The organism is Rothia sp. HMSC08A08 (assembly GCF_001808385.1).
Lineage (GTDB): Bacteria > Actinomycetota > Actinomycetes > Actinomycetales > Micrococcaceae > Rothia > Rothia dentocariosa.
Map to the genome: position 1 here is coordinate 1 of NZ_KV793052.1, position 57,671 is coordinate 57,671.

A 57,671-nucleotide genomic window follows, 5' to 3' on the forward strand; every position below is an offset into this window, starting at 1 on the left:
AAACACGCATGCAGAGATCATCATCAGCCGGTCATCACATGATAAATCACCGCAACCAACCCCACCCGGATCACAACCAGAAATGAAGTCCTCGCCGCGGCGACTCATACAACTATACACACCCACACCCACCACCGCAACCCAGTGGGTGATGAGATAGAACACTCATAAAAATACTAGTCAGATATCTATAAATTCTACAGTGCTGGTTGGGGGTGCGAAAGACCCCTAAGCTATGAAGCTCTTCACTGTTCTTAAAAAGCGCGTATTCCCGTCATGCCACCTCAAAAACTCGAATCGCTAAAATATTCTTTTCTCTTTAGGCCGCCGCACTGAAGATATAAATGAAGGGTTCCCATACATCGAACTGTGTGGAAACCCTTCAAGATCCTGTGGTAAACGGGAATAGTAAACTCTATACTACGGTAATCGCGCCCTGGTTTTTCTTGCCCCGACGCACGATTGCATACTTACCGTGCAAAAGCTGATCAGATGAGATCAGGGCATCTTCACCTTGAACCTTCACACCATTGACAGACGCGCCGCCTTCTTTCAGGATGCGTCGCGCCTCAGACTTGGAAGAGGCAAAACCAAGCTCCGTAAGCGCAGTAATCAGATCCAGCCGATCCGAAGAGAGCTCAACCGAAGGTAGCTCATCCATTACAGCCTGAAGAGTGCTCTCGTCCAAGGCCGCAAAGTCTCCCTTGCCAAAAAGGGCTTCCGAAGCCGCTATGGCCTGTTCCGTAGGCTCAACACCGTGAACAAGGGCCGTAACCTCATAAGCAAGCCGTTTCTGTGCTTCACGCTTGTACGCTTCGGTTTCGACCTTATGCTCGTATTCGCCAATCTCCGCACGAGTCAAGAAAGTAAAGACCTTCAAACGATCTATTACATCCGCATCAGCGGTATTAAGCCAGAACTGGTAAAAGGCATATGGAGAACACATCTCGGGGTTCAGCCAAATTGCGTTGCCTTCGCTCTTACCAAACTTCGTGCCATCAGAGTTTGTAATCAGAGGGGTTCCAATAGCATGAACGGTTTTTCCCTCGACCTTGCGAATCAGCTCGGTGCCGCTGGTGAGATTACCCCACTGGTCAGAACCACCGGTTTGCAAAGTGCATCCGTACTGACGGTTAAGCTCAAGATAATCCAAGCCCTGCAAGATTTGGTACGAGAACTCAGTGTAAGAAATTCCTTCTTCAGAGTTTAGGCGTTTAGCAACAATTTCCTTCTTGACCATCGTGCCCACACGAAAATGCTTACCAATATCGCGCAAGAAATCGATAGCCGAAAGCTGCCCGCCCCAATCCAAATTATTCACCATACGAGCCGCATTCTCGCCCTCAAACGAAAGAAAACGCTCAATCTGAGACCGTAGAGATTGAACCCATTCAGCAACGACTTCTCGGGAGTTAAGTACGCGCTCCGATGTCTGCCGGGGGTCTCCGATTAGGCCAGTAAAACCGCCCACCAGACCTAGGGGGTAGTGCCCGGCAAGTTGCAGACGACGCATTACCAAAAGCTGCACAAGGTGCCCCAAATGTAAGGATGCGGCGGTAGGGTCGTACCCGGTATAGAATGTAAGCTTTTCATCGCTCAATGCTTTTTCGAGTGCCTCTTCGTCAGTACTCACATGCACGAGTCCGCGCCATTTGAGCTCCTGCCAGATGTTCTCGAACGTGTCGTCATTGTGCTGCGCATTAAGGATGTCGGCAGACATGGTTCTCAATGTTCTCCGTTCCATGACATACGGTGTAGAAATATTTGATGCACAGAATACAGCCTGCACATAGTAAGTACACCCAAGATTGATAGTTATAGCCTAGCACTACGTCGCTACCTGCGATACATGCCAACACTACTTACAGGTCCACTTTACGACTGGGCAGATCCGGCTGCTTCAGCACCTAGACCTGCGGGCATTGAGGTTCCTACCAGATGAAGCCGCTGTGTGGGGCGAGTCATTGATACATATAGATCACCTACAGCACCTTGTGCATCATCAAGAAGCTGCTGCGGTTCCACGATGATGACAACATCAAACTCAAGCCCTTTAGCTTCCCAAGGAGTCAAAACAAGAACCTGATTTTCGACGGCGTCCTCAGCGGTTCCTGTACGATCCGCATGTGTTTCCATAACTGCACGCGCCACCTGTGTGTACTGGGCGGGGGAACAGACTACTCCGATAAGAGCCCCATCTCCTAGGGCAACCTCATCACTCACGTGCTGGACAGTCTCAGCAACCACGTGTTCCTGGGGCACCCGATGGATAAAAGGTGCCCATTGTCCTTCACGCACAGCACGAGGTGCTGACACTTCATACCCGGCTTCGCGTGCAACGGCGACCGCGGCATCCGCAATTTGCGCCGGGGTACGGTAGTTAATCGTCAATTCTTCAAGGGTAAACCGCTCCCCCACAAAAGGTTCAAGAGCCTGAGACCACGATGAAGCGGCAGAGGCTGAAGATGCCTGCGCAATATCTCCCACTACCGTAAACGATTTCATGGGGCATCGTCGCATCAGCAAACGCCATTGCATAGGCGAAAGCTCTTGCGCTTCATCCACAACAATATGCCCATAGGCCCAGGTGCGATCCGCCTGTGCCGCAGCTGCAGCAGTCATACGATTGATACCTACCTCGTTGAGAGCGGCGATCTGCTCGGCCGTAACAACGCCGTCTGCACCAATATCGGCGAGTGTCTGATGCACATTCTCAAGTGCTTTTGACGCATTCTCAAGGTTAGCTCGATGCTCAGCCTCTGCGCGCGCTGCTGCTGCCGCACCCGTGACCCGGGAGAAATCACCGAGAAGCTCCGCAGCTTCATCCAGTAAAGGAACATCAGCCTCAGTCAAAGGAGCATCGGCAGGGCGTTTGAGAAGTTCCCTTTCTGCCTCAGTAAAATTCTGAGTTGCGGACTCTAGATATTGCTGTTTCGAGAACAGAGAACGCACCAGCGTTTCAGGTGAAAGCGGCATCCAGGCAAGGTTAAGAGCACGTCGTACATCCAAAGAAGCACGCACATCATCTTGTAAATAAGGGCGCTCCACAATGCGACCAGCGGCTTTATTAAGCTGATCGTCCAGCACGCTCGTCAGTTCCTTAAGCAAAATTTTGACGAACGTCTCGCGAGCTTCATTATGTGGTTTTCCAGTAGCACGAGCTCGAGAACGTGCTGAACGTACCATCTGTGGAGTAAGAACAACATCAGTGCCCTCAACGTTGAGGCGCTGTTCCCGCTCAGGAACTTTTTGGCGATCTTCAACTGCTTTCTTGATTACCTCTACCATGCGCAAATCACCCTTAAGCCCAGCGATACGACGATCGTGCTCTGGTACAGCGCGAAGCCCAGGGTACAGTGTTGCCAAGGAAGCCATGACCACTCCGGTTTCCCCCAGAGAAGGCAGAACACGCTCAATGTACCACATGAATGAATGCGACGGTCCTACCACTAATACACCCGCTTTAGCGAGGCGTTCTCGATTTGTATACAGCAAATATGCCGCACGATGCAGAGCAACTGCAGTTTTACCGGTACCTGGCCCGCCCTGAACAACCCGAACGCCGGGCAGCTCGGAACGAATAATCGCATCCTGCTCGGCTTGTATGGTTGCGACGATATCATTCATCCGCCCGGTGCGTTTCTTATTTAAAGCCGCGAGAAGCGCACCTTCACCATGCAAAGTGTCGCTATCCTGAAGCAATTCGGAGTCGAACACCTCATCTTCGATGTTGGTGACGGTACGTCCCTCCAACATCAGATGCCGCCGACGCCGAACCCCTAACGGATTAAACGCCGTAGCCTGATAGAACGTGCCGGCCTCGGGGGCACGCCAATCCATCAAAAGCCGCTTCTGGTCGCTATCCATAATTCCTAAACGGCCGATATACCGAACCTCATCGGCTCCGTCTTTTGTAAGGTCAAGACGGCCAAAAACAAGCCGCGCATCCACTGCGTTAAGCTGGGCCAGGCGATCTTCGTAATGGGTGGCAAAAGAGTCCCGTTCGGAACGGTTTTGATGCCCACCAACCGCCTGATTCTTGCGAACATCCGCGAGTTTTTGTGAGGTTTCTTCCCGTAAATCATCTAGTCGTGCATAGATTTTTGCAACATGTTCGCGTTCTTGGGCAAGCTGCTGCGCAAAGACACGTGTAGCAACATTCTCGGAAACATTCTTAGATGTTTCTGCGGGCATAAAAACTCCTTTAACGGCATAACGCCGATTAACTCACGATTTACGGCGATGCCGAAAACAGAGTATCTATTTTACAGGGTTATATGCACGCTCAAAAGCTATGTCTATGTGCTTTGAGGCAGGACGTTACTCAGAAACTACACTTAAAGTTTCTACTCGGTATTGCGCCAGAGCTTCACGCCCGCCCAAGCCTTTGAGTTCCAAGAGAGTGCCAATTCCTGCTACTTTCAGCTCCGCACGTTCAATAAGCTTCGTGGCAGCCACCAGCGTGCCACCGGTTGCCAAGATATCGTCGAGTAGAAGCACGCGGGTTCCCGGTGCGAAATCATGACAGTGAATCTCGATAGCTGCAGTACCATACTCAAGCTCATATTCTTCGCGGTATGTTTCACGGGGCAGCTTACCGGCCTTACGTACCGTCATAATGCCTTTGCCGGAGGCATAAGCAAGCGCTGAAGCCATAAGAAAACCACGGGCTTCTACACCAGCGACAACGTCATAAGTACCTTCAAAAAGCCGTGCTATCTCGTCAATAGATGCTTTAAAAACCTCAGCGTTTGCAAAGAGAGTGGTGACGTCGTAGAACAGGATTCCCTGATGTGGGTAATCCTGAATGGTTGCGCATGCCGCCGGAATAAGCTCTTGCATGGATGCGAGCGCAGAAACGTTCATTACTCTCTCTTTCGGAGGTCAGCGGGTTTTGGGATCAGTCGATGTATGTTCGCCGCAGAATTAATGCGGCACGGTGGCTTTGACAGCCTCAAGAATTCTACCTTTTTTCGATAAACATGGCACGTAGTTCATGTTTAAGGATTTTTCCAGTGGGCCCCAACGGCATGGAATCTACAATTCGATAATGGCGCGGATACTTATAGGCAGCGAGTTTCTCACGCGCGAGAGTATCTAATTCTTGAATCAGCGATTCATCATCCTTGTGCCCGCGAGAGACGACAACAGCCGTAATCTCCTCGCCAACAAGCGCATCATCAAGACCAATAACGGCAACGGCTCGAACCTGCGGATGTGTCTGAAGAACATCCTCTATTTCACGAGGATAAACGGAATACCCATTACGCAGCACCATGTCTTTAATGCGGTCCACAATATAAATATTGCCGTTGTTATCCAGACGAGCTATATCTCCGGTGGCAAACCATGTACCGTCGAAAACCTCGTCCGTAGCCTGAGGGTTATTCCAGTATCCCGCCATGATATTTTCGCCCGAAACCCAAAGCTGCCCATGAGTTCCTGCAGGTAAAGACCGACCTTCATCGTCACGTATCTGCACCTGTACTCCCGGAAGCACGCGTCCGACGGAGCCAGTTACGTGCCCAAACTGGGCCTGATTAAAACTGACAACTGGTGAGGTTTCGCTCAGCCCATACCCTTCATATATAGGACAGGAGATTAACGCATCAAATGCACTGTGTGCAGATGCGGACAGGGGTGAGCCGCCAGAAATACCAAATCGGATGCGTCCTTTCAGCTGGCGAGCGTTAGACGGGTTTTCTTCGAGTGCGGCTATAAGCGCAGCATACATGCTGGGTACTGCTGCAAGAACCGTCACATCGGCTTGGTCGATGAGTTTGATTGCCTCTTCGGGGGTGAACCTTGGCAAAAGAGCGATGGATGAGCCAGCAGCGCATGCCGCGTTGAGGGTGACTGTTTGCCCAAATGCATGAAAAAGAGGTAAGCCACCAAAAATAATATCTTCAGCGGTAAATCCGAACACTTGAGCACAGCTTTGGGCATTACTCAGAATATTAGCGTGCGTTAGGGTCGCGCCCTTGGGCTTTCCTGTGGTTCCCGAGGTATAGAGAATAAGCGCCGGGTCCGCCGGGCTTACGGGGCATAATTTGAGTTCTGGTTCAGACGTATGGTCTGTTCCAAAGGGAGCTAATGAAGATTGAGGGTCTGCACTCGTGCCGCCTAATATCTCAAGATGCACGGTTCCGTCACACACGAGGGGCACTTGGTGTGCTTCAGCTGCTAGGCGGGTTCCTTCCCAGGCAAAGAGCACGGTAGCGCCGCTATCCTGCAGATGATGTTCAAGCTCGGCACCACTCAGCAGAGGGTTTAACGGAACACAGAGAGCACCGCTTGCCAGAATGCCATAGTATAGAGCGGGCATCAGGGGAACATTAGGCAAAGAGAGCGCTACTCGATCGCCTTCCTTCACACCACATTTTCGCAGATGTGTCTGTACCCGAGCCGCCGCCTGCCCCAGTTTTCGATATGTCACCGTAGCGATATTCGAGGAGGCTGAAAATACTAGCGCTGGAGTGTTCTCGTGTATGCGGCTTGCGAGCAGACGTGCAATATTGTGCGATGTTGCCGGTTCAGGGGCGGAGGCATTCTCAACAGTAACGGGCATCGTTTCTTTATTCCTGTTGTATGTTCTTGCGTAGCATGAAAAAGCTCTAACTCGGGGTAGTGCTAACAGCACAATATGGCGTTTGTTTAGCCTTCTCCATTCTAAACCCGTCAATCTCAGGCAAGGTTTACAGCATACCTATAAACCGAGCTTTTTACCTGTCACATTTATTCAACAAATTTGTATTCTGATAAATTCGTAATAGTATTTATGAATGAATCAAAATAAACGATAATCTCCTATGCAGGAAGCCTCCATGACCGATAACTCTTCAACATCATCTCAAGTCTCCCCTGAGCTAAAAGACCAAGAGCTCGAATTCCTCAATTCGATCTTTGACCTTGCCCGCAATAATAAGCCTATTGCGCTCCAGTCGCTCCTCGATCAAGGCATACCGGTAAATCTCACAAACTCCCACGGAGACACCCTCCTCATCCTTGCCGCTTACCATGAGCATGAAGAAATCGTGCGCGTTCTTCTCAAAGCGGGTGCAGACCTAGATCGTCTCAATGACCGTGGGCAAACGGCGTTAGTCTGCGCGGTATTCCGCGATAACCTCACTATCTCTCAGTTACTTCTTGATGCTGGCGCCAATGCGTCTTTAGGTACACAAACCCCTGCGGATGTTGCCCGGTTCTTCGACCTACCGCGTATGCAAGAACTTCTCGCTGCGGCAGCATCAACCGCTGAATAGCACAGAGGCAGTGGGAACAAACCATCACGTCTCAATTTTGCGCCCACCGCCTCATGCAAACCATAGCTTTACATGGCATTCAACGTATTTGAATATTCAATAAAGTCTTTTATTAGTTTGTAGACCATGCCAAGAAACTAGCTGCAAGTTCCTGTCCACCAGCAGGATCGCGGGATATTACCATTACGGTATCGTCCCCAGCTATTGTGCCAAGAATTGCCTCTAAGCCGCTCTGATCGATAGAGGACGCTAGGAATTGCGCGGCACCGGGTGGGGTGCGCAAAACCGTAATATTACCTGAGCCTTCCGCCGTGATAAGCAGCTCTTTAAAGAGCGAAATCATGCGTGCATCGGGAGCTGCCCCTCCCCCACGACGCGCAGGATAGTTTGGAACAGCATATATGAGACCAGCACCCTCATCACGAATACGTTCAGCACCAATTTCCACAAGATCACGTGAGAGCGTAGCCTGAGTAACTTTCATACCGTCATCGGTAAGATATTGCGCCAGCTCAGCCTGAGAACGTACACGGCGGGTCTGCAACAATTCCACGATACGTGCCTGACGCGCGATTTTTGTCGAGGGGAAAGGCATTTTGTCTTCTACTTCCTTCGGTTCCAACCACAGGTTGAGCCTAGTCACGGACCCCACGAGGTACCGCACCGCTCTCAATACTCAAAGATAATACATACACACATAATTATGCGACCTAAATATCGATTATGCGCAACTTTATTTGAAAACTTTTACGTTTCTAGCATACTTTGTGGACTTTATATCCTCTATTCCCGCATACAAAAGCGGAACCTGACCTCGCATATTCTACAAGGTCAGGTTCAGCCTACTACTGTGCTACTTTTGCCGCGACTCTACATCGTCCTGTGAAGATTCTTCCTCAACGATGTAGCCCTCATCGTCCTCTTCATAGTCGTCAGATTCCTCGAATCCGTCGACATCTACATAATCAACACGAGAGCGGCGATTAGACCATATGCCAAAGGCACATCCACCGATCAACACAACAAGAGCTAGCGCAAAACTACCCCAGCCAACGAGGTACTGCTGACCTACACTGCCCTGCTCAATCGCTTTAACGCTTCCTTTTTCACCGGTACGTACAACCTCAATCTGGTGGTCAGAGGTCTCTGCGACTAAAGCACTTACCTCACGGGGGAAATCCTGCGCATAGGTTCCAGTCTGCGTACCACGGAAATCGATATTTTCACCCGCATGGACCTCATAGGTGTCCTTCAGGTTTGAGCGATATTTCATGCCGTCGATGCGGTTATCCTTCGGCAGATTACCCTTATATTGCGCTACATTCGAGTCTGTTTCTAAATCGGGGGTCAAATCAACATAACTGCCTTCAATAACCCAGCTTTTGCCCTCGTATTCCGCGTCCTGATTCGCAGAGAAAAGCGCACGAACACCCACAACGCACAGAACGATTGCAACCACGATAGCCAGAAGTACGCTAAATACCGATACCCAGTTGATGTGGGGTCGTTCTTCGTAGTATTCATCGTCGGCATCGCTCATGCCGAAAAAATCATCCCTGGATTCTTCAGTACCCTCGTAATCGACGTCTTCGTATTCGTCATCACGCTGTGTCATGCGCTCTCCTTATCGTGTTTCCTGTACTAGGGTACCGGTGCCTTAGCCTTACGGAAAGTTAAGACGTGATAGAACCTTCACAGAGTGACGATTTTCTAACGCTCACCTACAACTTGGCAAGTACATAACTCGTATGAACACATAGCTAACGCCCCTTCTGATCCACGTAACGGGCGAAGGGGCGCTAGTGATGAACTATGCCATAGTGTGTCTACACACGCGCCACAGCCCCAAAGCGTTCCACGGCAACAGCAACCGCTGCCTCACGCGAAGCGCTTGCTTCTTCAGCAGTGAGCGTGCGATCAGGTGCCCGGAAGCGCATAGCAAACGCCAATGATTTTTTACCACTCTCGACACCCTGACCACGATAATCATCGAAGACTCGCAAATCTTCGAGCAATTCCCCAGCGCCATCACGAAGAGCCTGAGCTACCTCAGAAGCAGGAATATTCTCATCGACCACAAGAGCAACATCCTGAGTAGCTGCCGGATAACCGTAAATAGGCGATGCCTGAGGCACACCCGAGCGGGAAGCAAACAGTTCAGTAAAGTTCACCTCAAAAGCACAGGTACGTTCAGGGAGATTCTCGGTCTGCAGGAGCTTCGGATGCAGCTCGCCAGCATAACCAATAGTTTGTCCGTCCTGCGTGCGGAGCTGCGCGGTTCGTCCAGGATGGAATGCCTGATGGGTTCCTTGGGCAATCACAATCTCAACACCTAAAACATCCGCTATGAGGCGTGCCGCATCCAGCGCATCGCGCCAGTCATAGGCACGAGCCTGAGTGCCAGGCATTGGCTCGTGTTCGGCGCCAGCAAATAGGCCACTAAAATACACAGGCTGCTCGGGGATACCCGCATTCAAATCCGCAAGAACCTCATCACTGGGCCGTTCACCCAAAGGAGGGATACTAGCGGAGCCCTGTCGTTCACCAGGAATAAAAACGCGGCCAGCTTCAAAAATCTTCAAGTTTTTGAAACCGCGCGAGAGATTCCGCTGCAAAACCTCTGTTAAACCGGGCAGGAGCGAGCGACGCAGCCATCCCTCAGCAGAAGAAATTGGGTTCGCTAACCGTACCGAGTTCACTTTTTCGCCAGCGGTTGGCGAAGACCAAAGATTATTCGCTTCCTCCGAGACGAAGGGGTAAGCGAAAACCTCGGTCAACCCAGCTGCCGCGAGCGCATTAGCAGCTCGCCGACGGGCGGCTTGTTCCGGAGTATATCCGTGACCTGCGGGAGCGACGGGTAGAGTGTACGGAATATTCTCGTATCCATCCAAACGAGCAATTTCTTCCGCTAGATCTTCCGGAGCCAGCAAATCATTACGCCACGAAGGAGCTTTTACGGTGTATCCCGTCGCGGTCGCCTCAACCTCACATCCTATTTCTGTGAGAGTATTGACGATCTGTTCGGGTGAGTACTCCACCCCGATGCGGTTCTTCACGTAATCCCGGGGAAGGTCGATGACCACTGGATCGCGAGAAATCACGACATCGGTCACCCCCGCATCTGCAACTCCTGCTGCGAGCTCGACAAGTAGCTCAACTGCACGCTGGGCAGCCGCTGGCTGAAGTTTTGTATCGACCCCGCGTTCAAAGCGTTTAGATGCCTCAGAGATCAGCTTATGGCGACGGGCAGTACGCGCAATAGATACCTCATCGAAACGCGCCGCCTCGATCAGAATATTCTTCGTCTCAGCCGTAACCTCGGTAGAAGCACCGCCCATGACACCAGCAAGACCGATAACGCCGGAATCATCGGTAATCACGATGTCCTCTGGATGCAAGTCGCGTTCAACGCCGTCCAAAGTCGTCAGCTTCTCCCCTGCGACTGCTCGGCGCACAATGATTTCTCCCTGTACCTTATCGGCATCATAGAAGTGCAGCGGCTGACCAGTCTCAAGCATCACGTAATTGGAAATATCAACCGGCAGCGAGATAGAACGCACACCCGCTAAGCGCAAGCGTGAAGCCATCCACGTGGGTACTGGCGCGGTTGCATCCACACCATTAACCTGGCGCATGGTGAAGCGTATAGTTGCCGGGTTATCGTGAATTGGCGCGGAATCCTCTAGACGTACCGAGATGCCTTCAGAGTTAGCCTTGGGGGCGCGAGCGCCGTATTCCAGAACGAAGTCGTTAAAAGAAGTTCCGGTCGCATGCGCATATTCACGGGCAATACCGCGAATCGAAAACGCATATCCGCGGTCGGGAGTCACATTAACCTCTGCTGCTTCGTCATGCAGACCCAAAAGTTCCAACGCATCGGAACCAAGTTCCGGGTCAAGACCCAGCGTAGAGAGCACCAAAATACCACCGTGATCTTCACCAATCCCCAGCTCTCGGGTAGAAGCGATCATACCGGCAGACTTGTGCCCATAGGTTTTGCGGGCGGTAATGGCGAAGTTTCCGGGCAGTACGGCGCCGGGAAGAGTTACTACGACTTTGTCGCCGACCTTGAAGTTGTGGGCACCGCAGATAATACCCTGCACGCCGGATTCTTCAATGCCTTTGCCGGTGAGAGTCTGTGTTTGTCCTTCGGGAACTACGCGCACCTGGCACCAATTCACGGTCTTGCCGTTGGAGTGAGTTTCGGGCTCCAGTGAAAGCACCTGACCGACCACGATGGGACCGGAAATCTCATCGGTAGGACGATGAACATCCTCTTCCTCTAGACCTACCTTCACGAGAGTTGCAAGAACGTCCTCAGCCGAAGCATCCGCGGGAACAGGCGCAAATTCGCGCAGCCATGATAGGGGTATACGCATAGTGTCTAAATCTCCATCCCGAACTGTTCAGAGAAACGGATATCGCCCTCAATCATGTCGTGCATATCAAGGACATTATTACGGAACATGAGGGTACGCTCAATACCCATGCCGAACGCAAAACCCGAATATACATTGGGGTCAATGCCAGCGGCACGTAAAACATTGGGATGCACCATGCCGCAACCGCCCCACTCAATCCACTGGGGCCCGCCTTTCGCGTGGGGGTGCCATAGGTCGAGCTCTGCAGAAGGTTCCGTGAAGGGAAAGAAGTTCGGACGCAAACGAATCTTCGCGTCCTCACCAAACATTGCACGCGCCATATATTCGAGAGTGCCCTTCAGATCAGCCATGGTCAGTCCCTTATCGACTGCCAAGCCTTCAATCTGATGGAATACTGGAGTGTGCGTAGCGTCAAGCTCATCTGTGCGATAAACCTGACCAGGGCACACAATGTACAGTGGCAGCTCACGGGTAAGCATGGAACGCATCTGTACCGGAGAGGTATGGGTGCGCAAAAGAAGATGCGTTTCTTTAGGCTCTACATAGAAAGTATCCTGCATCTCGCGTGCCGGATGATCTGGCTTAATATTCAGGGCATCGAAGTTATACCACTCGGACTCTAGTTCCGGTCCATCGGCGACTTCCCAGCCCATACCCACGAAAATATCGGTAAGTTTTTCCTGCATCAACGCAACAGGGTGACGCCCACCCAATGAATGGCGTGCTGTGGCAGCGGTGACATCTACCGCTTCTTCCGCAAGGATGCGCGCCTCGCGCTCTGCCTCAAGTTCTGCGGTACGGGCCTCAATAGCCTCGGTGAGTGCCGCACGCGCCTGTCCCAAAAGTTTACCGACCGGCCCCTTATGTTGGTTTTCAAGGTCACGCATCTGCCGGTTGGCAAGGCTTAAGCTGCCTTTATCGCCAAAGAATCCAAGACGTACTTCCTTGAGCGAGTCAAAGTCTTGCGCGTGCTCACGCAGAGCTTTCTGCGCGCGTTCACGTTCTGCCTCGAAGGCTTCTCGAACGGTTTCTAAACCGTTCTCAGGGTTCTCTTTTAAAACCTGTGCAATACGGGCAAGAATGTGCGCTGATTCGGGCGCGTTCTCATGTTCCTGCACGGAATCGGTCATAACTACTCTTCTCTGCATTTGTGCATTGTTCTCACCAGGCGGGCGCGCCGCAGGGCACGCAGACACGCGCTATCTTTCTAGTTTAGTGCAGTTGGAGTCTTCTTTCACGATAGCTTGTGTCTATAGGCCCTAGGCATGAAAAACTACAGAACATTCTCCCGATCAGAGTAGCCGAAAGCTTTCCACAAAATCTCAGCGCAACCAGCGTTAAATTTAAATAGATCCTGGCCGCATCACCTCTGTGAATGCAGCCAGGAATTATGTCGTCATTTATGTATTTAGACGAGGAGCTCTTTAACAGCGGGGTCAAAAGCGGAACGAATCCATAGGACGTTCGTGATAAACCAGCCAGCATAGATGGGAACAAGACCGTAATGCTGGGAGTTAAGAATATTGCCGATCATCGACATAATAGCGATAAAAGCGCCCAAAATCGCAAATATCAGTCCAAAAGTAAGACCGATGCGTTTACCTTTCTGAATGGTGAAATAAACCCATAGATAAACGACCGCTGCCACGGCAAGAAGCACGAGACCGCCCCAAACCCCAAATTCCGGAAGGCCTTCAAGCGGTTTGAAGTTGTTTGGCGCAAAAGCTGAGATAACACCATGAAGAAAGCACAAAAGCGCCGATACAATCATGATTTCTTGAAGACGGAAAATTTTAGGGTGTTTCGATGGTGAATTAAATAGGCTGTCGTGTGATTCGCCGCCTTCTTGGATGTAAATCGCTTGAGTATCCGACGGGGCTGAATCACGTCTAAAAGTGTTCGGATCGTACTGAGGTGCTGGAGTAGTCATCATTGTCTCCCACGATGTATATGTGATTTCTAGCTCAATAGTACCCTGAGGGCTTACGGAAACAAATTAAATTTCCACAATATGACGCATAGCGGCTGGCCAACGTCCGCTATATGAACGTAGACCAGCCGCTAAAGGTTGAATACGAAGCTTAGTTAAAAAGTTTTGATGCTATAAAATCGTTCTCGTCTTTAACTCCTGCCGGAATAGCGAAGACCGCGCTCCCGGTATGCCGCAGATACTCACTCATAGCATCCGATGCCGTCATGGTACTGAGCAAAGGAATAAAATGCGTGCGAGGGTCACAGATAAAAGCGATAAAGAAGAGACCGGCATCCAGGTGCCCCAGCCCGTCAGAACCATCCGTGTAGTTATACCCACGACGAAGCATCTGCACCCCGTTGTTTTGGTCTGGGTGCATCAGGCGCATATGCGAATCATCGGGAATAATGGGACCGTATTTGCCCTTCATATTAAAATCCGGAGCGGTAAATTCTTCACCGCCTGACAGCGGCGCGCCTGTTACTTTGGTGCGCCCCACGATTTCTTCTTGTTCCCGTAGCCGGGAGCGGTCCCATGTCTCGATAATCATGCGGATGCGGCGTGCCGCAAGGTAGGTGCCGCCGTCCATCCAATCGGGGTGCCCCTCCGAATTAGATTTTGAAGCCCAGACATGCTTTTCCAACAACTCTGGATTCTGAACCTTAATATTGTTGGTACCGTCTTTGAACCCGAAGAGGTTGCGCGGGGTATCCTGCGTACTTGACGTGGATGCGGTACGCCCAAATCCGAGCTGGCTCCACGCTACAACGGCACGACCCGCAGCAATACGCACTAGGTTTCGGATAGCGTGAAAAGCCACCTGGGGATCATCAGCACAGGCTTGAATACACAGATCGCCGCCGCTTCGTTCGGGTTCTATGACATCCCCCGCCATCTTGGGAATGTCTACCAAGGCGGGCGGAAGTTTATCTTTAAACCCGTACGTATCTTTGCCTTCTGAATCCACGAAAAACGATCGCCCCAAGCCAAAGGTGATAGTTAGATGCCCAGCAGAAAGATCCATAGCTTCGCCTGTATCTTTTGGAGGTGCTTCATAGGAGGAGTCCTCCCCCACGATTTCTCCCGCCATGAGTTTACGCGATGCTTCTGACCATTCTTTAAAAAGCTTCTTAATCTCATCCTTCGATGTGGTTTTAAGAGTGAGAGCCGCAAAATACATGCGGTCTTGGGCATCTGTCGAGATACCACTTTGATGCTCACCAAAGAAAGAATATGAGTCTTTAACAGCAGACTTACCCGAGGCCTCAGCATTTTTTTGGTCTTCTGCGGAACATCCAGCAAGAGCGCCTACAGTTGCCACAGAGGCAGCCGCTATACCTGCGCCCGTCATCAGAGTCCGTCGACTGGTACCACGAGATACGTCTGACTGGTCAGCAGTGTGGGATTGCTGAACCTGTGTCGTGGGTGTCTTTTCTTCACGCATGAGATATTCTCCCTAAATATTTTGGAGATTATGTGACAACTGTGTGTCAGTTGAATATTTGAGAACCGACCGCCCGCAAGCGTCCCTGTATCCGCGATTATCTCGCGAATGTAGAAACGCTCACGGACGGCTCAGCGTCTAGGCAACATCTCCCAACGCCATCAATCCCCTGTGTGATCAGGATCTGTACGTTGAAATGCTGATACGTTACTTAGCTGTTGCCGATGAGGTACCTGCCGCTGGCTCAGAAGCATCCTGCGAAGCTCCAGCGGACGACTCAGATGACGCAGCCGGCTTCGACGAAGAAGTATCACCGCTCTTGCCCTCAGCGGACTCACCGCCTGCCACGGTCTCAGTCATCTGCGAGACAGGCTCTGCGAGCGCAGTCACGGCATCGGAGAGCTCACGGACTTCTTCTTTGCTCAGCTCGTTATAGGGTTTGAAACCGTCGTCCTGCTTGTACTTATCCAGGATCTTCTGCACGGCGTCGAATTTCTCTTGCAGAGTCTTGGCAAGTTCAGGGTTCTTCTTCTGCAGAATCGGCAGAAGGTTTTCGTAGTCCACCTTCGCACCGTCTACGTTACCCTGGAAATCGGAGAGGTCAGTGTGTGACCAGTTCTCTTCCTCACCGGTCAGTTTGGTGTTGACAACCTCATCCAAGAGCTCTTTCGCACCATTAGAGATCTGGAATGCATCAAGCTTAAACTTATCCGAATGCACGTAATCGTACAGCTCTTGGGTATCCTTCACGAGCGTTTCGCTGACTTGTTTACGTTCTTCAGTGGTGAGCGGCTTGTATTCTTTTCCGTCGTTGGCATCTGCCTTAGGCTGCCACAGGTCTTTCTCGATCTTGTGCCAACCGGTCCACTCCTGAATCTTACCTTCTTCGAGATCGGTTTCACGCGCATCCAGCTTGAGGTCTAGGGTCTCACCGTAGCTTTCCGCAATGGGCTCGATGCGCTCGTAATGTATACGGGCCGCCGCGTACTTAGCTTTTGCCTCCTCGTTCTTGCCCTCTTGGTAGAGCTTGGCGAACTCGTCAGTATCGGTTTTAAGCGCCTCGACCTGGTCTTTCACGTATGAAGAGTATTGCGTAACTGCGGTATCGCGCATAGCCTGCTCATCAGCAGAGATGGGCTGAGCGCTCTCGTTCTTGACAACTTTAAGATCACCCTTGATACCGTCGCCAACCATACCGGGCTTGCAGGCTGTCTTATACGAGCCTTCAGGAAGTTCAACAGTGAGATCACGAGAAAGGTTGGGACCAATGTTTTCGACCTCAGAAATAATGCGCAGTCCGTCGGAGCCTAGGACGTAGAACTCGGTCACTTTCGAGCCTTCGTTCTTTACCTTGAAGGTAACCTTACCAGCTTTAACTTCGGTGGCAGAAAGCTTGCACTCGGTATCGGTTGAAGTAACCGAGATGGAACCGTCAGCGGTTCCGCCAGAACCACCTGAGGCGTTATTCGCGCTATTGGGCGTGCACCCGGTCAGCGCAATAGCGCCGACTGACAGCAGGGCACCTGCGGAGTATAGGGACTTTCGCATTGTGTTTTCCTTTGTTCGGGGACAGAGAAATATGAAAAATCAGTTATCCGGCATCGGAAGTAGGGGTCTTAATACCTGCAGAGTTGGAGGAAGAAGCAGTTTCACCAGTGATTTTATTAGCCACCTTCGATACGTGCACCATGCCAGATGCTTGAGACGCATCAGCAGCTTTACGCGAAGGGGTATGACCTCGCTTTTGTTTCCAGAAGAAGAGGGGCATAACGATACCCACGTACAGCACCCACGCTATAGCTTCGACCCACGTGGTAGTGGTCGAAAGGTTAAAGACTGCTTTCAGGATCGTGGCAAGGAAGCCGCCCGGTTCGATAAAGTCTTGAGAAGCAAACGCGATATTATTCAGTCCCGGCAGTATTCGTGCTTCCTGTAGATCGTGAATACCATAGGAGAGTACACCAGCGGCAATAATAATGAGGAAGGCGCCGGTCCAGGTGAAGAACTTCGCAAGGTTGATCTTCATAACACCGCGCATCATAGCCCACGCAATGAGTACTGCCGTCAAAATACCGACAATGGCACCAATGACAGGAAGTACCGTGCCTATCTCAGTGCCTTGAGTAGCGGCGCGAGTGGCAGACCAGATAAAGAGCGTGGTTTCAAGACCTTCACGCCCTACTGAGAGAGTCGCGAGAACTATCACGGCCCATGAGCTAGTTTGAACCGCATCAAGTTTTCCGTGAAGTTCCGCAGAGAGGGCGCGAGCGTTTTCCGCCATCCAGAACACCATCCAGGTGACAAATCCAACCGCAATAATCGAGAGGGAACCGCCGATGGCTTCTTGGGCTTCAAAGGTCAGCGTTTCAGGCCCAAAAGTCAGAATTGCTCCGAAGATGAGCGAAACAGCGATGGCGGCTGCAACGCCAATCCAAATAGGTGGGAGAAGGTGATTACGCTTGGTCTTGTGCACATAGGCAATAAGAATACCCACGACAAGCGCGGCTTCTAGCCCTTCCCGTAAACCGATGAGGAAGTTACCAATGAATATTCCCCATGATTGTGCATCAAGACCCATAATTCGTCACCACGTTAGATTAGACAAAATTTCTTTTCTTTAATTTAACTCTAAAGGTTCCCTGGGTTACACACCCCATCAGGATCGTGTGAGACTTAGCACATCATAAGTGTAGTGTTGGGATAGGCATAGTTTACCTACAGAATGTCTGCATAATAACAAGGAACCCAACGCTTGTTCAGAAAGAAATATCCGTTAACCTTTCATTTTTTACAGAAATAACGGATACTTATGCCTTTACGCTCTGGAAATGCCTCACAAGACGCACCGTTATATTTCAGCTCTGATGGAGTATGCTCAGCAACTCCCGCACTATAGGCAAGTCGGCGGGAATCCAGGGTAAATCAAGAATATCTTGACCGCTCTGCTTCTTCACTGAAACCCATCGAAGTTCACGATGATCTTGGAGTGGTAAAGGCTCACCCCTGCTAATCTCGGCAAGGAACACCCGCATAGCAGCCTTCTCGTTTAAGACCCAGCCTTGCGGATGATCTCCCTGTACCTCAGAACCAATATGTACACTCACACCAAGTTCTTCTATCAGTTCACGTTCCAGCGCCTGCTCGCAAGATTCCCCCGGCTCAACCTTGCCACCCGGAAACTCCCATAAACCCGCAAGGGATTCGGGTGCAGACCGCTGCGCAACAAGCATCCAAGAGGGTGATTCAAGGCTGTCTACAATAGCAGCACCCACCACTTGAACGGAATATTCCGACATCTGTTCCTTTCGAGAATAAGCATTCCAGCAGACCAAGAAGATCTATAAGTCCGGGCTTTCTACCGGCTAATGGGATACGCTCGTGGAGTCCTGCGCTTTGGGACGGTAAACATCCGGCTCCAGATATATAACGCGTGCCGCCGGTACCGCCTCACGAATACGTTCTTCAGTTTTGTCGATCTCATTCGCAACGGTAATTCCCGTATCAGCATCATGAATGCGGATCTTAGCCGCAACTAAAATCTCTTCAGGTCCCAGATGCACAGTCTTAATATGAATAACACGACCTTGATCCCCGTTTTCGATTGCAGCACGAATTTTCGCGAGATCCTCCGGGGAAGCAGCCTCCCCCAGAATCAAAGACTTCATCTCAGAAGCAAGGAATATAGCAATAAAAACCAGAAGTATACCGATAGCCAAAGTTCCGGCGGCATCCCACAGACCGTTGCCAGTCAGCAAAGTCATCGACACACCGAAAAGAGCCAAGACCAAGCCAAAAAGTGCGCCCGCATCCTCCAGCAGAAGTACCGGAAGCTCCGGATTCTTTGAGGTACGCAAGAAACGAAGCCAGCTCTGCTGTCCTTTCATCTCGCGTGATTCTTTAATAGCAACACGGAATGAGTTACCTTCCAGGAGAATAGAACCTACAAGCACCGCAACCGGTACCCACTGCCATTCCGTAATTCCGTGCGGGTCATGCCATTTCTCGTACCCCTCGTAGAGCGCGAAGAGGCCACCAAGCGCGAAGATAATAATAGATACGATGAAGGCATAGATATAGCGGTTACGCCCGTAACCAAAAGGGTGCTCTTCGTCTGCTTCTTTTTGCGCTACTTTGCCGCCTACCAGCAGAAGTAATTGGTTACCCGAGTCTGCCACCGAGTGAATAGCCTCGGCCAACATTGAGGATGAACGGGTCAGAAGGTAGGCAATAAACTTAAGAACCGCGATGCCTAGGTTTGCGCCTAAAGCCGCAAAAATTGCGCCTGATCCGGTGTGATCAGAATGAGCGGACATTCTTTCTCCAATACATGTCTGTGTTTCAAAAGTTCTTATTTTATATGAGCCGCCGAGTCAGGAAGCTACTGAGTCTGGTGTTGTGCCATTGCCGAAGCATAGAGGCATATCGCTGCAGCAGTACCTACATTCAACGATTCGGCCGCGCCATACACTGGAACTGCAATGCGCATCGTAGCCGCAGATTTCTCCTCAGCACTAAGCCCTTGAGCTTCATTTCCAAAAAGCCACATAGTAGGACGAGAAAGGTCAAACGCACCTTTTACCCCCGCCGGAGCTTCACCGTCAAGACCAGCGCGAAGAACTGCCGCGTGGTCAATAAGGTCTTGAAGATTTACAGTACCGTACCCATCGGCGGCAAGCACAACGGTTCCCTGAGATTTTACATCCTCGGCAAATTCTTCCAGCTCAACACCTTGAATAATGGGAACGTGAAAGAGAGAACCTGCCGTTGAACGTACTGTCTTGGGGTTATAAAGATCAACCGACCCCTTCGTGGTGATAACGAGATCGGCCCCTGCCGCATCCGCCACACGCAGAATAGTACCAGCATTCCCAGGGTCCTGAATCCTGGATAGTACAGCGATAAGTTTAGGGTTGAGAGCGTTTTCACCCCATAAGACAGAGAACGAAGTATCCACCATGAACGAAATGGCAATAATACCTTGCGGGGTTACGGAATCCGCCATAGCCGCCAAGACTTCATCGGTCACGACACGCATAAAGACACGGCGGCCTTCCTCAGGTGTAGGGGTACCGTGCGCTTGTTCCAGAAGTTCAGCAATATCGGGGTGACGCTCATAAGCATTTTCCGTAACATACACGGCGTCTAACAACGGCGATTGCAGATGAGCTTTCAGCGCCTCACGCACGGCTTGGGGTCCTTCGACCATGAACTGTTTTTTCTTGATACGACCACGACGAGTGCTCAGCTTGGCGATGTCACGTACACGATCAGCATACGGATTCGACATCACGGTTGGGGAACTTATGCGTTCTAGAAAATTCACCCTTTAAGGGTACAGGCAAAAGGTAACCGATGCGCTCCCCCGCGCACACTGAAGTGGGGCTGCGTTTTACAGGATTTCTATGTAAGTAAAAAACGGTCGCCGTCATGAGACACGGCGACCGTTTACGCTTTAATACCCGCACTGCTGCAGGTATTACCTGGCTCTCAGTTACGCTTTAGGAGCCGAGGTATCCTCAGGTAGGTTTTTCTTAGCGATCTCAACCAGAGCATTGAAAGCTGCTGGCTCGTTCACAGCGAGCTCAGCCAGCATACGGCGATCAACCTCAACACCGGCAGCCTTAAGGCCCTGAATGAAACGGTTGTAGGTCAATCCCTGCGCACGGGATGCAGCGTTAATACGCTGAATCCAGAGGCGACGGAAATCGCCCTTCTTCTTACGACGGTGGTCGTAACTGTATACGAGCGAGTGGGTGACCTGTTCCTTAGCCTTACGGTACAGGCGCGAACGCTGACCGCGGTAACCGGATGCACGATCGAGAATAGTACGGCGCTTCTTGTGCGCGTTAACCGCGCGCTTCACACGTGCCACGTGTGTCTCCTTCGTCTTATGTCCTGAACGGCCATCATGTTATACCGTGCAGGAGCGAGTCTTGGTCTGTGATGCGGGTTTTCCCGCTTCTCTAGGCGAATTGTAAGCGTAGCTTACTTACCCAGCATCTTCTTAACAACCTTTGCCTGGCCACCAGTAACAATCTGGTCGGATGCCAGACGACGGGTCAGACGAGAGGACTTGTGCTCCAGGTAGTGGCGGCGGTTCGCCTGCTGGCGCTTAACCTTGCCGCTACCGGTGAGCTTGAAGCGCTTCTTAGCACCAGAGTGGGTCTTCTGCTTCGGCATAGCTGCCGTTCTCCTTACATTCATCCCCGCGCGAGCGGAGTAGCTTGAGGGGGAAGAGTGCCCTCCCCCAAGGACGAATTACGATCGGGGATTACCCCGCCGCACCGAACCCAAAGTTCAAGGACGCCACCTCAACGAGGGGCGCCCCCAAGCTGTGTTTCGGCTCTATTACTCGGCTGAAGCCTGAGCTTTCAACTCGGCAGGCATAGCATCTGCCAATGAGTTACTAACGGGCTTCGCCGTAGTCGTGTCGAGACGCTCGCGACCCTTGCGGTTGCTTGAGTTCTGTCCACGGCGCACTTCTGCTTTACCGCGAAGCGGTGCCAGAACCATCACCATGTTGCGTCCATCCTGACGAGGACGAGACTCAATAGTACTCACCTCAACCAGTTCTTCTGCCAAACGCTCAAGCAGACGCACACCCATCTCGGGGCGCTGCTGTTCACGACCTCGGAACTGAATCATGGCCTTGACTTTATCCCCACCGGTCAAGAAACGACGAGCGTGCCCAACCTTGGTTTCATAGTCATGGGTATCAATCTTCAGCCGGAAACGGATTTCCTTCAGAACGGCGTTAACCTGTTTCTTGCGGGATTCACGAGCCTTGACCGCAGCTTCGTACTTGTACTTACCGTAGTCCATGAGCTTACAAACGGGCGGTTTCGCGTTCGGGGCAACCTCGACAAGGTCGAGTTCGGCATCCTCAGCAAGACGCAAGGCATCTTTAAGAGGAACAACGCCTACCTGCTCGCCACCGGGGCCAACAAGTCGGACCTCCGGAACGCGGATACGATCGTTTATGCGTGGTTCGCTAATGAGTAGCTCCTGTGCTCTGTGGGTTTCCCCGTGAATATTATCCGTGGCGAGCACTAAAAAAGCCCTCGCCGTTTACAAGCGAAGGCACACATCGAATACCGAAAATTCGGTTATCTAACCCGTCTGCCTCATACCATATGTGGGCGGATGCGGGTGGGAGTATACTCCACTTGCAAACAATACACTAGTCTACCGGGTTTATAGCTAATTCACAAGAAAATGCCAAGAAGGATAACCTTCTTCGTTATATTCCCGTTTTATCCCTGTGAAGCCGGTCAGTCAGCCCAGTAAACCTGCCGTGAGGGGCAGCTACGACTATGCGCATTACGCTACCCCGCACAAGGCAAAATCTTATCTGAAAACCTGTGTGGTGAACATATGAAGATTTACATTCATGGATCGTTCAAGGTACTTCAGCACGCAGAATTAGTACACAGGACCGGTAAATTTCTCGCCAGGCCCCTGCCCCGGCTCATCTGGGATTGACGATGCTTCCCGAAACGCCAGCTGTAACGTCCGCAGCCCATCACGCAGCGGGGCGGCATGCTGCGAACCAATTTCTGGAGCCGCCGCCGCCACAAACCCCGCCAATGCAGTAATAAGTTTGCGTGCCTCATCCAAGTCCTGTAACTCCGCAGCATTATCTTCGGCAGCCAGACCGCATTTGACGGCTGCAGCGCTCATGAGATGGACAGCCGCAGCACCGATAATCTCAACGGCTGGCACATCGGCAATATCCCGCATCTGTTCACTAACGGCATGCATTTGTTCATCAGTTAGCTCTGTACCGCCGTGTACAGGTACAGATTCATTTGATGATGCGCCAAATTGAAAACTATTCGTTATATTACTCATGGTTCTAGAATCTCACACTCTCTAAAGTTCACCAAGACATCATCAACTGAGCCTACACAAATCTATGAAGCAGAAAGAAGCTTAATCTGCACAGAATCAACCACCTGTGACATAAGGTCGCTGCTCGCCAGACTCCGCTGAAAATCCTGAATTACCATATTGAGCTGTTCGCGGGTAAGTCCGGGAAGAACAGCAAGTTTAATCGCAAGTTCAGGACCGGCACCTCCGCCCCTTAGGATCTTCCCCGTGCCTGTGCGTGCCTGTACGCCATCACCAGTATCACACTGAATATCTACCAGAGCGGGTTGTGTAGAGATAAGGCGCTTTAGTTCATTTAGTACCTCGTCGTTGAGATACGAAGGGATCCACTGTTTCCCCTGCGCCAAAGACCAAACAGCGGGGCGACGTACCACAAAGGTGAGGTTCTGACCAGGATTCACAACGATGAGTTGGTTATCATCTTCCACAGCACTCAATGCCGTTTTACGCATAGAGGCTGCAACCGGGCGAGCCTGCGGGTGCCACTGCATCAAAGCATCAACACTCGTAAAAACAGGAAGAGCTTTTCGACCATCTGGAGCCTGCAGGCTGACTAATGCCATGTCAGCTTCTTTATCAGACACCAGACCATCATGGGTTATATGAGCTTGTGAAAGCTGAGCAACAATCGGAGCAAATATTCGCACTTCACTCAACGCTTCAACAACTGCTACCTCATCAACTTCATCAGCTTCAAAAGAGGTCAGAACCCGGGCTAAACCTGGGTTCGTCAAGCCATCGTCTCCATAGTATTGATGGGTTTGTGACGTTCCCTCTCCTAGGTTCCTCCCTTTCCAGGGCTGTCCGCCAGTATCAGTTTGCCTCCCAGCGCTGCGCAATTGAGCCGCAATATGCTCTGGCAACGCGCGCCGTGCAGCTGCACGCTTTTGGGGTTCAGACAGATTCCGTTGTTCTTGTGGGTTATGAGGCATCATCATTAGCCGCCTTAAGAGCTTCCTCAAAAGTAAAATTGCCGACGTACAGCGCCTTCCCTAGGACAAGACCTTCCAAGCCCTGATTCGTCAGCGCACGAAGAGTACGAATATCTTCCAGAGAAGCAACACCTCCCGAAGCCACAACGGGATGCTCAGTGAGACTGAGAACTTCACGAAGCAGCTGTAGCCCAGGCCCTGAGAGAGCACCATCTCGGCTTACATCTGTCACAATATACCGGCATGCTCCCGCAGTTTGCAGCCATCGCACTGTGTTATGCACGGAATCGCCACACCATGCGGTCCCACGTGCTACAACGGTTCCATTGCGAGCGTCCAAACCCAGAGCTATCCGCTCACCATAGTGCCCTAGTGTTTTCTCTAACCATGCCGGATGCTGCAGCGCCGCCGACGTCACATTGATGCGATCGGGTTCAAGACTCAAGGCGAATTCCAAAGAACGTTCATCTTTAACACCGCCACTGACCTGTATTTTGATAGGATTCTGAGCTGTCGCACGAACTCGATCAATAACCTCTCGAAGGATGCAGGTGTTGTTACCACGACCAAACGCCATATCCAGATCAACAAGGTGAATCCATCGTGCCCCCGCGCGGCACCACGATAGAGCCGTTTCCACTGGATCTGCACCCTCACTCTGTTGGGAGAGGCGACCGCCTACGGGACGCACTGCACGCCCCTGAGCAATATCGACTGCGGGAAGAAGTTCTAGAGTACCCATATTCTTATCCCTGTGACCCGTATACGAAAGTTACATATGCCCCGTACCCAAAGAGGACTAAAGCAATAATCCACAGCACAATCTGCGCGCCAAGAGATATGCCCTGTTTACGGAAAGATATACCCCCACCGGCAAAGAATGCCCCAACAGTCATAAGAATAAGTCCGGAGTATAGAGGTGACATGTGATGCTCCTTCGCAGTTTTTCGTAAAATTTATGATGCTACAAACGGTTCATGACGGGAAGATGCGCAACCCAGCGGCGAAGAAATTCTTCACCTGCAGCACCCGAAGCTACCGGACAAAATTGAATTGCTGTGAGAGGACCGTTCTCGACAGCTGCAATATAACGCGGATCTGCATCAGTCCAACTGACAGCAGGCGGCTCCATATAGTCTATACTCTGGTCAAAATCCCAGGTAAACACGCCATCCTCTGCCTTGAAATTCAAGGGTTCAGGAAGATCCTGTAAAAATTTACTGGACGCAGCAGCCTCAACCCTATAGTGTCCTCGATGAGCCCCAGCGGTGGCCAGATCTTGTGCAGCACCCGGCCACTCTCCTAGTGCAGAAATATCAAGGTCTCCAAGCTCTGGGTTCACGGTTCGGATAATTTCAAACAGCATCCCAAAACCAGCCCCGGCAACGAGGACAGGACGGCCGCCTGCAACGCGCCTGCCAAGCACCCGATCACCGTGGAGTTTCCGCACAGCCTCGTATGTTTCGAGAGATTTCTTATGGCCAGCAATCACCATACCATCAGCGTCTCGTAGAGAATTGAGATCTGTGGTAACGAACGCTTGGGCACCGACGCGCTCGCACGCTTGCTGGAGCTCGCTATATGTGCCAAATTCGCCAAGTATAGCTACGGTGGGACGTGTGGGCATAGAGACTCCTTAGTTCCGCTCCCACCGGATTCCAGACGAGCAACCGGGCGAGCATACAAATGTCATGTATTCTAGGGTACAAACTCCAAGGTTTCTGCCCCTAATCTCACGCTATCATCGCATACCGCATGTTACGTCGCCTGTATTGAGCACCATATGTCCATAAAAGGGCCCTACGCGATATAGGTCCCTTTCAAAGCCACCAGTCGCAAATTAGTCATGAGAACAAAGAATGCGGAATAGTTATAATAAGCGCACATCCAGTCACGTTTTCTAGATAGCAACTATGACTGCTATCACACATTTGGGACTTCTAGACGCTGCCCGACTTTGACAGTTGAACCCTGCAGATCATTAAGTTTACTGATCTGCACCATGGTGTCGCGTGGATCAGTCTTCGGGTCTACCTCTTGTGCAATATCCCAGAGCGTATCTCCAGATTGAACGGTCACGTACCGGGTTCCTGCGCCTTGAGAATTATTTCCAGCGTTTGCTGTATGCGGCGATATAAGAATGAGCGCCCCAAGAACGACAAGGGCCGCCAGCGTTATCAGCGGAATGCCAAAAACCCAATTTTTCAGAGCCCTAGAGCAATGCATAGCACGTGTGAAAAATGAGGGATTGCGCATATTAACCACCGGCACACCTTTAAGTTTTTCTGGAACCCGCCGCTGTCCGCTTGATGTTTTACCGTTTACGCTCTGCTGAGTCTGAGAGGAAGATGTGACGTTCACTTTCTGTGGTGTAGCTGAGAATGAAGTCTCGTATACAGCACGTGATTGGGAAGAAGTCAGCCGAGGATGCGACATACGGGAACGGCGTGATGAAGCATAGTGTGAACGTGTTTGATAAGAGTCCTGTCGAACACGAGCTGGGTGAATAACGGTTAACCCCGCCGGAATTCGGGAGGAAGAAGTAGCCGCTGCCATAGTATTTTCCTTTCCGCTGGTGTGTGACCAGTTCATATCCTCGCCGTTACACACCATTCTCAGCGCTCATAATGCGGTTGGCATGAGTTCATATTCTTGCAGAAAGCACATATTTTGCTTTCGGATTCTCTCAAGATGCTCTAGAAATACCGAAGTACTTCGAAGACCGATAATCCCTGCATAGCAAGAGCTTGAACTAGAACACCCCACCGAAAAACCTCAACTTTTATCGAATATGTCTTCCGTAGACACCAACTATATCGAATCTAGTTTCGATAGTCTAGTAGAAAGTTACTAAATATTTCTTCGATTATATTCGAGGATCATAGAATATTTGTTTGAAGTTTTCCCTCTGATGCTTTAGACTGAGAACGAGACGGTTCATCGTTATGCCTACCTGGATCCAGTCAATGTTCTAGGAACCATAGCGTGCGCAAATAGTTAGAAAGAAGGCTCCGCATGACACCCGAAGCTCAGCGCCCTCCGCTGACTCCACGTCAGCAGAAAATTTTGGATGCGATTCGTACAGAAATCGAGCAGAAGGGATACCCCCCTTCGATGCGTCAGATTGGCGATATCGTTGGATTGGCTTCACTTTCTTCGGTGACTCATCAGCTCGGTCGTCTTGAGAAGATGGGATATATTCGCCGCGATCCAAAACTACCGCGTGCCATCGAGATTCTTGACGATATAGAGTCTGAGGGCGCTTCAGCCCATTTTCCGGAGCTGCCTACATTTGAGGTGAGCGATGAGGATATGGTTCCCGTGCCCCTCGTAGGTCGCATTGCTGCTGGTGGTCCTATTACGGCTGAGCAATCCGTTGAGGATGTTCTCTCTCTCCCCCGCCAGCTCGTGGGCAGTGGGAAGCTTTTCATGCTTCGCGTCAAAGGGGATTCGATGATTGACGCCGCCATATGCGACGGTGACTGGGTTGTTGTACGTGAACAACACACCGCCGATAATGGAGACATTGTTGCGGCTCTTCTTGACGACGAAGCGACCGTCAAAGTATTCCGCCAAGTAGATGGTCATACCTGGCTACTCCCCCGAAATTCCCAATATGAGCCCATACTCGGCGACCGCGCCACGGTGATGGGTAAAGTAGTTTCTGTTCTGCGAAGCATCTAACGGGGACCTTCTGACCTGCGCGCGTTTTTCTCAAAAGACACAACGCTAGAGGTTCCGTTCCTGCGTATTCAGCCGTCCCATGTCCAGAAGGAATAACAGCACAATGATTGACCGTGAGATCGTTTTTGTTGTCTATGTATCGGATATCGAGGCCTCAGCGTCCTTCTATACGAGCCTTCTAAATCTTGAAGTCAGTTTTACCTCACCACGCTATGTCACCATGGATTTAGCACCGGGAGTCTCGCTAGCGTTGTGGACCGGAGCAAGCAATGCTCTTCATGAAACTTCAATACGTACCTCTGAGGTATGTATAAATCTCAAGGGTTCCGATGCAGAAATCCTCACGCAGTACCAAGCCTGGGTGGAACAAGGGGTTGTCATATTGGAAGAGCCCCATCGTGACGTATTTGGGATGACTTTCGTAGCAAGTGATCTAGATGGGAACCGTATCCGAGTTGCCCCGATAGACTAACTAGTTACTATAGGCAGCCATAAGCGCACAATGCACCAGGTAGGGTACCGTCGAACGGTACCCTACCTTTCTCACATTACATCTATGGACGCTTCGCTACGTTTATGTCTCGGCACCAGTACCGGAATACAACGTGCATTAAGCCCGCGTATCTTATTGCTTTTAGTCAATACTCTGATAGAGCCGTTCTAAAGCACCCAAAACAACATTCTTATCCTGGGTGGTCCAAAGGTTAGGCATCGCCCGCATCAGGTACCCACCGTATCGCTGAGTCGCCAGCCTAGAGTCAAGGATTGCTACTACCCCGCGATCGTGCACGGAACGTATCAATCGCCCTGCCCCCTGAGACATGCGGATTGCCGCATGATATGCCGAAACAGCCATAAACCCATTCCCGCCTTTTTCTGCCACGGCACGGGTACGCGCTTGAGCGAGCGGATCGTCTGGGCGCGGGAACGGTATACGGTCCATCAGTACCAGACGACAGGAGTCTCCGGGAACATCCACTCCCTGCCAAAGGCTCATGGTGCCGAAAAGACAAGCATTTATATCTTCAGTAAACTCCTCGACAAGAGCCCGCAATGAGGACTCTCCCTGCAAGAGAATATTCAAATCCGTGTGCTGACGTACATATTCAGCCGCCTGCTCGGCACCTCGCTTCGACGAGAATAACCCCAGAACCCCACCACCAGAAGCTTCACATAATTCGCGTAATCGTTCGAGCTGCTGAGGATTCACGCCAAAGCTCGGTTTGGGCAAGTCGGAAGCCACGTACAGAATTCCCTGCCGTGGATAATCAAAAGGAGAGCCCACATCAAGACCTTCCCAGCGCGGAGCCTGCGGCCCAGCCAGTCCCAGGGAGCCGGCTACTGCATCGAAGGATTCCCCCACAGTAAGCGTTGCGCTCGTAAGAATAACGGTACGATCCTCAAAAAGCCCCTCACGTAAACGGCTTCCGATATTCAAAGGAGCAATGTGGAGTGTGGCGGGATCCTGATCGGAAGCTGCGGTATATCGTCCGTTTTCCCAACCGCCCTGGCGTGATAACCACAGCACTTCGCGATGTTCGGTAGACTCCAGCATGCGCGTTGCGGCATCGTGTACCTCAGAGACACGTGAACGAGCCATCTGAAGCCCGGCATCCGCCTCTTTATTGTCGCTCTTAGAGTCGGAAAGCGCCGCCCGTGCGGCATCGGCTACAGCCGCGAGTGCGTTCAGAAGTCGCCCTTCGAGCCTTTCTATCAAGCCCTCAGAAACACCTTCACATGCGGTTTCTAAAGAACCGGCGGCTTGTTCGAGCGCGCTGGAGTCTGCTTTGGAGCTCTTGCGGATATCGCGAGCGGCACGCCTGATTAAGGAAGCAGAAAGGGAATCCGTCACCGCACCGGTCACGCGGTCTGCAAGCTCATGCGCCTCGTCAATAATAGCGATATCGTGTTCGGGAAGTACACCTAAACCTTCAAAAGCGTTGATGGCAAGCAGCGCATGATTAGTAATCACGAGATCGGCTTCATATGCTTCTTGGCGCGCCCGCTCACTAAAGCACTCCTCAACGAGGGGGCAGCGTTTTCCCAAACACTCTGAGGCGCTCACAGATACCTGCGCCCAGGCACGATCCGATACACCGGGTTTAAGTTCGTCGCGGTCACCGGTTTCGGTTTTTTCCGCCCATGACCTGAGCCGCAGCACCTCTTCACCGATGCGAGACGTACTATGCTGAGGCATGTCGAAGAGGGTATCGGGTTCCTCTTCGGGGTATCCGCCGTCGAGTTTGTGCAGGCATAGATAGTTGTTCCTGCCCTTGAGGATTGCGACCTGATTTTCAGATTCGGGCTCAGAAGAGAGTGCCTCCATAAGTTTTGGAAGGTCTCGTTTTACGATCTGCGCCTGGAGGGCCAGGGTTGCGGTCGCCACAACAATGGGTTTTGTGCTTACACCCGCATGATGCAGGGCTGGCACCAAATACCCGAGGGATTTACCGGTTCCGGTGCCTGCCTGCACGAGGAGATGCCGCTCAAGGTCGAAAGCCTGCGCAACATGGGCTGCCATTCTACGTTGTCCGAAGCGTTTTTGCCCGCCCGTTTTTTCAATCACATGATCGAGCAAATCTAACACGGGTTTTGCACCGGGCAGAGTTTCAAGCTCCATCCCGGTGGGCGCAGTAATATTATCGGTCATGGGGTGCTCACGCTCTCATCACGCGAGTTCACAGACGTTTTCGGGTTCAGAGGCAGAGTCTTGAAGCTCCAATTCAAGCACTTCAAGGAGCTCGCCGTCGATCACATAGTCAGAGAGTTCTGCGGCAACATCCTCACGCACCAAAGCGGTGACAAAGGTTCCATCTGAGACAAACGCAGTACTTTTAATCTCAGCGTCCCAAGCATGAAGACGGGAAATAACTTCACCGTGGTTATAGGGGATCAGTAATTTAACTTCAAGCGATGGCCGCGGAATTGTATCCGCAATCTTCTGCTTGAGTTCGTCAATGCCCTCCCCTGTGCGCGCCGAGACGATGACGTGGTTCGGTTCGCGCTGTCGCATGCGTTCGAGGATAAAGGGATCAGCCGCATCCGCTTTATTGAGCACAATAATCTCGGGTATACGGCGAGCATCTAAATCTGCGATAACCTCACGCACGGCGCGAATCTGCCCCTCAGGGTCTGGGTGAGATGCGTCTACCACATGCAGAATCACGTCTGCATCGGCTACCTCTTCGAGTGTGGAACGGAATGCTTCCACGAGCTGGGTGGGCAACGAACGCACGAATCCTACAGTGTCCGAAAGCGTATAGCCGATGCCGTCCGGAGTCTGTGCTTTACGCACGGTCGGATCCAGGGTTGCGAAGAGAGCGTTTTCCACCAGAACACCGGCATCGGTCAGACGATTCAGCAACGACGACTTACCTGCGTTCGTATACCCCGCGATAGCGACCGAGGGTACCCTGTTGCGTTTACGGCTTAGGCGTTTTGTCTCACGTGCGGGCGCCATAGCGGCTATTTCGCGCTTGAGCTTTGCCATGCGGGCACGTAGACGGCGGCGATCCATCTCGATTTTGGTTTCACCAGGTCCGCGTGAACCAATGCCTTCACCGGATGCTGCACGCCCGCCTGCCTGGCGTGACAGAGACGCGCCCCAGCCGCGCAGACGCGGGAGCATGTATTCGAGTTGGGCAAGTTCGACCTGTGCTTTGCCTTCACGAGACTTCGCGTGTTGAGCGAAGATGTCTAGAATCAGGGCGGTACGATCGATCACTTTGACTTTGACAATATCTTCGAGGGCTCGTCGTTGTGAGGGTGCTAATTCAGAATCGACGATCACGGTATCGGCACCGGTTGCCTCAACAATGTCTTTGAGTTCGAGGGCTTTTCCGGAGCCAAGAAAAGTTCCGGGGTCTGGTTTGAGGCGGCGCTGAACTAGCCCGTCCAGCACTTCAGATCCTGCAGTTTCGGCGAGTGCGGCGAGTTCTCGCAGGGAGTTCTCGGCATCTTCGACGGTTCCTTCGGTCCATAGCCCGGCGAGAACCACGCGTTCTAGGCGCAGCTGACGGTATTCGACTTCGGTCACATCATCGAGCTCGGTAGAAAGCCCGGCGACTCGGCGTAATGCGCGGCGTTCGGCGAGGTCTTCCTGCTCGCCGTCAAATTCTGAGTGTTCCCGCTGATTATCGGAAATTTCTCGGGCACGGGTATCGAGCACGCGGCGTTGTGCGGTGCTACCGGTGCTTTCGGGGTAGATAGTGGTCTGTGCCGCTGCGTCTGCATGACCCAGGACTCGTTCTACGGTTCGGCGTAGCTGCTCATCACTGGGCAACTTTTCGCTGGAAAAAGAGGTATCTGTTAATTTCATATGTTCCTCTATTTTAGCGGTCGCATGCCACAGTTGTCGCGGTTTTCGGTTATCTCTCGCTGTGGGCGCATCAGCGTAGCAGCGATGATGCGGAGCGCATCCGGGTACACTGGATTCATGAGCGAACAGCATTATTTTTCCTCGTCTCCCGAAGCCGAGTTCAAACCTCGAAGGGTTCAGGTTGAGTTGGCGGGTCGTCAGGTTTCCGTGACGACCGCGAACGGTATTTTTAGTCCTTCGGGAATAGACAAGGGAACTGCGGTTCTTTTCGCGCAGGTACCTGAGCCGCACGGAAAATATATGCTCGATATTGGATGCGGCTGGGGACCCATCACATTATCTTTAGCTATGCTTGCTCCGCAATCTGAGGTTTATGGGATTGACGTCAATTCCCGGTCGCTTTCGCTCACGGAACAGAATGCCCGCGCTTTGGGGCTGCATAACGTCTCGGTGAGCACCCCCGATGAGATAGATCCCACATTACGTTTCGATACTATCTGGTCCAATCCTCCGATTCGCGTAGGTAAAGAGGTTCTGCACAATATTCTGCTCACGTGGCTTCCGCGGCTAGCCCCCGGCGGTGCTGCCTATCTGGTGGTTCAAAAGAATTTGGGTTCTGATTCCCTGCAAAAATGGCTGGATGCACAGCTCACCGAACGTTTTGGATCCGAGTTTTCGGTATCTCGATATGCCATGTCGAAGGGTTTCCGTATCTTGGAGGTTGTACGTTCTTCCAAAGGTTCTTAAAGGCTTCAGGTGGATGCTTACGCGATAATGCCCGTCAGCTTCTCCGCCTCAGAAGAAGGCTGACGGGCATAAGTTCTCAAAACTCCTTCGTAGGTTAGTGGAGCTCAATCTTGGCAACCGTCTGAGCTGGCCCTGCTAGAACGACGTGTTCTAGGTCGTCGGGGCCTAGGACGAAGGTTACTGCGAGCGTGCCGCCGGGAACATGAACCAGCCATTCATCGGGCGCCTCTTCGCCGCCCCAAAAACGGGTTGCCGCAGCGGCCGCGCATGCGCCAGTCCCGCAGGATAGAGTCTCACCCACGCCGCGTTCGTATACGCGCATCCTGATGGCTCCAACGTTTTTATTCTCGTCGGATGTTTCTAGATCAACCGGAACCACAAACTCAACGTTAGTCCCTTTTTCGGGTGCTGGATTTACCTGTGGCTGGCTGTTCAGATCGAGTCCGTCCAACTTGCCTTCCTGACCCAGCATTACCACGGTGTGGGGGTTACCCATCGAAATCGACAGACCGGCTCGGGGAGTCATCAGCCCACGCGCCGAAACATGCGAATCTTCACCACTTTCGCGTGCTGTGTCTCCGTGGATAAAACTCCACGGACCCATATCAATAGCATATCCTTCTTCAGTGCGCGCCACGATTTTGACGCCGCCTCGCGTAGCAATCTTGACGGTCTCACCCACTTCAAGGTCAATCATTCCCTCAGTACGCAAGTAATCGACGAAGGCACGCACACCATTCCCGCACATTTCGGCGATCGAGCCATCACCATTGCGGTAATCCATAAACCAGATAGCGTCTGGATACTCTTCCAGCATATTCTGCCCGGTCCTGAAATTTTCGGTATACGCTGCACGGATAAAGCCGTCAGCACCGATTCCAAAATGACGATCGCAGACACGCGCGATGAGGTCAGCATCGAGCGGGATCTCAGAGGCTGGGTCGGTCAGAAATATAAAGTCATTACCCGTTCCATGCCCCTTTGTCAGAGTACGCCCGGCTAGTTCTCCCCACGTGGATACGCCATCGGTCATGCTTGTTCTCTACCCTTCGTTCTTCGTGACTAAATCTCTGTAAATTCTACCGGTTTACCGCAGAGGATGCGCTGCTTAAGCGGGTTTCGGTCCTTTACAGCCTTGGCTCGCCTGATGCACGACCTCATGCGCTTGGCTGAGCAGGTTCTTCGATTCGGCGTCAAACCAGTGTACGCGGTCGTCCCCGCGAAACCAGGTTATCTGACGACGCGCAAATTGTCGGGTTGCCGTCGCGGTGTCTTCGATCGCATCGTGCAGAGTATACGTCGCGCTCAACGCGGGGGCGGGGGCGGTATTCTGCGCATCCAAAACCTTCAAAAACTGGGCGTACCCGATGGCACGTGAGGCGGTCTTTCCCTCGCGTAGACCATGCTGTTCCAGCGTTCGTACTTCATCTAAAAGCCCTGATTCCGCCATGTTCACCACCCGCCGGTACAGGCGTTCGTGGAGGCGTTCACGATCCATATCAAGCCCAATCTGTATGGCGGGTGAGACATATTCGCGTACTGGCATAAAGGCAGAAAAGGGACGCCCCGTCACCTCAAAAACTTCGAGGGCACGGATAACGCGCCGTTCGTCGTGAACACGCGCCGCAGAGTCAGGATCGACCTGAGCCAGGCGTGTGCGCAAAACACCGATCCCCTGCTGGGCGGCTTCCTGCTCCAGCCGAGTCCGTACTGCCGAATCCGTGCCGGGAAATTCGAGTTTATCGAGAGCCGCCCGAACATAGAGGCCAGATCCGCCCACCAGAATAGGGTACTTACCGCGCGCTCTAATATCCGCAAAGAGCTGCCGGGCTTGATGCTGAAATTCTGCTACCGAGGCTTCCTGCGTGATATCCAAAATATCGAGCAGATGGTGAGGAACCCCCTGCATTTCCTCAGCGGTAATCTTAGCAGTTCCGATATTCATACCGCGATAGAACTGCATAGAATCCGCGTTCACACATTCACCGCCAAGATGCCGGGCAAGAGCAATTGCAAGCGCACTCTTACCGGTACCGGTGGCACCGACAATAGCGACAATAGGAGGCTCTAAGGGGTACGTCATGGGTCTATTGTACGGGTCTACATATAATATGAGACCGCGCGCACGCCCTACGGTATCTAGGATTTAGGCCCAATAGTGGGCATGCCAAGCCCCACCGGACCGCCCGAAACCTGAGTAGTTCCGGCGCCGCAGGATTCGGCCTGTGAACGGTCCCAGGCATCCCCGGCTCGGGTGCGGCGAAGCTGATACTGCTCAGCGGTGGGATCTGAAATCAGATGGAACGACCCTGCCTCAGTGATAGGAACGGTCACCATATCTCCGGGGCGAGGCTCTTCGCACCCGGCAGGTACTGAGAAGTGCACGAGGCGCTGATCCGGTCCGCGGCCCGCCAGACGATGCGTCTGCTGCGCTTTACGCCCAGACTCGGCGACAACCATCAGCTCAACGGTTTTACCCAACTGTTTACGGTTCTCTTCGCCCGCAATACGGTCCTGCAGGGCCACTAGGCGTTCGTAGCGCTCTTGCACAACATCTTTTGGAATCTGGTTTTCCATAGTCGCCGCCGGGGTGCCGGGACGAATTGAGTACTGGAAGGTAAACGCTGATGAGAACCGGGCCTGCTCCACCACGCGCAGCGTATCCTGGAAGTCTTCTTCACTCTCACCGGGGAACCCCACGATAATATCGGTGGTAATGACAGCGTGCGGAATGCGCTCGCGCACCTTCTCTAAAATACCCAAGAATTTCTTGGATCGGTATGAGCGGCGCATGTCTTTGAGCACCTTATCCGATCCCGATTGAAGCGGCATATGCAGAACAGGCATGACGTTCGGGGTTTCTGCCATCGCTTCTATCACATCGTCGGTGAACATAGCTGGATGCGGTGACGTGAACCGTACTCGTTCCAGCCCCTCAATATCACCGCAGGCGCGCAATAGTTTGGAGAATGCCTGACGGTCCCCAAATTCCACGCCGTAGGAGTTCACGTTCTGTCCAAGCAGAGTTACTTCGATCGCACCGTCATCGACGAGCGCCTGAACTTCGGCAAGGATATCGCCAGGTCGGCGGTCTTTCTCTTTACCGCGCAGTGACGGCACGATGCAGAAGGTACAAGTGTTGTTGCATCCTACGGAGATTGACACCCAGCCCGAGTACACATGATCGCGTTTCGTGGGTAGGGTCGAGGGGAACACCTCAAGCGATTCGAGCAGTTCCGCCTGCGCTTCGTGATTGTGGCGGGCGCGTTCAAGGAGTGTGGGGAGCGAGCCAATATTGTGGGTGCCGAACACGACATCTACCCAAGGGGCTTTTTCGATAATAGTGTTCTGGTCTTTTTGGGCCAAGCATCCGCCTACAGCAATTTGCATGCCTTCGTGGCGCCGCTTCACGGAGGCCAACTGTCCCAAATGCCCATAGAGACGATTTGATGCGTTCTCGCGCACCGCGCATGTGTTAAACACCACGAGGTCGGGTTCTTCCCCCTCGGCAGCGCGTACATACCCGTTCGCTTCTAGCAAACCAGACATACGTTCAGAATCGTGAACGTTCATTTGACAGCCAAAGGTGCGAACTTCATAGGTTCGGGGAGTTTCGGCGGACGTTGCGGATTCAGCAGAAAAATCATTTAGGGTCATGCTCACGCCATTAGGGTAGCGGATGGTGGATAATGGCTCTATGCAGGTATCCCTTAGTAATTCTTCCGGCCAATATCCTGAGGATCCCCTCGCGACTATTCTTGAGCGCGCCATCGCGGAATACCACCCCGCGCCCACGCACTCCCCTGCCGACTCCGAGGCGTTCCGGGCAAGTGTTCTCAAAATACTTTCGTGGGCTGCAACCCTACCGGCTATCGGAGATCGGATTCCGCTCTCGCTGACGATTCTCTCAACCGGAATGCGCTCGGTAGTGCTGCGAGTACGCTATGGATCTAACCCGCATACACCCTGGCAGCCCGAATCTGTCATCTTAAAGCGTTATCGCCGCGGAGACTCGGCGACTAACGCAGGCGGTTTTGGATACCTTCGGGAAAAATACGGTGCAGTTGCCCTGGATGAGATGGTTCCAGATATCTACCCTGCCCTCTACGGTGTTGATGATGATCTACGCTGCTTAGCACTCGAAGACGTGGTCTTTGAAGGGTCGGTACCCGTTGCAAACTCCCTCATAGCTGATACCTCCACGCAGCTTTTCAACCAGAATAATACGGCACGCGCTTTTGCGGCTTACGCGGCAGTGTGGGGTGAATTTGCTCGGCAGGGAATTTTTGACGACACCGTCGATCAATATCGCGCATCGCTCGCGAAGGCCGACCGCAGGGCACAGTTCCCGGGGGCGATGCCCTCCCCGAAACTTGCCGAGAAGGGGCTTCAACGCCTATATCCCGATCTCCCAGCAGAACGGAGCGAAGATGCCGAAGAACCTACAAACGATCTCCAAGAACTAATCTTCCGGTTCCATCGCATCACTCAGCCATTTTTCCTCAAACGCCCGCCGGTACCCGAACAGTTTAAACGTAGCCGCGGGCAGGTCTATATGCTCTCGTCGGGAGATTTTTCGCCGCATAACGTGCTGTACTCCCCGGCCGATACGGCACCTTCTCGCGGTATCGGCACCCGCGCCTTTGATACGGAGGGAACCTGTATTCACCATCGCGGATTCCCTTTTGTGGAGGCGATGCTCGGGTTTCCCTCGTCGCCCCAGTACCCGCTTTACCGGGTAGATAGGGAACAGGAGCTTCCTAAATTTTATACGGTCCTCTTCGGTGAAATACCTTTAGATGCCAGGCTTGCAGAAGACATCGCGGTGTGCGCAGCTATTACGGTGTGTACGCTTTTGGAACTTTACGCCGACGGAACTCGGGCGCGGGTTCTTCCCCGCATCTGCCGCCAGGGTGTTGAGCTGATGCGCATCCTGCTTACTCTTGGGAACACTCAAGACCCCGCGCTTTACGATCTCATCCAGCGCCTTGGCGATTACGGTAAGAACCTCGAAAAGTAGATTAGACGGCACGTCCAGTTGCCTCACCGGCGGCAAGCGTAAAATCCCAACTAATTCCGTTCCAGGTGAGAACCTGCGGACGCAGTTCCTCACGCAATGCAAAACTCTTATCGGCATATCCCAGCAGATACTCATCGAAGGCTGGGAGAATAAGCTTGCGATTAAGAGCAACTTTGAGTTCCGAGTCGGTAATGCCTTCTTGCCAGGAACCTATCGCATATTCTTGTCCACCCAGCACAATAGTCTGGGTACGGCGAGCATGTTCAAATGCATACCGGGCATCGGTTATCGTAATTCCAGCCCACCAGCTCAGGTCCTCGGCAGTCACCGGCCCGTGACCGCATATATAACGTGTACCCAGCTCAGCCAGCGCCTGTTGTCGCTCGTATTTTGTGCGGGGCACAGGTATGGAGTCGCGGTGCACGAAGCTTTCCTCTTTCCCCTGAAGCGGCCCTTGAAGAACCGTACCCTCACCGCCGTAGAGCCGAATGAGGTGACTACGTCGCGAACTTGGTCCGCTATAGCCGCATTCATCCAAAATGGCGTAGAGGTCAGTACGGGTGAGCGGCTCAAGATAACCGCGAGTTTGTAAAGCTTCATGAAGATGTTTACGCCAACGTTCGAAGTCTTTGAGCGTAAAGTTACATTGACGCATATAGGCGGGCTGAGGCTTCGCGCCTCGGCCGGCGACAGCAGCATACAGCGAATCTGCACTATTGAGAGTCAAAAAGTGGAGTGTCCCGCGCATGGGCCACGAACGCACAATGCTGTAGTCGTGAATGCCTTCAAGAACTGTGTCAGTACTGCACCCAGCTCGTAGCGCAATGGCGCGCACACCGGCGTTATAGTTTTGCCCCTGAACAGCGTAGAGATGATTTAACACATGTATCGGGGCGCTTGTCTCTTGGTACAGAGTGTCAGCGTCTACACCTATACCACGATGCGCTGCACTTGGAGCGAGGAGCTGAGCGATCATACGCCTGGCACGAAGTTCTTGTAACGGCTGCATAGATTACCTCTTATCTGTTGCTGGATCCGCTGGATACTCTTCTGATGAAGAATATTCAACAGTCTTCTTCTTGCTCGCTGCGGTACCTCTCGATTTCTTCTTTTACCACCGAAAACGCTACAGATGAAGAATATCCCCGACGTGCCAGCATCCCTACTAGCCGACGCATGATTTTCTCCTTCTCGGTACGATCTGAGAAGTTCATGGAAGGACGCAGTTTTTTGCGCACGAGCTCCGCCGCGTCCTGACGTTCATCTTCGTCCGTGCGTGCAGCGAGCGCATCTTCAGCAAGTTCTCCGGTAATTCCTCGTTCTTTGAGTTCACGGCGCAGAGCGGTTCGGGAAAGCTTCTTATGTTTTCCCCGCTGTTCCACAAAGGAACGCGCATACTCGGCATCGTCAATCAGGTGAGCAGCCTCAAATTTATCGAGCAGTGACTCTATCAGGCTTTCCTCAAACCCTTTATCGACAAGTTTTTTCTGCAACTGCGCGCGGGATTTAGCGGAATACGCCAGCTGATTGTAAACCAGAGTCTTTGCTCGCGTGTACGGATCTGGCTCTTCGCGCTGTTTCCAACGTCCTGAGCGATTGGTGCCCGGAACATTCGTCTTTTCTTCGGCAGCGATACCTCGAATAAGAGCTTCTTCTTCGGTGCTCAAAGGTTCGTTGAGGGCACTCCCCTCACGAAATAATGGGCCTGATGACCTTTTCTTCTTTCGTACTTTTTCTGGATGTTCTTCCTCTGCACGATGAGCCCCAATAGCCGGGGCGAAGGGCGATTTTTCGGTGTTCTTGGGGCGCCGGAATCCTTTTTTCCAGTCCGGGTTTCGACGCTTCTTACGGGCGCCCGATGTACGCTCTGCTGAGGTTTTTGATGAAGCGTTTTGTGTACGGGGTTCTGCATCATGTTGAGTTACCGCCCCTCCCCCTCGTGTGCGTGGGAACGAGCGCGATGAGGAAGAACGATAGGGTACAGAATCGGGGTCGGGTTTGTCTTCCACATATCCGTGTGCGGCGGGATGCCAATCAGAGAATCCTGTGGCTTTGCCCTCTGCAGCATCAGAAGTTGTTTCAGCGTCAGAAATCGCAGGGTCACTCAACGGGTTATCACCCCAGGCATCCGCCAACCAATCGTTACCCATGCCGCCTTCCTGTGCTGGTTCGATGCTGTTAATCCTGTAGGTACAACGCCTCAAAGGCGTAGAGTCCTCAGATATGCTGAGCGTGTGCCGCGCATCCTCAAAGCTAGGCTATCGTGGATGCGCGGCACACGCCATCTTGTTTAGAATTCTTCTGCGAGCTCGTCGAGAGGATCGGCCTCAACCGATGTGGCTTCAGTTTCTTCCAAAGATTCCTCGCCTTCAGGATCGATAATTCCGAGTTTTACGAGGACCTTATACTGTAGTTCCTCAGTCAATTCCGGGTTATCCTTGAGCAGTTTACGCACGTTCTCGCGCCCCTGCCCCAGCTGTTCGCCATCATAGGTAAACCAGGCGCCAGACTTCTTGACGATGTCATGCTCTACCGCGAGGTCAAGAATACCGCCTTCAACGGAGATACCCTCACCATACAGAATGTCGAACTCGGCCTGTTTGAAGGGAGGAGCCATCTTATTCTTCACGATCTTGGCACGAGTTTTATTGCCAATGGGGTTCGCCCCGTCCTTTAAGGTCTCAATACGTCGAATATCGATACGCACCGAGGCGTAGAACTTCAGGGCCTTACCGCCGGTCGTGGTTTCGGGAGATCCAAAGAACACGCCGATCTTCTCACGAAGCTGGTTAATGAAGATTGCTGTAGTGCCGGTGGATGCCAGGCGACCCGTAATCTTACGGAGAGCCTGGCTCATCAAACGCGCCTGCAGGCCCACATGAGAATCACCCATATCGCCGTCAATCTCGGCGCGGGGAACGAGAGCCGCTACAGAGTCGACTACAACGATATCAACAGCGCCGGAACCAACCAGCATATCCATAATTTCGAGTGCCTGTTCCCCAGTATCGGGCTGCGATACCAAGAGGGCATCGGTGTCAACGCCGAGTTTGGCAGCATAGACCGGATCGAGTGCATGTTCAGCATCAATAAACGCCGCGATACCGCCCGCTTTCTGCACATTCGCTACAGCATGCAGAGCGACAGTGGTCTTACCGGAAGATTCAGGACCATAAATTTCAATCACACGGCCGCGGGGCAGTCCGCCGATACCGAGAGCAGCATCCAAAGCGATAGCGCCGGTTGAAATAACCTCCGTTTTCACGGTCTCTTTATCGCCTAGACGCATAATCGCGCCTTTACCATAATCCTTGTCGATTTTAGCCATCACGGCTTCGAGTGCCTTGGCACGGCCTTCTTCAGGAACACGAGCGACGCCCTGTGCCTTGCTGTTCTTTGCCACGGTTAGTTACCTCGTTCTATCAATAGAAGGTCTCAATGATTCTTCGGGAGGTGCTTCTCGCCACCCTCTGCACACTACTCTACGAAGTCCGCCTGACACTTTAAGACCGGCGGCGGAAGAATGTGGAAAAATCCCCCAGAAAGTACAGATATTTTTACTCTGTGGATAGATTAGCATGACTCGAACAAAAATCCTATAAATCGCACAAATTTTCGGCAAATTTTTTCGAATTTATGCTCGCCGTGTCCATCTCAGGTTCTCCCCATGTGGTATCTCAACAGCCCCTAAACCGGGCTTATTTCGCAGCAATTCATGGATTCCGGCTACCTGCGCGGCTCACGGTCGGGTCCCAAACGGCGAACCTCCGGAATATCCTGTGTCTCACAGACCGCAAGCCAAACATCCTTCGGCGCAACTCCAGCTTCAAGTGCCTCTAAAGCCGTCATATTCCCAAGCGACCCAAGCACCAAATCTCCCGCCAAAACTCGGGCATACCCAGCACCGAATTCGTAGTCCATATTGGCCCAAAACTCACTGAGTTTCATCGTCCCTCCTTACGCTCTCCTGTTTCAGAGCACATCCGAGAAAAAATCATGAGAACGCTTCATCAGAGTCCCCTACGAAAGTAGACCCCTACTACCGTTGTCAGTGCACAAAAAAGCGAACCGCGCATCATAACGGATGCGCGGTTCGCTCACATAGGTCTCTTAGAGCGAAGCCATCATGTAATCGTTACGGTACTGCTCAGCAAGCTCGGCGGGAACGGTATCCGGAACGTGTACGCCCTCTAGAATTGCCATACGGTCGGCAACTTCACGAAGCATCTGGTACATCGGGATATCAAGCGCCTGGCAAATCCATGCCAGAAGCTCCGAAGAAGCTTCCTTCTGCCCACGCTCGACTTCGCTGAGATAACCCAGGGAAACACGTGCGCTCTGTGAAACCTCGCGTAGGGTACGACCCTGGCGCTGACGAACGTCACGAAGAACCTCGCCAATAGCCTGGCGCAGAGGTACAGTCTTTGCCTCTTCCACAACAGGAGCTACCTGCTGCGGAGCTGGGTTAATTTCTTTCCACCGGGTAATACCATTAATAGATACACGCTTCTTGGTCATATGCGTTGTTTCTCCTCGTACGTAGGTCAACCAGTGTTCGGTTCTTACAGTTATTAAGCCTAACTCATTTTTTAGTTCTCGGCTAGCCTCGGGTGCTGTACCGTTTATATGAGCCTGGCTAGTATATATTCAAACTTACCAAGCTATAGTTTTATTCCCATGCACCTGGGAAATCCCTGGAAACTTGATTAAAGTATCCCGTGAAAAGATACTTCAGCTGACCTCTAGATAAGACTACGATGCGTCCTTAGTACCGTGCACAGCCTGGGTTAGCAGGAGAATTGCATCCGCCGTTGCCGAGGCGCGAATCTGTACCCGATCCCCCTCATAGTGCCGCTGTACGGCATAGGTTGCCTCTGGAGTGTGCACACCCAAAAATACGGTACCAACGGGCTTACCATCGTGCGGCTCTGGCCCTGCAACTCCAGTGGTCGAAACCCCGTAGTCAGCTCCACAAATTCGTGCGGTTCCCTGCGCCATCTGCCGGGCAACTTCCGGATCAACGGAACCATTCTTAGCTAAAAGCTCCTCGTTTACGCCTAAAACGGATGCCTTGACCGCGCTCGCATATGAGATAACCCCGCCGCGGTAGTATTCCGAGGCTCCTGCAACGGTGCAGATAGTACCCCCAACGTCTCCTCCGGTGAGAGATTCCGCCGTGGCGATTGTCAGACCTGTACCGACCAAAGCATCGTGAAGTATCTGAGCGGCTTCCTTCGCACTATGCGGTACCGTTTTGAGTACGTCCATAAGTACTCCTCCCAACGAGATATATCCGGCGTATAAAATACTGGGGCAGTACATCTGGAACCGTCCCCAGCCTCATGACTGTGCGGGATGCTGCGCCAGCCATGTCTGGCGAAGCTGATGGGCATCACGCACGTAAACTACCCCTGTCCAGACGGTAATAGCGGTTACCGCCGCCATAAGAACCCATCCGGGAGCCAACCAAGGCTCGCCGAGGAGTCCTAAGGGTAAGAGCATCACCACGAGAGCAATGGTTTGTAAAACGGTTTTGATCTTTCCGCCCTTATTTGCCGCCATAACCCCGTATTTGATAACGAAAAAACGCATGATGGTGATTCCCCACTCCCGAAGGAGAATTACAGCGGTTACCCACCACCACAGCTCGCCCAACCAAGAAAGGGTAATGAACGCCGCACCGGTGAGGAGCTTATCAGCAATAGGATCAGCGATCTTCCCAAAGCTCGTGATGAGGTTACGGCTTCGAGCCAGGTAACCGTCCGCCCAGTCGGTAATCATCGCGGCGATAAAGAGGGCAAAAGCAAGCCACCGCTGTGCTACATCTTCAGCTCCGAATGTTCCGCCCGCAAGGAGCACTACAACGAAAAAAGGAACTGCAATAATACGCACAACCGTCAGAATATTCGGCAGATTCCAGTTAGATACATGACGCTCGGTCTGCGATACCGCCGATACTGATTCCTGACTCACTGTTACCCTTCTCTACAGTCTGGTACCAACGACTCGTTGTTGGCTGCAAGTAACTCCCAGAGCGTAGCCCTTGCCTCATATCTTTCCAGTATACGAGGTATCGTTCCTATAAGAATGGCATTCCGATAAATCCTTGTTTGGGCTCGCAGTAATAGAAAAATTCCCGCTTCCGCAGCACGATATGCCAGCAGAAGCGGGAATCTCTCTAGGGTGTGAGAACACTTTGAATACGACTGTTGATAGGTTACCGCCCCGTGAGCTGCCAGGCGTCCTCCGAACCCTCATCGCTCTCTTCCACCGCATATTCAGCAGGCTCTGCGGGGTTCACCGCTTGCGCATACGGGTCTTCAAAAGTTTCCTCAACGGGTTCGGGCACCTCTTCACCCCGGATGCGTGCCAAGGTATTCTGCAGATCGTCCGGGCGCACCAACACATCGCGCGCCTTCGACCCCTCAGAAGGACCAACTATGCCTTGAGACTCCAGCAGATCCATAATGCGCCCCGCCTTCGCAAAGCCCATGCGGAGTTTACGCTGAAGCATTGAGGTAGAACCAAACTGCGTGGTAATCACGATTTCAGCCGCCTGGAGCAAGTCATCAAGGTCATCGCCGATTTCCTCATCAATCTGCTTCTTCGCGGCTGAGACCATAACATCTTCACGGTAAATTGTCGGAGCCTGCTGCTTCACGTGCTCAACAACCGCATGAATCTCGGATTCAGAGACCCACGCACCCTGCACACGCATCGGCTTCGAGGCACCCATTGGCAGGAAGAGCGCATCGCCCTGACCGATCAGTTTTTCAGCGCCGGGCTGATCCAGCACCACACGCGAGTCCGTAACCGATGACGTCGCAAACGCCATACGCGAAGGAACGTTCGCCTTAATCAGACCGGTCACCACGTCAACCGAAGGACGCTGAGTTGCAAGCACCAGGTGAATACCAGCTGCACGCGCCAACTGCGTAATACGAACAATCGCCTCTTCAACGTCACGCGGGGCAACCATCATCAAATCGGCAAGCTCGTCCACGATAACCAACAGGTACGGGTACTCGTGAATTTTTCGTTTACTGCCCGGCTCAGGCTGAATCTTGCCCTCGCGTACGGCCTTGTTGAAATCGTCCACATGCTTAAACCCATAATGCGCCAGGTCGTCATAGCGTGCATCCATCTCACGTACTACCCATTGAAGCGCCTCTGCTGCCTTCTTCGGGTTAGTAATAATAGGCGTAATCAGGTGCGGAATTCCCTCATAGGCGGTAAGCTCCACGCGTTTGGGATCCACCATCACCAAACGCACCTGATCAGGTGTAGAACGCATAAGAATCGAGGTGATCATCGAGTTCACGAACGAAGACTTACCGGCACCGGTTGCACCCGCAACCAACATATGCGGCATTTTCGCCAGGTTCGCAAGCACAAAACCGCCCTCGACATCTTTGCCCACACCCATAACCATCGGATGCGGGTTCGAGTGAGCCTGCGGGGACCGTAAGACATCGCCCAGCGATACCGTCTCGCGGTCGGTATTTGGAATCTCAATACCGATCGCCGATTTACCGGGAATAGGCGATAGGATACGCACATCCGGGCTGGCGACTGCATAGGCGATATTCTTACTCAGCGCGGTCACACGTTCAACCTTCGTACCGGCACCCAGCTCGATCTCGTAGCGGGTCACGGTCGGACCGCGTGAGAATCCAGTGACAACCGCATCAACCTTAAACTGCTCTAAAACGTTGGTCAGTGCTTCGACCACGTGTTCGTTCACTTCGGATGATTCCTTAGCAGGGGGACCTGCCACCAGCATCTGTTCTGCGGGCAGGTTATAAGTGCCCTGCGAAGACTCGACGGATTGTTCGGGGCGGGCCTGCTCGGTATGCGCGGTGCGCGTGTTGTTTTGCAGGGGTCGTGATGCCCCCGTACCGGCAGCCGCTGCTCCGCTGACCGTAGCTTGCGGCTTCGTCTGCGGCATGCGGGATGCACCACTACTTTGCTGCGGTTTAGCGGATGCGCCTTGCTGCTGTGCTTCCGGTTGTGGCTGTTGAGCAGGCTGCGTCTGAGGGCTTGCTATCTGCTTTGTCGCAACATTCTGCTCGGATGCGGCGGGCACAACCGACTGCACCGATGTGTCATCAAAAGCCTCTACATCAAAGAGCGCATCTGGTGCCACACGACCGTGTTCAACGGCGGCACGCTGCGCCTGAGCCAGGCGTGCCGAGGGCGCATCCGAAGCCTCATGATCGAACACGGTGTTCTCGGTGCGGCGTTTGGGCAGGCGGCTCAACCTACCCTGAGACGACGTTGAAGAATGCGGCGCGGGGGCATCCGCTGAGGTTGCGGAAAACTCTTCATGAGTATTAACCACGGGGCTGGCGAATGCCTCATCGCCAACGTATTCATCCAGCCCCTGATCGGCCTGTTGAGAACGACCGAACCCGAACCACCGCTTAATTGACCCAAAGATACCGCCGCGAGATGTACGGCGTTCTTCCTCATCACCGTAAAGATAGCTACGATCATGTTCCGAGGCACTCAAATCGACGGTCTGAGTCGCTGCCGTGGAGTCCGCATCATAGCCGTCCTGCGGATATGCGATGGTCGGGTCGTCATCGGTGGAGGCAACCGGCTTTTCACCCAAGGCCATGCGAACGAGATGTGTAAGCCGCGGAATAACCTGACGCACCGGAGTAGCCGTCAATACCATAAGCCCCATGACGAAGAGAACCAGAATAACGAGCCACTGCACAAATGCTATGCGCTGCATGAGGGGTCCAAGAAGCGCACCAATAGCGCCACCCCCGGCCCAGACGGCCTCAAAACCGCCCGAAAAACTGGGGTATCCGGCGTTCATCGCGAAGAAAAGCGACGCTGCAATAAGGATGAGCAGCAGGCCGAGCGAGACTCGATTGGTGCGGCGAACATCATCTGGCGTACGGAAAACGCACCATGCCAAGATAAAGCTCAGAATCGGTACCAAAATAGCACCCTGACCGAAAACGCCGCCCAGCATGGTGTGCCATGCCGAGATTGGGGCATGGATAATGACCGGTGCGGATATGACGCGCCAGCTATACCATTCGACTCCAGCCGTAATAATGCCGAAAAGCAGAATGAAGAGCGCTCCACCATCGCGGCGTGCCTGTGGATCTAAATCTGTGCGATGCACCCCAAGAGCACGCACAGCGCCGCCCACCGTGTGGGCAATGCCTAACCACACTTTCGCAATAGCGTTTGCTACGGGGTTAGTTTCGGGGGTATTCGCGCGCTTAGATGTGCCCCGGGAACCGCGTGCCGAGGTTTTCTTGGCTGATCCGGTTTTGCTTTTACGCCCTTGATTACTCCGTGAAGCCATATTTACTAGGTTAGCAACCTTCCATGTGCTTGGGGCTAGATGCCGTCATTCTCTCGCGACCGATGCGATCGGGGCAAGAACGTGATACGCATCCATAGTATTCATATGCTACCGTACACGAGAACGGAGCCGACCGCTCAAGCAGCTATCGGCCCCGTTTGTCATGTATTGTGCGGGGGGCGTTCGCACAGAGCGTGCCCGCACCGCCTTTCACCGTGGGGCTATGCGCTCGCTACACCGTCGGCTTAGGCTCCTCATCCGTTTTAGTCTCAACGACCACTGGGACGATCATGGGCTTACGGCGCAGGCGGCGGGAGATCCATGCACCAATGGTACGGCGCACAATCTGCTGAAGCTGCTGTACCGTATGCACCTTCTCGGGCGCGCGGTGAAGCGCATCCTCAAGGGCGGCGGTAATTTTGGGGGTGATCTCGTCGAAGACCGAATCGTCTTCGGCGATACCGCGGGCATGAATATCTGGCCCGGTTACCACACGTTTGGTAGCACGATCAATCACTGTCACGATAGAGACGAATCCTTCTTCACCCAGAACGCGGCGTGCCTTAAGATCGTCCTCAGTCACCGAACCGACAGAACGTCCATCCACGTACAGGTATTCGCAGGGAACTTCGCCAACGATCTTCGCTACGCCGTCTTTGAGATCCACAACGGTACCGGATTCGCACAGGAGCACGCCTTCTTCGGGAACACCTGTCTCTTTTGCCAGTTCCCCGTTAGCAATCAGGTGACGAACCTCGCCGTGAACAGGCATCACGTTCTTCGGTTCCAGAATGTTGTAGCAGTACAGCAGCTCTCCCGCCGCCGCGTGACCGGAAACGTGAACCTTCGCGTTGCCCTTATGCACAACAGTCACGCCGAGTTTCATCAGGGCGTTAATGATGCGGTACACGCTGGTTTCGTTGCCTGGAATCAGCGATGAAGCCAACACGACGGTGTCGCCCGGTTCAAGCTGAACCTTGTGATCGCCATTAGCCATACGCGACAGAGCCGCCATCGGCTCGCCCTGCGAACCGGTACACATGAGTACAAGCTCATCGGGGCGGTATTCATCGACCTTCTTCAAATCTACAAGAACGCCCTCAGGTACCTTGAGGTAACCCAGTTTCTCAGCGATGGTCATATTGCGCACCATGGAGCGTCCGACCAGCACAACTTTGCGCCCGCGCTCGACTGCGGCATCGAGCACCTGCTGCACGCGGTGAACGTGTGAGGAGAACGAGGCCACGATAATACGACCGGGCGCATCGCGGAATACGCTCGATATAACAGGTCCGATATTTTTTTCGGTGGGTGTAAACCCGGGAACCTCTGCGTTTGTGGAGTCAGGCAGGAATAGATCCACACCTTCGTCGCCCAGACGCGAGAAGTGACGCAGGTCGGTGATGCGCCCATCCAGTGGAAGCTGATCCATCTTAAAGTCGCCGGTGTGTAGCACAGTTCCTGCAGCGGTTCGGATAAATACGGCGAGTGCATCCGGAATAGAGTGGTTAACCGCGATGAACTCGCATTCAAAAGGACCAAATTTTTCGATCTGGTGTTCCTTTACGGTGAGCGTATAAGGCTTGATGCGATGCTCGGCAAGCTTCGCTTCTACCAGCGCGAGAGTGAGTTCGGAACCGATGAGGGGAATATCGGGACGTTTCTTAAGCAGATAAGGTACCGCCCCAATGTGGTCTTCGTGCCCGTGAGTGAGAACCATGGCGACTACATCATCCAGGCGATCGACCACATAGCTGAAGTCGGGCAGGATTAGGTCTACACCGGGCTGGGACTCTTCAGGGAAGAGCACACCGCAGTCTACAATCAGCAGTTTGCCGTTGATTTCGTAGACGGTCATATTTCGACCGACTTCACCCAGACCACCGAGAGGCACCACGCGCAGGGTGTCTTTCTGCAGTTTGGGAGGCGCCGGCAGATCATTTTCAAAAACGCTCATGCGTATCTCCTTATTTTCTATGATTCTATTTTTCGTGTCGTCTAAGGGCGCACCCGCTGTGAGTATCAAACTCCGAAGCGTATCGGGCTGCTTCGCGGGTGCTGCTCATGCGGCTTGAGAGGCTGAGAGTCCGTTCGCCAAAGGTCATGGACGCATCTCGCCTCTAGAGGAGGGGTCCACGCCTTCACGTTCCGCTTCTGCACGGAAAGCGGACCCGCGTGATCTTCTCGCTACATACGAGTCACGCTGGGTCCGCCCGAAACTAGCCGCAGAAAGTCTTATGCGTTTTTAAGAGTCTGCGCGATAGTGGAGGAAAGCAGATCCGCTCGGATAGCCTCCGCCACCTCGGGTTCGGAAAGTACATGAGGCAGGCGTACAACAGGTGTGCCAAGAACGCCTTGCCAAGCCAGGATTTCTTTGGCAGCAACGGCTCCGGGGGCTCGTCCCATGGTGGCGTTCACAATGGGCACGAGCTGCAGGTTAATGCGCTGCGCACTCACAAGATCCTGCGCTACAACGGCATCGATAAACTCACGGAAGAGCATGGGTGCCACATGCGCGGTAACTGAAACTAAGCCTACGGCTCCTACTGCCATCCAAGGCAGAGTCAAACCATCATCACCACTGTAGTAATGCAAATCTGTGGTTGCCATAACGTCGGTTGCGGCGCCAAAGTCAGCCTTCGCATCCTTAACAGCAACAATATTATCAAGTTCTGCCAGCCGACGGTAGGTGTCGGGGGCAATCGGGATGCTGGCACGCCCCGGAATATCGTAGAGCATGATGGGTGTACTGGTGGCTTTTGCTACGGTGCTAAAATGCGCGTAAACGCCATGCTGAGTGGGCTTGTTATAGTAGGGAGTCACTACAAGCAAACCGTCAACACCAACCTTTTCGGCGCGACGGGCAAGCTCAATGGTATGCGCGGTGTCGTTCGAGCCCACGCCAGCAACAATAGAGGCACGGTCTCCTACAGCTTCTTTGACGATGGCGAAAACTCGCTCGTTCTCATCATCGGTCATGGTCGAGTATTCTCCTGTGGTGCCACAGACAATCAACCCGTCATGACCATTGTTAATGAGGTATTCCGCCAGGTGTGCAACCTGTTTTTCATCCACAGATCCGTCTTGAGCGAAGGGCGTTACCATCGCCGTGAGCAGACGCCCAAAGGGCGGGTTTACAAAAGTACCGGGGTTCATCACGTTCTCAGCCATACACCCCAGAGTACTATCTTAAGCTATTCTTACGCTACATTAATTTTGCTTCTGTCCCGAAAAATTTTCACTTTTTATGGAATTCTGCGTTCTTGAGCTCAAAACGCAACTTCAAGCACTCCTCATGAACACGCATGGACTACCCTAACAGCCACGCTATTTCAGGTCGGTCACACCACGACCGCGGCGTAGAGAAATCGCATTTCGCATAGCGGCGCGGGCACGTTTACGTTCACCGCAGACATCGTACATGCACGAGAGATTAAACCAGGCTTCCCAGCTGTCCGGATGTGCTTCGAGAACATCGGCAAATTTTTCAAGTTCTACTGAAGCGGCCTCACGATCAACCCTTCCGGAAGGACTTCGTGGCAGCGTATCTTCGGGAAGTTTACCCTGGGCATCAAGCTCCTGAGCCATTCGCTGTATACACGCACCAAATATCACCTCGCGCACAAGCGCCCATGCACCCACTGCGGGCAAAAGCAATAGTCCTGCCCCGAGCAGAATACCTGCGATATTCCCCGACGCAATGAGCACGACCCCACGCTGTGCCGTAAACAGCAGGTACAGCCCCAAGAGCGCCACTGTGAGCGCCGCAAAGATTTTACCTTTACCGCCCGCATCCACCAGCATAAATACTCCGCTAAAAATCAGCACGCCCAGTATTGACGCACGAATACCCAGCGACAGAGGCAGCAGAAGCACGGTACAGACTAATAAGAGACAGGCAATCGCAACCCATAACCTCAGCGATGTCAGCCATGAGGCGCCCCGCACGGGTTTTACCGTTTCTTGTTCAGAGGTCATTGGAGTCGGTATCCGCACGATCTACAGATCCATATACTTATCGAGTCCAACGCTCAGCCCCGGATGAGCCGCGACCCGCCGAACGCCCAAAAGCACTCCGGGCATGAAGGATGCGCGGTCGAAAGAATCGTGGCGGATTGTCAAAAGCTGTCCGGGGTCGCCCAGCAGAATTTCCTGATGCGCAACCATGCCGCGAAGCCGCACCGCATGCACATTAATACCCTCAACTTTACCGCCGCGAGACCCCAGAGGATCGCTCTCGGTAGCATCCGGACTGGTTCCAAGCCCAGCTTCCTCTCGCGCAGCCGCAACCCGGCGTGCTGTGTGAGCGGCTGTTCCCGAGGGGGCATCGACCTTATTGGGGTGGTGAATCTCGATAATCTCAACCGATTCAAAATACGGTGCCGCCTTAGCCGCAAATTCCGTCGCCAAAATGGATCCCAACGCAAAATTCGGCGCGATCAGCACACCCACCTGCGGGTGCTCATCAAGAAGCTCACGCAAGGATTCCACACGTTCTTCAGTCCAGCCGGTAGTACCCACAACGGCATGCACTCCGTGCTCTACGGCAAAACGGACGTTCGTCTCGGTAGCGCTCGGCACGGTCAAATCAACCATAATCTCAGCATTAGTTTCGACGAGCTTTTCGAGAGAATCTTCACGCCCTAAAGCGGCAACTAATTCAAGATCGGGGGCATCGGTAATAGCCTTGACCGCTTCCGATCCCATACGCCCCGATGCTCCAAGAACCGCCACCCGCCGTATTTTAGTCTGCGTTGCTTCTACCATTCTGTTGCCTCCAAAAATTACGAATAGCCCAGTTATCTCTACCCTATTATCGCATGTGGTGTACAGCACGAATCGAGACACTATGTTGCTTATGTACTACGCCCCATCAACGCTCAAGCACCAGCACAACACCCTTATAGATACCAAAATATCTGGTAACCGCGTTTCTTAAATTTCACAAAACTTCCCGATGGCTCCAAACGTCTCTATATAACAAATAAACTTTTATACTAGTAAACAGTATTTTTCTTCACTCTTTCATCACCCCGGAGTAACAACACATCATGAAGCAACTTTTTCCGTCTGCGGTCAGTCCCCATGAGGCTAACCGCTCTTTTATGTTGCCCGGGCTTGACGGCCTGCGAGCTATCGCCGTACTCCTGGTAATTGTGTACCATCTCTGGCCTACTGCGGTGCCGGGCGGTATGATCGGGGTCGATATTTTCTTCGTCATCTCGGGATATTTGATTACCGCTCTCTTACTCCGTGAAGGGGCGATAACCGGGCGCATTAACCTGTTCCTTTTCTGGAAGCGCCGCGCTCGCAGGCTCCTTCCTGCGATCGCACTACTCATTTTAGTAACCGGACCCATCGCACTAGCAGTAGGCGGCGATATACAGGTCAATCTGGGCAGACAACTTACTGGCGCAGGCACATTCTCATCTAACTGGCTCTCTATTTTCAGCGGTAACGACTATTTTGCTCAGACTTCTCCCGAACTTTTCACGAACTTTTGGTCGCTTGCCGTTGAAGAGCAGTTCTACCTGTTCTGGCCTCTTCTCCTGGTGGCGGCGGGTGTTATCCTCGGCAGACGGTGGAGACGATTCAGCCTCATTATCTTTATAGCTATCATTGCATCCTTAACAAGCGGCACGGTTATGTTGGCGTTTGGAGCGCCCATCAGCCGTATTTATTACGGTACCGATACCCATGTTTACGGTCTGCTTCTAGGTGTTTTACTAGCTTTTTCGATCCCGTGGTCGCTCTATCCACCTCGTGATAAACACGTTATATATCGAGTGGCGCAACCCTTTGGAGCGGTGACTTTCCTGCGTGTAATTCTCAGCTGGCTCTGCTTGGTTGCTCTCATTTCGCTTGCTCTTCTTATGCCTGAGAAGGCGCCGGGCACTATCCCCTGGGGGCTCCTCGGCGCTTCGCTGCTGACTCTTGGAGTTATTCAAGGAATCCTGCCGGATATGCTCGCCGGGGCATCGTCTCTATTACGTTCGGTACTATCTTTCGGCCCCCTCACCTGGATTGGGCAGCGATCCTACGGACTTTACCTCTGGCACTGGCCGCTTGCCGTTATGGCGCATTATCTTCTGGGTGTGGATCGTTCACCGCTGTGGAACGTCGTTGTTCTGCTGGTTACCGTCATTATTGCTGAGCTTTCTTATCGTTACCTTGAAACTCCAGTACGGCGATATGGTTTCCGTAGCTCGTTCGCACAATTTTTTGGAAGCATTCGTTACGGCAGGTATCGTGCTCTACCCGTTATTGCTTTAGTCCTTGTGATGGGCGCAGGCTCAGCGACTGCCGTCGCGGTACGAACTGCTCCTGATCAAACTAGTGCGCAACGCGCCGTTGAAGAAGGCAAAAAGCGCGCCCAGGAACGTTTAAAAGCGCGTGAGGAACAACGAGCACATGCGAGCGCCTCGCCAACAGCAAGTTCGACAGCAGCAAATCCTAGCGCTGCGACCTCTGCGGTGCCAGATGAATATCCGCAGGTGAATTCTGCTGATGTAACCGTGATCGGCGATTCTGTAGTGCTTTCTGCAGAGCCCGATATTTATGATGCGATGCCGGACGCCACGATCGACGCGGCAGAGGGACGCACCATTGTTCAGGCGTTGCCCATGGTTAAATCCTGGTCATCGCAGGGAAAAATTGGGAAAGTTTTAGTACTCTCGGTAACCGCTAACTCGACGCTGATGCCCGGTCAGCTTGAAGAGGTTTTGCGGGCGCTTCCGGCAGACACGAAGTTGGTGCTCGCAACGGGGTACGGTCCGCGAACCCTCACCTGGATTGATTCTTCAAATAATCTGATTCGTGAGTTTGCGCAGAAAAATTCTTCCCGCGTCTATATTGCAGACTGGAACGGTGCAATAACGCAGGCGGTGCGGAGCGATCCAAGCCTGATGACTTCGGACGGCGTGCATCCGGAGGTTAAGGGGCAGATGCTCTACGCCCGTATTCTGACGGAGGCGGTTGCTCGGGCACAAAGTTAGGAGGAAATCGTACATGTAGTGTATTGGTGGTGTTTTTAAACCTTTTGAATCCACACGCTTCAAACTACGGGTCAAGCAAATCAAACCGTTTTGATACTGGCAGGCTGAAGTAGGGAGTTTTGAAAGTAATTGAACCTTTCAAGAACTTCACGTACCTGGATTACTATCATGTATAAAACTACATAACCAGCTAAATCTATTCCGCATCGTCAAGACGTCTTCGGGATCCAGCTTTGGCTTGCTTAGTACAACAAAGTAATACTCCCCTGCATATCAACAAAAGCCTTCCTATCGGCAGGTTTCCACGAATTGCAGCGAAACAAAATGCTGTTTTCACAGCGCTCAACTAGCATTCCGCTATCACCGGTGAAAGACTCTAGTTGCTTTACATCCGTGAGTCCCCGAGGACCAGCTAAATACTCGTTGTACACAAGGATTGATGATTCTTGAGTGGCACCACGAATAGGTATTCGGGCGTAATTCTCGTCGCCCGGTGTCGGGTTCACCTCACCATGAACCAGCCTGATTCTCTCCGATAGCTTTCCGTCTGGGTGGGTGAACTTACAGCCATAGGCATTTAATCGTAAAGCTACCTCTCCAGCCGGGTGCGGTGACGTGAACCGTATTTCCAGCTCTTTCGGGACATCCGTGATATCAATCGCTCCGAAAATCTGCAGCCCCTCCCACTCAAAATAGAATTCCTTGATGGTTGGGCTGCGGCGCATCATCTCACTAAAGTCTGGCATGTGTCTTCCCTCCTGCTGCCTGAAGGCGTTAGCTGAGATCTATATCAAAATTCCTTTTTATTGAACGTTTCAACTGCCTCATCACATCGTCCACCGTTTTCCCCCGTCGAACAGATGACCTCAACGAGTCAGAGAAAAATTGCAGACCATCAATATACCCCTCTGAAGCCTCGTAATCAGGACGAGCTATCAACGGCCGATTATATGTAAGTGTCTTCTTCGAGGTTTTCGACGCGGCCCATTCCACATCACTCCGGTATTTCTGCAAGAATGTACACAGGCAGAAAGCAAAATCAATGGCCAGGCTGAAAAAAGTGCCAGAAATATCATCCATCTGCGGCCCTGTCCTATCTAAGGACTCCCTCCCCAACCGCAACAGCTGTTCTAAATCACTGAGAGTAGGAAAATCTTTGCCACTTGTAGAGCCTAGATACTCTGCAACATACGCGGTCCTTGGCCCTTGATCCTCTTTGAATAGTTTAACGACCTGTCGCAGTTGGGCTCTAGTCATTTCCTTGAATGGTATCGGCTCATGACGCGGCGCAAACCAATCATAAGCTTGATCAAAATCTTCGAAGTTCATCATGAGTTATAGGTTTTCTCTCTGACATGCTGAAAATACGCCAGCGGTGATGTTAGTTGTCTCTTAGACGGTGATGTCGCTAAAAATCTCTCAGAAAGTTCTCTACCGCTAAGAGCCTTGACGAGCTACCCGCAAGGCATCAAGCATCAGGTGATCTGTGTCGGTCTCCTGTGAGAAGGAGTACTCGTAGAGCAGATATTCCAGGCTTCTATCCTCCGTAAGAGCGTCTTGAGCATACGATAAAGAGGCGGCAAACCGGGCACGGTAGAAAAGCGGTTGTACAATATCGTACGGTTTATCGGCGTCGAGCTCCTCAAGGTACATCTCGTCCATGCTCTCTGCCCACTGCTGGAGACGTTCGGCGTGGGAGAATATTTCTTGCTCACGCACTATACGCACAATATCCTCAGCCACCTCAAGCGCTGAAAGGTGCTGCTGTTTCCAGTCAAGCCACGCCAATGCTAAAAGGCTGATAAGTTTCTCACGTTGTGATGCATCTAGACCGCAGATTTGCTGTAGTTCTTCGGTATAGTCGGGAGGGACAACGATAGTGAACATAGCGGGGTTCCTTTCGCGAATTCCCTCAACCTTAGCACAAGGGTAAAGTGAAACAGGGAGGAATCTCCTCATGAGAAACTCGTGAAAGCTGTACACGATAATCTCTACCATAAAAGCACCGTCTCTACACCCGATATTAAAGGGATTCTATGGAGTCACAGCAGGAAACATCACACGATATATTAGAGTCTCTTCTTCAAGAGCTTGTAGAGCGTGGAGAAGACTTTAGTTTCTACATAAGTCTCTGTCTTCGTCTGCTTGCGCGGTCTCCAAAGCATGGTTGGGATGTTAGGGCTTTTATGCGGGGTTTAGAGCCCGAAGATATGGCAGCTCCACGCGATCCTGCCGAGCTCCGAACAAACCCAAAGTTTCTGGAGAGCGAATGGCTTATGGGCAAATATTCTATCCTTCTAGAAGCTTTCGATGAGGCGGGAACTTCCCATCACATATCCACTGCCGCTCCAAGAGATACGACCCTGGCAGGATACGATCTTCGCATCCTGTGGAAAATCGTCAATGCCCACTACAGCTCGTATTTTGAGCCAGACCCGCGCAGGCGTGTTACCTGTGCGATTGAGGGGCTTGTGGGAAAAGATTATTCGGTTGAAGACCTCACACGTGATCTTCAAGATTACCTTGATCGGCATGCGTGTCTGCTTAAACTACCGGACCTCTGCCGCGAGCTGGCGGATCAGGGTAAAGATCTGGCATTCTTCGCGGACCTTGGTATACGTCTTCTTGAATCCGTCACCTGGCCCGTGGATGATCTGCGTTCCTTCCTTCAGGAAATAGGCTCGGAGGATGTGGTGAATCCAGTCGGTATTCCCAAGCTTGACTGGCATGAGCTGTTTCGCACGTCTGACGATGAGATTTTTGCCGACAGTGAGCAACTCATGCAAAAGTACAGTATTCTCGCGGATACGCTTGGTGAATTGAGCAGCCCCGCATATTCTCAAGTTGATCTTGCTGCCCGCGTCGCCCACGCCCAGTACGAGCTGTTCTTCGCATGTGAAGGGCAAACGCGCCTCCTGAAGGCTCTGCGGATTCTTTTATCGGAGGACTACACTGCCGATATGCTTTGCACTGATGCAGAGGCATATCTAGCAGATCGGTAAAAGATCACGACCAGCCCGATTAGGCTGCCAGAAATTCCAGGAGGTCTTGAACGAAAAGCTCCGGCTCCTCCAAGGCCGCAAAGTGTCCGCCGCGCTCAGGATGTGTAAACCTGACAACATTGAAAAACCGTTCCGCATATTCGCGTGGAGGATTACTGATATCGTGCGGGAAAATCGCGAATGCGGTTGGAACCTCTACCCTACCCTGCTGTATATTCCCGGCGCCCAAAGCCTCCCGATATATCCTTGCGGCGGAGTGCTCGGTATTCGTTATCCAGTACAGCATCGTATTTGCGATGATAGTATCCCATGAAATCCCGTTTTCGCTCCACGACTGCATTTTCTCCGCCATAAAAGCAGCCAAAAATACTGGTGAATCGGCAAAGCCGTAAGAAACAGTCAAAGGTTTTGTGGAAAGCAGCATATAGTAACCGCCTTCAACCTGCGACCAACGCGCAACCCGGTTCAGATAATCTTGTTCTGCGTCCGAAAGCGTGCTCTTATCGAGAGAATACTGGTTTGAAAACGGGACATCGGTTAAGTGCAGTTTCAGGATACTCTGCGGATAACGCAACGCCATCTGCTGACCAATCGAGGCTCCCCAATCACCACCGTGTACCACATAGTGCTCATAACCCAACTGTTCCATCAACGTATGGAGCCGTTCGGCAATATCTGCGACAGTGTGTTTTTCC

Annotated in this window: 52 protein-coding genes (1 of these 52 running past the window's edge); 7 read left to right on the top strand and 45 right to left on the bottom strand. The window is 52.5% G+C overall.

The annotated features are described in order from the left end of the window. Window positions 1-415 precede the first annotated feature (415 nt). The 4 genes from tyrS to HMPREF3164_RS00020 form a co-directional block, all read right to left on the bottom strand. Window positions 416-1,720 carry a tyrosine--tRNA ligase gene (gene tyrS / locus HMPREF3164_RS00005; RefSeq protein ID WP_070448392.1) on the bottom strand — a complete coding sequence of 435 codons (1,305 nt, stop codon included), beginning with the start codon at window positions 1,718-1,720 and terminating at the stop codon, window positions 416-418. A 155-nt stretch (window positions 1,721-1,875) separates the two neighbouring features. Next, entirely contained in the window at window positions 1,876-4,194 is a 2,319-nt protein-coding gene (locus tag HMPREF3164_RS00010; RefSeq protein WP_070448393.1) for a HelD family protein, read from the bottom strand. A 126-nt stretch (window positions 4,195-4,320) separates the two neighbouring features. After that, window positions 4,321-4,866, bottom strand: coding sequence for an adenine phosphoribosyltransferase (locus tag HMPREF3164_RS00015; RefSeq protein WP_070448394.1), 546 nt, complete (start codon window positions 4,864-4,866; stop codon window positions 4,321-4,323). Between the two features lie 97 nt (window positions 4,867-4,963). Beyond that, window positions 4,964-6,568, bottom strand: coding sequence for an AMP-binding protein (locus tag HMPREF3164_RS00020; protein ID WP_070448395.1), 1,605 nt, complete (start codon window positions 6,566-6,568; stop codon window positions 4,964-4,966). Window positions 6,569-6,824: 256 nt separating this feature from the next. Between HMPREF3164_RS00020 and HMPREF3164_RS00025 the strand changes: the two genes are divergently transcribed. Next, complete coding sequence (locus tag HMPREF3164_RS00025) at window positions 6,825-7,262, top strand: ankyrin repeat domain-containing protein (protein ID WP_070448396.1); 438 nt, start codon at window positions 6,825-6,827, stop codon at window positions 7,260-7,262. Between the two features lie 112 nt (window positions 7,263-7,374). Here HMPREF3164_RS00025 and HMPREF3164_RS00030 read toward each other — a convergent pair whose 3' ends face one another. From HMPREF3164_RS00030 to HMPREF3164_RS00125, 20 genes are all read right to left on the bottom strand, one after another. Beyond that, complete coding sequence (locus HMPREF3164_RS00030; protein WP_048751575.1) at window positions 7,375-7,857, bottom strand: arginine repressor; 483 nt, start codon at window positions 7,855-7,857, stop codon at window positions 7,375-7,377. A gap of 258 nt (window positions 7,858-8,115) precedes the next feature. Further along, window positions 8,116-8,877 (bottom strand): hypothetical protein, encoded by a 762-nt coding sequence (locus HMPREF3164_RS00035; RefSeq protein ID WP_004006298.1) that lies wholly within the window; start codon window positions 8,875-8,877, stop codon window positions 8,116-8,118. Between the two features lie 211 nt (window positions 8,878-9,088). Beyond that, window positions 9,089-11,641 carry a phenylalanine--tRNA ligase subunit beta gene (gene pheT / locus HMPREF3164_RS00040; RefSeq protein WP_070448397.1) on the bottom strand — a complete coding sequence of 851 codons (2,553 nt, stop codon included), beginning with the start codon at window positions 11,639-11,641 and terminating at the stop codon, window positions 9,089-9,091. A 5-nt stretch (window positions 11,642-11,646) separates the two neighbouring features. Next, window positions 11,647-12,774, bottom strand: coding sequence for a phenylalanine--tRNA ligase subunit alpha (gene pheS / locus HMPREF3164_RS00045; protein ID WP_013398785.1), 1,128 nt, complete (start codon window positions 12,772-12,774; stop codon window positions 11,647-11,649). Window positions 12,775-13,052: 278 nt separating this feature from the next. Then, window positions 13,053-13,574, bottom strand: a complete 522-nt coding sequence (locus HMPREF3164_RS00050) for an ABC transporter ATPase (protein ID WP_239652978.1) — start codon at window positions 13,572-13,574, stop codon at window positions 13,053-13,055. Window positions 13,575-13,725: 151 nt separating this feature from the next. Further along, window positions 13,726-15,060: an iron uptake transporter deferrochelatase/peroxidase subunit gene (gene efeB, locus HMPREF3164_RS00055; RefSeq protein ID WP_013398783.1), complete on the bottom strand. Its 1,335-nt coding sequence runs from the start codon at window positions 15,058-15,060 to the stop codon at window positions 13,726-13,728. A 207-nt stretch (window positions 15,061-15,267) separates the two neighbouring features. After that, the gene (gene efeO / locus HMPREF3164_RS00060) at window positions 15,268-16,608 is read right to left on the bottom strand and encodes an iron uptake system protein EfeO (RefSeq protein ID WP_070448398.1); all 1,341 of its coding nucleotides are present in this window, start codon (window positions 16,606-16,608) and stop codon (window positions 15,268-15,270) included. A gap of 43 nt (window positions 16,609-16,651) precedes the next feature. Next, window positions 16,652-17,638, bottom strand: coding sequence for an iron uptake transporter permease EfeU (efeU, locus tag HMPREF3164_RS00065; RefSeq protein ID WP_004006292.1), 987 nt, complete (start codon window positions 17,636-17,638; stop codon window positions 16,652-16,654). Between the two features lie 277 nt (window positions 17,639-17,915). Continuing rightward, entirely contained in the window at window positions 17,916-18,356 is a 441-nt protein-coding gene (locus HMPREF3164_RS00070) for a (deoxy)nucleoside triphosphate pyrophosphohydrolase (protein WP_070448399.1), read from the bottom strand. Between the two features lie 66 nt (window positions 18,357-18,422). Then, window positions 18,423-19,373: a cation diffusion facilitator family transporter gene (locus tag HMPREF3164_RS00075; RefSeq protein ID WP_070448400.1), complete on the bottom strand. Its 951-nt coding sequence runs from the start codon at window positions 19,371-19,373 to the stop codon at window positions 18,423-18,425. 65 nt (window positions 19,374-19,438) lie between these two features. After that, a complete protein-coding gene (locus HMPREF3164_RS00080) occupies window positions 19,439-20,347 on the bottom strand; it encodes a TrmH family RNA methyltransferase (protein ID WP_246822535.1) in 909 nt (302 codons plus the stop codon). 204 nt (window positions 20,348-20,551) lie between these two features. After that, window positions 20,552-20,932 carry a 50S ribosomal protein L20 gene (gene rplT / locus HMPREF3164_RS00085; protein ID WP_004006288.1) on the bottom strand — a complete coding sequence of 127 codons (381 nt, stop codon included), beginning with the start codon at window positions 20,930-20,932 and terminating at the stop codon, window positions 20,552-20,554. 113 nt (window positions 20,933-21,045) lie between these two features. Beyond that, complete coding sequence (gene rpmI / locus HMPREF3164_RS00090; RefSeq protein WP_004006287.1) at window positions 21,046-21,240, bottom strand: 50S ribosomal protein L35; 195 nt, start codon at window positions 21,238-21,240, stop codon at window positions 21,046-21,048. Window positions 21,241-21,408: 168 nt separating this feature from the next. After that, window positions 21,409-22,110: a translation initiation factor IF-3 gene (gene infC, locus HMPREF3164_RS00095; protein ID WP_083297303.1), complete on the bottom strand. Its 702-nt coding sequence runs from the start codon at window positions 22,108-22,110 to the stop codon at window positions 21,409-21,411. Window positions 22,111-22,482: 372 nt separating this feature from the next. Then, the gene (locus HMPREF3164_RS00100; RefSeq protein WP_070448402.1) at window positions 22,483-22,911 is read right to left on the bottom strand and encodes a DUF1844 domain-containing protein; all 429 of its coding nucleotides are present in this window, start codon (window positions 22,909-22,911) and stop codon (window positions 22,483-22,485) included. A gap of 62 nt (window positions 22,912-22,973) precedes the next feature. Continuing rightward, window positions 22,974-23,888, bottom strand: coding sequence for an SseB family protein (locus HMPREF3164_RS00105; RefSeq protein WP_070448403.1), 915 nt, complete (start codon window positions 23,886-23,888; stop codon window positions 22,974-22,976). Next, window positions 23,872-24,624, bottom strand: a complete 753-nt coding sequence (locus HMPREF3164_RS00110; protein WP_070448404.1) for a HisA/HisF-related TIM barrel protein — start codon at window positions 24,622-24,624, stop codon at window positions 23,872-23,874. Before HMPREF3164_RS00110 ends, HMPREF3164_RS00105 begins: the two co-directional genes overlap by 17 nt. Window positions 24,625-24,628: 4 nt before the next feature. Then, the gene (locus HMPREF3164_RS00115) at window positions 24,629-24,808 is read right to left on the bottom strand and encodes a hypothetical protein (protein WP_070448405.1); all 180 of its coding nucleotides are present in this window, start codon (window positions 24,806-24,808) and stop codon (window positions 24,629-24,631) included. Between the two features lie 38 nt (window positions 24,809-24,846). Beyond that, window positions 24,847-25,509 (bottom strand): imidazole glycerol phosphate synthase subunit HisH, encoded by a 663-nt coding sequence (locus tag HMPREF3164_RS00120; protein ID WP_070448406.1) that lies wholly within the window; start codon window positions 25,507-25,509, stop codon window positions 24,847-24,849. A gap of 296 nt (window positions 25,510-25,805) precedes the next feature. Further along, window positions 25,806-26,438, bottom strand: coding sequence for a LysM peptidoglycan-binding domain-containing protein (locus HMPREF3164_RS00125; protein ID WP_070448407.1), 633 nt, complete (start codon window positions 26,436-26,438; stop codon window positions 25,806-25,808). Between the two features lie 459 nt (window positions 26,439-26,897). Here HMPREF3164_RS00125 and lexA point away from each other — a divergent pair, with 459 nt between their 5' ends. Then, entirely contained in the window at window positions 26,898-27,566 is a 669-nt protein-coding gene (gene lexA / locus HMPREF3164_RS00130) for a transcriptional repressor LexA (protein ID WP_048753103.1), read from the top strand. A 103-nt stretch (window positions 27,567-27,669) separates the two neighbouring features. Continuing rightward, window positions 27,670-28,038, top strand: a complete 369-nt coding sequence (locus HMPREF3164_RS00135) for a VOC family protein (RefSeq protein ID WP_070448408.1) — start codon at window positions 27,670-27,672, stop codon at window positions 28,036-28,038. Window positions 28,039-28,200: 162 nt separating this feature from the next. Here HMPREF3164_RS00135 and HMPREF3164_RS00140 read toward each other — a convergent pair whose 3' ends face one another. Beyond that, entirely contained in the window at window positions 28,201-30,216 is a 2,016-nt protein-coding gene (locus HMPREF3164_RS00140) for an ATP-dependent DNA helicase (protein WP_070448409.1), read from the bottom strand. 18 nt (window positions 30,217-30,234) lie between these two features. Continuing rightward, window positions 30,235-31,884, bottom strand: a complete 1,650-nt coding sequence (hflX, locus tag HMPREF3164_RS00145; protein WP_070448410.1) for a GTPase HflX — start codon at window positions 31,882-31,884, stop codon at window positions 30,235-30,237. Between the two features lie 117 nt (window positions 31,885-32,001). Here hflX and HMPREF3164_RS00150 point away from each other — a divergent pair, with 117 nt between their 5' ends. Continuing rightward, window positions 32,002-32,631 (top strand): class I SAM-dependent methyltransferase, encoded by a 630-nt coding sequence (locus HMPREF3164_RS00150; protein WP_070448437.1) that lies wholly within the window; start codon window positions 32,002-32,004, stop codon window positions 32,629-32,631. Between the two features lie 94 nt (window positions 32,632-32,725). Here the strand turns inward: HMPREF3164_RS00150 and dapF are convergent, their stop codons facing one another. From dapF to miaB, 3 genes are all read right to left on the bottom strand, one after another. Further along, window positions 32,726-33,664 (bottom strand): diaminopimelate epimerase, encoded by a 939-nt coding sequence (gene dapF, locus HMPREF3164_RS00155; protein ID WP_070448411.1) that lies wholly within the window; start codon window positions 33,662-33,664, stop codon window positions 32,726-32,728. A gap of 75 nt (window positions 33,665-33,739) precedes the next feature. After that, window positions 33,740-34,714: a tRNA (adenosine(37)-N6)-dimethylallyltransferase MiaA gene (gene miaA / locus HMPREF3164_RS00160; protein ID WP_070448412.1), complete on the bottom strand. Its 975-nt coding sequence runs from the start codon at window positions 34,712-34,714 to the stop codon at window positions 33,740-33,742. Between the two features lie 56 nt (window positions 34,715-34,770). Continuing rightward, window positions 34,771-36,288 (bottom strand): tRNA (N6-isopentenyl adenosine(37)-C2)-methylthiotransferase MiaB, encoded by a 1,518-nt coding sequence (gene miaB / locus HMPREF3164_RS00165; RefSeq protein WP_048778725.1) that lies wholly within the window; start codon window positions 36,286-36,288, stop codon window positions 34,771-34,773. 40 nt (window positions 36,289-36,328) lie between these two features. On the opposite strand from miaB, the gene HMPREF3164_RS00170 reads away from it, so the two are divergent. Beyond that, a complete protein-coding gene (locus tag HMPREF3164_RS00170; RefSeq protein WP_246822532.1) occupies window positions 36,329-37,651 on the top strand; it encodes a hypothetical protein in 1,323 nt (440 codons plus the stop codon). 1 nt (window position 37,652) lies between these two features. On the opposite strand, the gene HMPREF3164_RS00175 is transcribed toward HMPREF3164_RS00170, so the two are convergent. The 12 genes from HMPREF3164_RS00175 to dapB all read right to left on the bottom strand — a co-directional run bounded on the left by HMPREF3164_RS00175 (window position 37,653) and on the right by dapB (window position 51,746). Then, the gene (locus HMPREF3164_RS00175; RefSeq protein ID WP_070448414.1) at window positions 37,653-38,660 is read right to left on the bottom strand and encodes a DNA glycosylase AlkZ-like family protein; all 1,008 of its coding nucleotides are present in this window, start codon (window positions 38,658-38,660) and stop codon (window positions 37,653-37,655) included. A gap of 55 nt (window positions 38,661-38,715) precedes the next feature. Then, window positions 38,716-39,801, bottom strand: coding sequence for a regulatory protein RecX (locus tag HMPREF3164_RS11260; protein ID WP_239664776.1), 1,086 nt, complete (start codon window positions 39,799-39,801; stop codon window positions 38,716-38,718). A 140-nt stretch (window positions 39,802-39,941) separates the two neighbouring features. Further along, window positions 39,942-41,054, bottom strand: a complete 1,113-nt coding sequence (gene recA / locus HMPREF3164_RS00185; protein ID WP_048755079.1) for a recombinase RecA — start codon at window positions 41,052-41,054, stop codon at window positions 39,942-39,944. 323 nt (window positions 41,055-41,377) lie between these two features. Then, on the bottom strand, window positions 41,378-41,599 hold the full coding sequence (locus HMPREF3164_RS00190) for a DUF3046 domain-containing protein (RefSeq protein ID WP_048755080.1): 222 nt from the start codon (window positions 41,597-41,599) through the stop codon (window positions 41,378-41,380). A 162-nt stretch (window positions 41,600-41,761) separates the two neighbouring features. Beyond that, on the bottom strand, window positions 41,762-42,169 hold the full coding sequence (locus HMPREF3164_RS00195; RefSeq protein WP_004006266.1) for a helix-turn-helix domain-containing protein: 408 nt from the start codon (window positions 42,167-42,169) through the stop codon (window positions 41,762-41,764). 234 nt (window positions 42,170-42,403) lie between these two features. Beyond that, window positions 42,404-42,919, bottom strand: a complete 516-nt coding sequence (locus HMPREF3164_RS00200) for a CinA family protein (RefSeq protein WP_070448415.1) — start codon at window positions 42,917-42,919, stop codon at window positions 42,404-42,406. 72 nt (window positions 42,920-42,991) lie between these two features. Further along, window positions 42,992-43,624 (bottom strand): CDP-diacylglycerol--glycerol-3-phosphate 3-phosphatidyltransferase, encoded by a 633-nt coding sequence (gene pgsA / locus HMPREF3164_RS00205; protein ID WP_070448416.1) that lies wholly within the window; start codon window positions 43,622-43,624, stop codon window positions 42,992-42,994. Window positions 43,625-43,868: 244 nt separating this feature from the next. Beyond that, window positions 43,869-46,979 carry a DNA translocase FtsK gene (locus HMPREF3164_RS00210; protein WP_070448417.1) on the bottom strand — a complete coding sequence of 1,037 codons (3,111 nt, stop codon included), beginning with the start codon at window positions 46,977-46,979 and terminating at the stop codon, window positions 43,869-43,871. 232 nt (window positions 46,980-47,211) lie between these two features. Then, a complete protein-coding gene (locus tag HMPREF3164_RS00215; RefSeq protein ID WP_013398755.1) occupies window positions 47,212-48,936 on the bottom strand; it encodes a ribonuclease J in 1,725 nt (574 codons plus the stop codon). Between the two features lie 278 nt (window positions 48,937-49,214). Further along, on the bottom strand, window positions 49,215-50,150 hold the full coding sequence (dapA, locus tag HMPREF3164_RS00220) for a 4-hydroxy-tetrahydrodipicolinate synthase (RefSeq protein WP_080972546.1): 936 nt from the start codon (window positions 50,148-50,150) through the stop codon (window positions 49,215-49,217). Between the two features lie 156 nt (window positions 50,151-50,306). Next, the gene (locus HMPREF3164_RS00225) at window positions 50,307-50,957 is read right to left on the bottom strand and encodes a hypothetical protein (protein WP_048753081.1); all 651 of its coding nucleotides are present in this window, start codon (window positions 50,955-50,957) and stop codon (window positions 50,307-50,309) included. A gap of 21 nt (window positions 50,958-50,978) precedes the next feature. Next, entirely contained in the window at window positions 50,979-51,746 is a 768-nt protein-coding gene (gene dapB / locus HMPREF3164_RS00230) for a 4-hydroxy-tetrahydrodipicolinate reductase (protein ID WP_070448418.1), read from the bottom strand. 284 nt (window positions 51,747-52,030) lie between these two features. Between dapB and HMPREF3164_RS00235 the strand changes: the two genes are divergently transcribed. Next, entirely contained in the window at window positions 52,031-53,974 is a 1,944-nt protein-coding gene (locus tag HMPREF3164_RS00235; RefSeq protein ID WP_070448419.1) for an acyltransferase family protein, read from the top strand. A gap of 242 nt (window positions 53,975-54,216) precedes the next feature. Here the strand turns inward: HMPREF3164_RS00235 and HMPREF3164_RS00240 are convergent, their stop codons facing one another. From HMPREF3164_RS00240 to HMPREF3164_RS00250, 3 genes are all read right to left on the bottom strand, one after another. Then, window positions 54,217-54,720, bottom strand: coding sequence for a hypothetical protein (locus HMPREF3164_RS00240; RefSeq protein ID WP_070448420.1), 504 nt, complete (start codon window positions 54,718-54,720; stop codon window positions 54,217-54,219). 28 nt (window positions 54,721-54,748) lie between these two features. Continuing rightward, window positions 54,749-55,306: a hypothetical protein gene (locus HMPREF3164_RS00245; RefSeq protein WP_070448421.1), complete on the bottom strand. Its 558-nt coding sequence runs from the start codon at window positions 55,304-55,306 to the stop codon at window positions 54,749-54,751. A 105-nt stretch (window positions 55,307-55,411) separates the two neighbouring features. Further along, window positions 55,412-55,861, bottom strand: coding sequence for a hypothetical protein (locus HMPREF3164_RS00250; protein WP_246822533.1), 450 nt, complete (start codon window positions 55,859-55,861; stop codon window positions 55,412-55,414). A gap of 149 nt (window positions 55,862-56,010) precedes the next feature. Here HMPREF3164_RS00250 and HMPREF3164_RS00255 point away from each other — a divergent pair, with 149 nt between their 5' ends. After that, window positions 56,011-56,976, top strand: a complete 966-nt coding sequence (locus tag HMPREF3164_RS00255) for a hypothetical protein (protein WP_070448423.1) — start codon at window positions 56,011-56,013, stop codon at window positions 56,974-56,976. A gap of 19 nt (window positions 56,977-56,995) precedes the next feature. Here HMPREF3164_RS00255 and HMPREF3164_RS00260 read toward each other — a convergent pair whose 3' ends face one another. After that, on the bottom strand, window positions 56,996-57,671 hold the 3' portion of the coding sequence (locus tag HMPREF3164_RS00260) for an epoxide hydrolase family protein (RefSeq protein WP_048755090.1). It continues 398 nt past the right edge of the window; only the last 676 of its 1,074 coding nucleotides appear in the window; its start codon lies off the right edge, out of view; its stop codon occupies window positions 56,996-56,998.

Bases quoted from the DNA above. Each gene is read 5' to 3' on its own strand.
- lexA (WP_048753103.1), top strand. From the start codon at position 26,898: ATGACACCCGAAGCTCAGCGCCCTCCGCTGACTCCACGTCAGCAGAAA.
- HMPREF3164_RS00255 (WP_070448423.1), top strand. From the start codon at position 56,011: ATGGAGTCACAGCAGGAAACATCACACGATATATTAGAGTCTCTTCTT.
- efeO (WP_070448398.1), bottom strand. From the start codon at position 16,608: ATGCGAAAGTCCCTATACTCCGCAGGTGCCCTGCTGTCAGTCGGCGCT.
- HMPREF3164_RS00195 (WP_004006266.1), bottom strand. From the start codon at position 42,169: ATGACCAAGAAGCGTGTATCTATTAATGGTATTACCCGGTGGAAAGAA.
- pheT (WP_070448397.1), bottom strand. From the start codon at position 11,641: ATGCGTATACCCCTATCATGGCTGCGCGAATTTGCGCCTGTTCCCGCG.
- HMPREF3164_RS00245 (WP_070448421.1), bottom strand. From the start codon at position 55,306: ATGATGAACTTCGAAGATTTTGATCAAGCTTATGATTGGTTTGCGCCG.
- HMPREF3164_RS00010 (WP_070448393.1), bottom strand. From the start codon at position 4,194: ATGCCCGCAGAAACATCTAAGAATGTTTCCGAGAATGTTGCTACACGT.
- HMPREF3164_RS00150 (WP_070448437.1), top strand. From the start codon at position 32,002: ATGAGCGAACAGCATTATTTTTCCTCGTCTCCCGAAGCCGAGTTCAAA.
- HMPREF3164_RS00020 (WP_070448395.1), bottom strand. From the start codon at position 6,568: ATGCCCGTTACTGTTGAGAATGCCTCCGCCCCTGAACCGGCAACATCG.
- HMPREF3164_RS00080 (WP_246822535.1), bottom strand. From the start codon at position 20,347: ATGTCGAATCCGTATGCTGATCGTGTACGTGACATCGCCAAGCTGAGC.
- efeB (WP_013398783.1), bottom strand. From the start codon at position 15,060: ATGCGTGAAGAAAAGACACCCACGACACAGGTTCAGCAATCCCACACT.
- HMPREF3164_RS00075 (WP_070448400.1), bottom strand. From the start codon at position 19,373: ATGTCCGCTCATTCTGATCACACCGGATCAGGCGCAATTTTTGCGGCT.
- HMPREF3164_RS00170 (WP_246822532.1), top strand. From the start codon at position 36,329: ATGCAGGTATCCCTTAGTAATTCTTCCGGCCAATATCCTGAGGATCCC.
- HMPREF3164_RS00025 (WP_070448396.1), top strand. From the start codon at position 6,825: ATGACCGATAACTCTTCAACATCATCTCAAGTCTCCCCTGAGCTAAAA.
- HMPREF3164_RS00175 (WP_070448414.1), bottom strand. From the start codon at position 38,660: ATGCAGCCGTTACAAGAACTTCGTGCCAGGCGTATGATCGCTCAGCTC.
- HMPREF3164_RS00225 (WP_048753081.1), bottom strand. From the start codon at position 50,957: ATGACCTCTGAACAAGAAACGGTAAAACCCGTGCGGGGCGCCTCATGG.
- HMPREF3164_RS00250 (WP_246822533.1), bottom strand. From the start codon at position 55,861: ATGTTCACTATCGTTGTCCCTCCCGACTATACCGAAGAACTACAGCAA.
- dapF (WP_070448411.1), bottom strand. From the start codon at position 33,664: ATGACCGATGGCGTATCCACGTGGGGAGAACTAGCCGGGCGTACTCTG.
- dapB (WP_070448418.1), bottom strand. From the start codon at position 51,746: ATGGTAGAAGCAACGCAGACTAAAATACGGCGGGTGGCGGTTCTTGGA.
- dapA (WP_080972546.1), bottom strand. From the start codon at position 50,150: ATGGCTGAGAACGTGATGAACCCCGGTACTTTTGTAAACCCGCCCTTT.
- HMPREF3164_RS00110 (WP_070448404.1), bottom strand. From the start codon at position 24,624: ATGGGTACTCTAGAACTTCTTCCCGCAGTCGATATTGCTCAGGGGCGT.
- HMPREF3164_RS00100 (WP_070448402.1), bottom strand. From the start codon at position 22,911: ATGAGTAATATAACGAATAGTTTTCAATTTGGCGCATCATCAAATGAA.
- HMPREF3164_RS00140 (WP_070448409.1), bottom strand. From the start codon at position 30,216: ATGACCGATAATATTACTGCGCCCACCGGGATGGAGCTTGAAACTCTG.
- HMPREF3164_RS00050 (WP_239652978.1), bottom strand. From the start codon at position 13,574: ATGACTACTCCAGCACCTCAGTACGATCCGAACACTTTTAGACGTGAT.
- tyrS (WP_070448392.1), bottom strand. From the start codon at position 1,720: ATGTCTGCCGACATCCTTAATGCGCAGCACAATGACGACACGTTCGAG.
- miaB (WP_048778725.1), bottom strand. From the start codon at position 36,288: ATGACCCTAAATGATTTTTCTGCTGAATCCGCAACGTCCGCCGAAACT.
- hflX (WP_070448410.1), bottom strand. From the start codon at position 31,884: ATGAAATTAACAGATACCTCTTTTTCCAGCGAAAAGTTGCCCAGTGAT.
- rpmI (WP_004006287.1), bottom strand. From the start codon at position 21,240: ATGCCGAAGCAGAAGACCCACTCTGGTGCTAAGAAGCGCTTCAAGCTC.
- HMPREF3164_RS00105 (WP_070448403.1), bottom strand. From the start codon at position 23,888: ATGATGATGCCTCATAACCCACAAGAACAACGGAATCTGTCTGAACCC.
- HMPREF3164_RS00125 (WP_070448407.1), bottom strand. From the start codon at position 26,438: ATGGCAGCGGCTACTTCTTCCTCCCGAATTCCGGCGGGGTTAACCGTT.
- pheS (WP_013398785.1), bottom strand. From the start codon at position 12,774: ATGACCGATTCCGTGCAGGAACATGAGAACGCGCCCGAATCAGCGCAC.
- HMPREF3164_RS00035 (WP_004006298.1), bottom strand. From the start codon at position 8,877: ATGACACAGCGTGATGACGAATACGAAGACGTCGATTACGAGGGTACT.
- HMPREF3164_RS00135 (WP_070448408.1), top strand. From the start codon at position 27,670: ATGATTGACCGTGAGATCGTTTTTGTTGTCTATGTATCGGATATCGAG.
- HMPREF3164_RS00120 (WP_070448406.1), bottom strand. From the start codon at position 25,509: ATGCCCACACGTCCCACCGTAGCTATACTTGGCGAATTTGGCACATAT.
- HMPREF3164_RS00215 (WP_013398755.1), bottom strand. From the start codon at position 48,936: ATGAGCGTTTTTGAAAATGATCTGCCGGCGCCTCCCAAACTGCAGAAA.
- HMPREF3164_RS00210 (WP_070448417.1), bottom strand. From the start codon at position 46,979: ATGGCTTCACGGAGTAATCAAGGGCGTAAAAGCAAAACCGGATCAGCC.
- HMPREF3164_RS00190 (WP_048755080.1), bottom strand. From the start codon at position 41,599: ATGAAACTCAGTGAGTTTTGGGCCAATATGGACTACGAATTCGGTGCT.
- miaA (WP_070448412.1), bottom strand. From the start codon at position 34,714: ATGACGTACCCCTTAGAGCCTCCTATTGTCGCTATTGTCGGTGCCACC.
- HMPREF3164_RS00240 (WP_070448420.1), bottom strand. From the start codon at position 54,720: ATGCCAGACTTTAGTGAGATGATGCGCCGCAGCCCAACCATCAAGGAA.
- HMPREF3164_RS00070 (WP_070448399.1), bottom strand. From the start codon at position 18,356: ATGTCGGAATATTCCGTTCAAGTGGTGGGTGCTGCTATTGTAGACAGC.
- HMPREF3164_RS00115 (WP_070448405.1), bottom strand. From the start codon at position 24,808: ATGTCACCTCTATACTCCGGACTTATTCTTATGACTGTTGGGGCATTC.
- efeU (WP_004006292.1), bottom strand. From the start codon at position 17,638: ATGGGTCTTGATGCACAATCATGGGGAATATTCATTGGTAACTTCCTC.
- HMPREF3164_RS00235 (WP_070448419.1), top strand. From the start codon at position 52,031: ATGAAGCAACTTTTTCCGTCTGCGGTCAGTCCCCATGAGGCTAACCGC.
- HMPREF3164_RS00200 (WP_070448415.1), bottom strand. From the start codon at position 42,919: ATGGACGTACTCAAAACGGTACCGCATAGTGCGAAGGAAGCCGCTCAG.
- HMPREF3164_RS11260 (WP_239664776.1), bottom strand. From the start codon at position 39,801: ATGGGTAACGATTGGTTGGCGGATGCCTGGGGTGATAACCCGTTGAGT.
- HMPREF3164_RS00015 (WP_070448394.1), bottom strand. From the start codon at position 4,866: ATGAACGTTTCTGCGCTCGCATCCATGCAAGAGCTTATTCCGGCGGCA.
- HMPREF3164_RS00030 (WP_048751575.1), bottom strand. From the start codon at position 7,857: ATGCCTTTCCCCTCGACAAAAATCGCGCGTCAGGCACGTATCGTGGAA.